The following is a 57,671-nucleotide window of genomic DNA, read 5'->3' on the forward strand; positions in this document are numbered from 1 at the left end:
GCTCAACGCATCGCTGCGCTTACACACCCGGCCTATCAACGTCGTCGTCTTCAACGTTCCTTCAGGAGACTCTAGGTCTCAGGGAGAACTCATCTCGGGGCAAGTTTCGTGCTTAGATGCTTTCAGCACTTATCTCTTCCGCATTTAGCTACCGGGCAGTGCCATTGGCATGACAACCCGAACACCAGTGATGCGTCCACTCCGGTCCTCTCGTACTAGGAGCAGCCCCCCTCAATTCTCCAGCGCCCACGGCAGATAGGGACCGAACTGTCTCACGACGTTCTAAACCCAGCTCGCGTACCACTTTAAATGGCGAACAGCCATACCCTTGGGACCTACTTCAGCCCCAGGATGTGATGAGCCGACATCGAGGTGCCAAACACCGCCGTCGATATGAACTCTTGGGCGGTATCAGCCTGTTATCCCCGGAGTACCTTTTATCCGTTGAGCGATGGCCCTTCCATTCAGAACCACCGGATCACTATGACCTGCTTTCGCACCTGCTCGCGCCGTCACGCTCGCAGTCAAGCTGGCTTATGCCATTGCACTAACCTCCTGATGTCCGACCAGGATTAGCCAACCTTCGTGCTCCTCCGTTACTCTTTAGGAGGAGACCGCCCCAGTCAAACTACCCACCAGACACTGTCCGCAACCCGGTTTACGGGCCCACGTTAGAACACCAGCCATTAAAGGGTGGTATTTCAAGGGCGGCTCCATGCAGACTGGCGTCCACACTTCAAAGCCTCCCACCTATATCTACACATCAAGGACCAGTGTTCAGTGTCAAGCTATAGTAAAGGTTCACGGGGTCTTTCCGTCTTGCCGCGGGTACACTGCATCTTCACAGCGAGTTCAATTTCACTGAGTCTCGGGTGGAGACAGCCTGGCCATCATTACGCCATTCGTGCAGGTCGGAACTTACCCGACAAGGAATTTCGCTACCTTAGGACCGTTATAGTTACGGCCGCCGTTTACCGGGGCTTCGATCAGGAGCTTCGCCTTACGGCTGACCCCATCAATTAACCTTCCGGCACCGGGCAGGCGTCACACCGTATACGTCCACTTTCGTGTTTGCACAGTGCTGTGTTTTTAATAAACAGTTGCAGCCAGCTGGTATCTTCGACTGGTCTCAGCTCCATCCGCAAGGGACTTCACCTACGCACCAGCGTGCCTTCTCCCGAAGTTACGGCACCATTTTGCCTAGTTCCTTCACCCGAGTTCTCTCAAGCGCCTTGGTATTCTCTACCTGACCACCTGTGTCGGTTTGGGGTACGATTTCGTGTTACCTGGAGCTTAGAGGCTTTTCCTGGAAGCAGGGCATCTGTCACTTCAGCACCGTAGTGCCTCGTCATCACGCCTCAGTGTTAAAGCACTCCGGATTTGCCTGGAGCACACACCTGCACGCTTAAACCGGGACAACCGTCGCCCGGATGACACAGCCTTCTCCGTCCCCCCTTCGCAGTAACACCAAGTACAGGAATATTAACCTGTTTCCCATCGACTACGCCTTTCGGCCTCGCCTTAGGGGTCGACTCACCCTGCCCCGATTAACGTTGGACAGGAACCCTTGGTCTTCCGGCGAGCGGGCTTTTCACCCGCTTTATCGTTACTTATGTCAGCATTCGCACTTCTGATACCTCCAGCAGCCCTCACAGACCACCTTCAACGGCTTACAGAACGCTCCCCTACCCAACAACACTTAGTGTCGCTGCCGCAGCTTCGGTGCATGGTTTAGCCCCGTTACATCTTCCGCGCAGGCCGACTCGACCAGTGAGCTATTACGCTTTCTTTAAATGATGGCTGCTTCTAAGCCAACATCCTGGCTGTCTGGGCCTTCCCACATCGTTTCCCACTTAACCATGACTTTGGGACCTTAGCTGGCGGTCTGGGTTGTTTCCCTCTTCACGACGGACGTTAGCACCCGCCGTGTGTCTCCCGTGATAACATTCTCCGGTATTCGCAGTTTGCATCGGGTTGGTAAGTCGGGATGACCCCCTGGCCGAAACAGTGCTCTACCCCCGGAGATGAATTCACGAGGCGCTACCTAAATAGCTTTCGGGGAGAACCAGCTATCTCCCGGTTTGATTGGCCTTTCACCCCCAGCCACAGGTCATCCGCTAATTTTTCAACATTAGTCGGTTCGGTCCTCCAGTTAGTGTTACCCAACCTTCAACCTGCCCATGGCTAGATCACCGGGTTTCGGGTCTATACCCTGCAACTTAACGCCCAATTAAGACTCGGTTTCCCTTCGGCTCCCCTATTCGGTTAACCTTGCTACAGAATATAAGTCGCTGACCCATTATACAAAAGGTACGCAGTCACACCCCAAAGGGTGCTCCCACTGCTTGTACGTACACGGTTTCAGGTTCTGTTTCACTCCCCTCGCCGGGGTTCTTTTCGCCTTTCCCTCACGGTACTGGTTCACTATCGGTCAGTCAGGAGTATTTAGCCTTGGAGGATGGTCCCCCCATATTCAGACAGGATACCACGTGTCCCGCCCTACTCATCGAGTTCACAGCCTGTGTGTTTTTGTGTACGGGGCTTTCACCCTGTATCGCCGGCCTTTCCAGACCGTTCCACTGACACACATGCTGATTCAGACTCTGGGCTCCTCCCCGTTCGCTCGCCGCTACTGGGGGAATCTCGGTTGATTTCTTTTCCTCGGGGTACTTAGATGTTTCAGTTCCCCCGGTTCGCCTCGTAACACTATGTATTCATGTTACGATGATGCACCGAAGTGCACCGGGTTTCCCCATTCGGACATCGCCGGTTATAACGGTTCATATCACCTTACCGGCGCTTTTCGCAGATTAGCACGTCCTTCATCGCCTCTGACTGCCAGGGCATCCACCGTGTACGCTTAGTCGCTTAACCTCACAACCCGAAGATGTCTTGTTCTGTCCGGCTTGTTGCGCGTCGTGAATACTGCGTTGTTCCGTACTCGCGATGCTCATGGACATTAAGTCCACTGCGCTCGCTACGTGCGGTACGCCTTGTCTTCACTTCGCTCACATCACCTCTGACAGTGTTGTCTTCTGATTGCGAAAATTTGAGAGACTCACGAATAATCTTTCGACTATTCAGTGTTTCAATTTTCAGCTTGATCCAGATTTTTAAAGAGCAAAACTTCGCAGTGAACCTTTTCAGGCACACTCTGAAGTTTTCTTGTGTCGCAGTAAAGATGGTGGAGCTATGCGGGATCGAACCGCAGACCTCCTGCGTGCAAAGCAGGCGCTCTCCCAGCTGAGCTATAGCCCCATCGTGATTACCTCTGTACCGGTAATTTTTCCTGAGACAAGGCGCGCAACGGCGAAGCATACCTCAGTATGCGAGTCGTTTCGCAACGCAGTATTCAGGGAAAATTTGGTAGGCCTGAGTGGACTTGAACCACCGACCTCACCCTTATCAGGGGTGCGCTCTAACCACCTGAGCTACAAGCCTGCAGAGATTTTTTACTGCTGTATTTCATCAGACAATCTGTGTGAGCACTTCGAAGGCAGGTTCTTTCAGGTAAGGAGGTGATCCAACCGCAGGTTCCCCTACGGTTACCTTGTTACGACTTCACCCCAGTCATGAATCACAAAGTGGTAAGCGCCCTCCCGAAGGTTAAGCTACCTACTTCTTTTGCAACCCACTCCCATGGTGTGACGGGCGGTGTGTACAAGGCCCGGGAACGTATTCACCGTGGCATTCTGATCCACGATTACTAGCGATTCCGACTTCGTGGAGTCGAGTTGCAGACTCCAGTCCGGACTACGACATACTTTATGAGGTCCGCTTGCTCTCGCGAGGTCGCTTCTCTTTGTATATGCCATTGTAGCACGTGTGTAGCCCTGGTCGTAAGGGCCATGATGACTTGACGTCATCCCCACCTTCCTCCAGTTTATCACTGGCAGTCTCCTTTGAGTTCCCGACCTAATCGCTGGCAACAAAGGATAAGGGTTGCGCTCGTTGCGGGACTTAACCCAACATTTCACAACACGAGCTGACGACAGCCATGCAGCACCTGTCTCACGGTTCCCGAAGGCACATTCTCATCTCTGAAAACTTCCGTGGATGTCAAGACCAGGTAAGGTTCTTCGCGTTGCATCGAATTAAACCACATGCTCCACCGCTTGTGCGGGCCCCCGTCAATTCATTTGAGTTTTAACCTTGCGGCCGTACTCCCCAGGCGGTCGACTTAACGCGTTAGCTCCGGAAGCCACGCCTCAAGGGCACAACCTCCAAGTCGACATCGTTTACGGCGTGGACTACCAGGGTATCTAATCCTGTTTGCTCCCCACGCTTTCGCACCTGAGCGTCAGTCTTTGTCCAGGGGGCCGCCTTCGCCACCGGTATTCCTCCAGATCTCTACGCATTTCACCGCTACACCTGGAATTCTACCCCCCTCTACAAGACTCAAGCCTGCCAGTTTCGGATGCAGTTCCCAGGTTGAGCCCGGGGATTTCACATCCGACTTGACAGACCGCCTGCGTGCGCTTTACGCCCAGTAATTCCGATTAACGCTTGCACCCTCCGTATTACCGCGGCTGCTGGCACGGAGTTAGCCGGTGCTTCTTCTGCGGGTAACGTCAATTGCTGCGGTTATTAACCACAACACCTTCCTCCCCGCTGAAAGTACTTTACAACCCGAAGGCCTTCTTCATACACGCGGCATGGCTGCATCAGGCTTGCGCCCATTGTGCAATATTCCCCACTGCTGCCTCCCGTAGGAGTCTGGACCGTGTCTCAGTTCCAGTGTGGCTGGTCATCCTCTCAGACCAGCTAGGGATCGTCGCCTTGGTGAGCCGTTACCCCACCAACTAGCTAATCCCATCTGGGCACATCTGATGGCATGAGGCCCGAAGGTCCCCCACTTTGGTCCGAAGACGTTATGCGGTATTAGCTACCGTTTCCAGTAGTTATCCCCCTCCATCAGGCAGTTTCCCAGACATTACTCACCCGTCCGCCGCTCGCCGGCGGGGAAGCAAGCTTCCCCCCGCTGCCGCTCGACTTGCATGTGTTAGGCCTGCCGCCAGCGTTCAATCTGAGCCATGATCAAACTCTTCAATTTAAGTTTGATGCTCTAAGAATTAAACTTCGTAATGAATTACGTGTTCACTCTTTGAGACTTGGTATTCATTTTTCGTCCGAGGACGTCAAGAATCCATGTCACTCCGAGTGCCCACACAGATTGTCTGATAAATTGTTAAAGAGCAGTTGCCGCTTCGCTTTTTGTCAGCGGCGCGGGGTGTGCATAATACGCTTTCCCGCTATGAAGTCAACATGTTATTTCGGTTAACTTCACCTGACAGGCCGGTGTGTTTGCCGTTGTGCCGTGTCAGTGGAGGCGCATTATAGGGAGTTCTGTGGCGTTGACAAGCCCTCTTTTCAAAAAACTTTTCAACCGCCTTATTTTTGTCCAAAGTGCGACTAAACCGCCAGATTTTCGAGCGTTTCGAAACCGTAACGGCGCAAAACGGGTAAAAGTTGTTCAGTCTCCGGCGTCAGCGCCATACAAAAGGCGATATTGGCATCCGTAGATTTCGCATCCGGCGCTTCATGTTCCAGTAGCCAGGCCGTTCGACGCGCAATCGCCGCTCCGGAATCCACCAGACGAGTCCCTTCCGGCAGCACCTGCAGTAACTCATCCTGCAATAACGGGAAATGTGTACAACCCAGCACGACAGTATCCGGCGGTTCCGGCATCCGTAGCCACGGGCGCAAAATGCGGCGCAATTCCTCAAGCGAGACCGGTTTGCCATGCAGTTTGGCTTCGGCCAGCACCACCAGCTCTGCCGACCCCAGCATTTCGATGTGGCATTCATTGGCAAAACGATCGATCAGCTCGCGGGTATAAGGACGTTTCACCGTGCCGCGCGTCGCCAGCAAACCGACAATGCCATTCGCCGTCAGACGTGCCGCCGGTTTAATCGCCGGAACCACCCCCACTACCGGGAAAGCAAATTTTTCGCGCAGCGCAGGAAGAGAAACCGTACTGGCGGTATTGCAGGCAATCACTGCGAGGGAAAGCGGATAACGTTGCTGGACCGCCGTCACGATCTCAACAACGCGCTCGACAATAAAATCTTCGCTCTTCTCACCATACGGGAAAGCGACATTGTCGAAAGCATAGATATAATGCAGATCCGGCAGCAGATGCCGGATCTCATCATAGACCGACAACCCACCGACACCAGAGTCAAAGACCAGTACGGTGGGACGTGGATCAGAAGGTGTAGCTGCCAGACAAGGTGTATTCTCGTCCTGCAGTTTGATAGCCATAAACCGTCTCGTAATCTTTATCGAACAGGTTTGCTATTTTACCACGAACTGTCAGGTGAGAGGTGACCGGATATGAAACTGCGACATCCCACAAACTTACGCCACCCAGTTTGACTTCACGATAGGGATACGAACTAAAGTCATCGTCATAGCGCGTGCCGAGGTAGCGATAGGCGAGATTCCAGTCGAGATCCCACACCTGCCAGTCCAGCTGATATTTCACCTGCTGTTTGGAGCGGCGCTTAAGCACTTCGTTGGTTATTGCGTTGCGCGGGTCGACATAGTCATAAGAGATTTGATGCGCCAGCGGACCAGTATCAAACTGCGCTGTGGCTTCGATCCCTTCGATACGCGCCTTGTCGACGTTGTAATAACGGTAGTTCGCGTCATAACCAATCAGGTTATCAACATCATTTCGATACGCGCTGATACGCCAGTTTACTGGCCCCGTCAGGCCTTCGAAGCCCCCTTCCCACTGCTTGCTCTCTTCCGGCTTAAGATCCGGATTGCCATAGTCTGCGCTGTGGATCTGGCTCATGGTTGGCGCTTTGTAGGCGGTACCGTATGAACCCACGATGCGGTAACCTTCAATAAACTCCCAGGCCGCACTGGTTTGCCAGGTGCCATGGTCGCCAAAGTTAGAGTTATCGTCATGGCGGGCCGCCGCTTCCAGCGTCACGCTATTGAACTGCTGCATCGCAGACAAGAAAACGCCGGTATTACGCTGCTCGTAGCCTTTATCCAGATAGCCGGTTCCCGCCTGGGTTTTCTGTTTCTGCCAGTCGAGACCCGCGCCAATGTTACCGTGACCCACCGTGAAGGTATTCAGCCACTGGGTGGTGTATTGCTTCACATCATCCAGGGTGGCGGAATCGGCATAGCGGCCTTTGCTCGGGTCATAGTTAATATCTTTGCTGCGGCCATAACCCGCCACCAGTTGAGACTGGTAGATACCCTGGTTGAATCGCAATCCGGTATCCCAGTTCTGGCTGTAGAGCTGGCGCGTATCCGGCGTGCCATCCGCAGTAAACGAGGCATAACCGTCATAGGCGGTACGATTGTCATAGCCATAACCACGCACAAATCCGCTCAGGTTATCGGTGAGTTGCTGCTCGACAGAACCGAACAGAGACTTACTCATAAAGCCGTCGCGATCGGGCTGACGCGGCGCATCATTCGCGCCAATATCAAAACCACGGGTATAGGTGTAGTTACCCCCCATGGTAATTTTGGTTTTGTCGATTTCCTGCTGGAAGGCGCCGTCATAGGACTGGTAGCCGTTAGAGCCCATGCTCGCGGAGATCTCCGCGCCTGGCTTATCACGCCCGGTGATAATGTTGATCACCCCGCCAATAGCATCCGAGCCATACAGCGCTGAACGTGGGCCGCGAATGTATTCGATACGTTGGATCAGGGAGACCGGGATCTGGCTCAGGTCAGGCGCGTTACTGATCCCGGCATTGTTTAATGGAATACCGTCAATGAGCACCAGCACATGGCGTGCCTCGGTTCCACGGATGTAGGTCGAAGACTGCGCCCCCATACCGCCGCTTTGCGCAATATCCACACCAGGCAGACGCTGCATAATTTCATCAACACTTTTTGCCTGCCAGCGTTCGATATCTTCGCGGGTGACAACGGACGTCGGGGCCAGAACAGTATTCACAGGTTGTTGAAAACGGTTTGCTGTGACGATCAGCGTGTCAGGGGTGGCATCCTGCGCCCAGACGGAAAAAGCCGTGGCGGACAAGGCCGTCCACAGCGATACTTTTTTAATCATTGTAAAAGCATCCACAATATAAGAAGGATGCCGCAGGCCTCATCTATAGCACGCGATGATGAAACCAAATGCGACGTGATCCCGGCAGGTCTTCGGGCTGGGTGGCGTTTTACGGATGAAGACTTCCCGTTTTCACAGTGTCTGTTGCTCTCATCCCGCCAGTCTTTACCGCTGCGCGTCAGCTCCAGATTTGCACTGGATTCCCTTTTCACTCTCAGGAGACCGGAAACAGAATGCTACAATTGCGGCATATAGATGTCCAGACTGCTATTAACCATTATGTCTGGACATCCCCGGCACAATCCCTACAATCGCCGCGTACTTTTATGAATCAGGATGCACCATGACCCCCGAACACCTTCCTACCGAACAATACGACGCGCAGCTGGCTGAGAAAGTCGTCCGCCTGCAAAAAATGATGGCGCCTTTTGACGCGCCGGTTCCGGAAGTGTTTCGTTCGCCAGTGAGTCATTACCGCATGCGTGCCGAATTCCGCCTGTGGCACGACGGTGACGACCTGTATCACATCATTTTCGATCAACAGACGAAATCGCGTATTCGCGTCGACAGCTTCCCGGCGGCCAGCGAGCTTATCAACGCGCTGATGACCGCCATAATCGCTGGCGTACGCAACAACCGTGTGCTGCGCCACAAGCTGTTCCAGATTGACTATCTGACCACCATCAGCAATCAGGCGGTGGTTTCGCTGCTGTATCACAAAAAGCTTGACGACGAATGGCGTCGTGAAGCCGAAGCGTTGCGCGATGCGCTGCGTGCGAAAAACCTCAACGTGCATCTGATTGGCCGGGCGACAAAAACCAAAATCGCGCTCGATCAGGATTTCATTGATGAGCGTTTGCCGGTCGGTGGGCGCGAAATGATCTATCGCCAGGTGGAAAACAGTTTCACCCAGCCGAATGCGGGCATGAATATTCAGATGCTGGAATGGGCGCTGGATGCGACAAAAGACGCGACAGGCGATCTGCTGGAGCTTTATTGCGGCAACGGGAATTTCTCGCTGGCGCTGGCGCGTAATTTTAACCGCGTGCTGGCGACAGAAATCGCCAAACCGTCGGTCGCTGCAGCCCAGTACAACATCGCGGCTAACCACATTGATAACGTGCAGATCATCCGTATGGCGGCGGAAGAGTTTACCCAGGCGATGAACGGCGTGCGCGAATTCAACCGTCTTCAGGGCATTGATCTGAAGAGTTATCAGTGTGAGACGATTTTTGTTGATCCCCCGCGCAGCGGGCTGGATAGCGAGACGGAGAAGATGGTACAGGCGTACCCGCGTATTCTGTACATTTCCTGTAATCCGGAAACGTTGTGTAAGAATCTGGAAACGTTAGGCCAGACGCATAAGATGGCTCGTCTGGCGTTGTTCGATCAGTTCCCCTACACCCATCATATGGAGTGCGGGGTTCTGCTGGAACGGAAGTAAGCGAACGGACTGGCCCTCAACAGGAGAGGGCCAGCGCATCAGACCTCTTCCATGCGGCCCAGCAGAGCCTGCAAACGCTCCTGCCAGCCGTTCTGCTGCTCGCGCAGGTGGCTGTTTTCGCGCTCCAGCTCTTCGCGGCCATGCTGCGCAGACTGCACTTCCTGCGCCAGCGAATTATTCTTTTCTTTCAGCTCTTCGATTTCCATCTGCAGTAACGTGATGGTATCAATCGCCTGCTGTACTTTGGCTTCAAGTTTCTCAAACACTTCTAATGACATCGTCATACCTCTCCTGAACTTGCAAGGCGTTGATAGCAACCCAAAGATATCGGGTTTAACTGACTCTCGTCCCGGAACGCCGGTGACGCCTTTACGAAAATAAGCGCATTACAGTAATGGCCCCGATTGTATGAAGCCCCGACGCTGCTGTCCAGCGGCAAGCCGCGCAGATTGCGGTTTGCCAGCATTTTCAGTCTATACCTGGTGCGTTCTGGACAGATACCTCTAAATTGTTAACTCATCCGTTAATGAATTGATTCAGCTCACACTCCGCAAAAAGGTGCTTAAACGCACAAAATGGCGCGAAAACGCTCATTTTATTGACGCAGTACACACATTTTGATTTCGATATTTCTCGTTTTTGCTCGTTAACGATAAATTAACACCATGCCTACATGGCAGCATGGTCATCTTCAGCCACCATGTACCCTATCATCATCACTACGTCTTCAGGATCTAATTATGAGCCAGACATCAACCTTAAAAGGCCAATGCATCGCGGAGTTTCTCGGTACCGGCTTGTTGATCTTTTTCGGCGTTGGATGTGTCGCGGCGCTGAAAGTAGCCGGCGCCAGCTTCGGGCAGTGGGAAATCAGTATTATCTGGGGTCTGGGGGTGGCAATGGCCATTTACCTGACTGCAGGGGTTTCCGGCGCACATCTGAACCCGGCGGTAACTATCGCGCTGTGGCTGTTTGCCTGCTTTGACGGGCGCAAAGTCGTTCCCTTTATTATTTCGCAAATTGCCGGCGCCTTTTGCGCAGCGGCGTTAGTTTACGGGCTTTACTACAATCTTTTTTACAGCTTCGAAGAGACGCATCATATGGTGCGCGGCAGCGTCGAAAGCCTTGAACTGGCAGGTATTTTCTCCACCTATCCGAATCCGCACCTCAATTTTGTGCAGGCCTTTGCGGTAGAAATGGTGATTACCGCCGTGCTGATGGGTCTGATTATGGCGCTGACGGACGATGGCAACGGTGTACCGCGCGGCCCGCTGGCGCCGCTGCTGATTGGCCTGCTGATCGCCGTGATTGGCGCTTCGATGGGTCCGCTTACCGGCTTCGCGATGAACCCGGCGCGTGATTTCGGGCCGAAAGCCTTCGCCTGGGTCGCGGGATGGGGCAACGTCGCTCTTACCGGCGGCAAGGACATCCCCTACTTCCTCGTGCCGCTGTTTGCACCGGTCGTGGGTGCGGCACTGGGCGCATTTAGCTATCGTAAACTGATTGGCCGCCATTTACCGTGCGACGAGTGTGAGGTGGTGGAAGAAAAGGAATCCACTTCGACGTCGCAGCAAAAAGCTTCGCTGTAAACTGACTACGGGACAAGAATCATGACTGACAAAAAATATATCGTTGCTCTCGACCAGGGCACCACCAGCTCCCGCGCTGTCGTGATGGATCATGACGCTAATATCATCAGCGTCTCACAGCGCGAATTTGAACAGATCTACCCTAAGCCAGGCTGGGTCGAGCATGACCCGATGGAGATCTGGGCATCGCAAAGCTCCACGCTGGTTGAAGTGCTGGCAAAAGCCGATATCAGTTCCGATCAGATAGCCGCGATCGGCATCACCAACCAGCGTGAAACCGCCATCGTCTGGGATCGTGAAACCGGCAAGCCGATTTACAATGCTATCGTCTGGCAGTGCCGCCGTACCGCGGACATCTGCGAACAGCTCAAGCGCGACGGCATGGAAGAGTACGTACGCAAAACCACCGGCCTGGTGATCGACCCGTACTTCTCCGGCACCAAAGTGAAGTGGATCCTCGACCATGTCGAAGGCTCCCGCGAGCGGGCGAAACGCGGCGAGCTGCTGTTCGGCACCGTCGACACCTGGCTTATCTGGAAAATGACCCAGGGGCGCGTTCACGTCACTGATTACACCAACGCCTCGCGGACCATGCTGTTCAATATCCACGAGCTGGACTGGGACGACAAAATGCTCGACGCGCTGGACATCCCGCGCGCCATGCTGCCGGAAGTGCGCAAATCGTCTGAAATCTACGGTCAGACCAACATCGGCGGTAAAGGCGGCACGCGTATTCCTATTGCCGGGATCGCCGGTGACCAGCAGGCAGCGCTGTTCGGCCAGCTGTGCGTCAAGGAAGGGATGGCGAAAAACACCTACGGCACCGGCTGTTTTATGCTGATGAACACCGGCGAAAAAGCCGTGGCGTCGGAGCACGGGTTACTGACCACCATCGCCTGCGGACCGCGCGGCGAAGTGAACTATGCGCTGGAAGGTGCGGTGTTCATGGCGGGCGCGTCCATTCAATGGTTGCGTGATGAAATGAAACTCATCAATGATGCCTTCGACTCAGAGTATTTCGCCAATAAAGTGAACGACACCAACGGCGTGTATGTCGTGCCCGCGTTCACCGGTCTCGGCGCGCCGTACTGGGATCCGTATGCCCGCGGCGCCATTTTCGGACTGACCCGCGGTGTGAACGCCAACCACATCATTCGCGCCACCCTGGAGTCGATTGCCTACCAGACCCGCGACGTGCTGGAAGCAATGCAGGCCGACTCCGGCATTCGTCTGCACGCCCTGCGCGTGGACGGCGGCGCGGTGGCCAATAACTTCCTGATGCAGTTCCAGTCCGACATCCTCGGCGCACGCGTCGAGCGGCCGGAAGTCCGCGAAGTCACCGCGCTGGGCGCGGCTTATCTGGCCGGTCTGGCGGTCGGTTTCTGGCAGAATCTGGATGAGTTGCAGGAAAAAGCGGTCATTGAGCGTGAGTTCCGCCCGGGGATTGAAACCACCGAGCGTAACTACCGTTATAGCGGCTGGAAAAAAGCGGTGAAACGCGCGATGACGTGGGAAGATCACGACTAAGCGCATCAGTCGTTGCAGGAAGCCGGGCACGCGCCCGGCTTTTTTATTACCCGAAGATCGGCAGCATCAGATACAGCTTGATCACCAGTGCGTTGACAATATCAATAAAGAACGCGCCCACCATCGGCACCACGAGGAATGCCATGTGCGACGGACCGAAGCGTTCGGTAATTGCCTGCATGTTGGCAATCGCCGTCGGCGTTGCGCCGAGACCAAACCCGCAGTGCCCCGCCGCCAGCACCGCCGCATCGTAGTTTTTGCCCATCATCCGCCAGGTGACGAACATCGCATACATCGCCATCGCCAGCGTCTGCACTACCAGAATCACCAGCATCGGCAGCGCCAGTGACGCCAGTTCCCACAGCTTCAGGCTCATCAACGCCATAGCGAGGAACAGCGACAGCGAGACGTTGCCCAGCACAGAAACCGCACGCTCGAACACGCGATAAAACCCCAGCAGCGCCAGACCGTTACTCAGGATCACGCCAATAAACAGCACGCAGACAAACACCGGCAGTTCAAACGCAGTACCCGCCAGCAGTTGCGCAACCACGCGACCCACGGTCAGGCAGATGGCAATCAGCGCGATGGTTTCGATCAGCACCAACGAGGTGATGATGCGCCCCACATCCGGTTTCTCAAATGCGGTGGGAACTTCCTGATCATCCGGTGTGCCGTCAGGTGTTGACGAGTGTTTAACCAGATAGCGCGCCACCGGACCGCCAATCAGGCCGCCCAGCACCAGGCCGAATGTCGCACAGGCCATCGCGACTTCGGTAGCGTTGGCAAAACCGTAGCGTTCAACAAACAGTTTGCTCCACGCCGCCCCGGTGCCGTGGCCGCCCGACAGAGTGATCGACCCCGCCAGCAGCCCCATCAGCGGATCAAGCCCCAGCACTTTTGCCATTCCGATGCCAATCGCGTTCTGCATCAACAGCAGGCCCACGACGACGATCAAAAACGTGCCGAGCACTTTTCCGCCCAGTCGCAGGCTGGCAAGGTTGGCGTTGAGGCCGATGGTGGCAAAGAACGCCAGCATCAACGGATCTTTCAGGCTCATATCGAAATCAATTTCGATATCCATGCTTTTTTTCAGCACCAGTAACGCCAGTGCCGTTAACAGACCGCCCGCAACGGGTTCGGGAATAGTGTATTTTTTGAAAAGGGGAACCGTGTGGACCAGTTTGCGCCCCAGTAGCAACACCAGCGTGGCGGCCACGAGCGTCGATAAGGTATCGAGGTGAAACATAAAAAGCTCCTTATTAGCGCATGATCCATTCACACGCGATGTATTGTTCCTGTGCCGATTAATCTCTTCATGAGGAATCAGGAGTCGAATTTTAATCAAAAAATGGGCGGAAATTACAGAAAAATGGTTATCAACAGGTCATTTCTACGGAAAAACCAACTTTAGTGAAATAAACTGGCAGTTTTACGCGATTGCGTAAATTATTCCGCCAGACGTGGCAAACGTTTGCTTTTGCCACGCAGTTCGATAAAATCCCCACTTTTCCACCACGGGATTGCCTTAGATGTCTGTTAACACCCTCGAGTCAGAAAGTGCGCAACCGGTTGCGCAGACTCAACCCAGCGAATTAATCTATCGCCTCGAAGATCGCCCGCCCCTGCCGCAAACGCTGTTCGCCGCGTTCCAGCATCTGCTGGCGATGTTTGTGGCGGTCATTACCCCGGCATTGCTGATCTGTCAGGCGCTGGGATTACCGGCTGAAGATACTCAGCACATTATCAGTATGTCGCTGTTCGCATCCGGTGTGGCATCCATCATTCAGATTAAGGCCTGGGGTCCGGTGGGTTCCGGGCTGCTCTCCATTCAGGGGACCAGCTTCAACTTTGTCGCGCCGCTGATCATGGGCGGTACGGCGTTAAAAACCGGCGGTGCCGATGTCCCGACCATGATGGCGGCGCTGTTCGGCACGCTGATGCTCGCCAGTTGTACCGAAATGGTACTGTCCCGCGTCCTGCATCTGGCGCGGCGCATCATTACGCCGCTGGTGTCGGGCGTGGTGGTGATGATTATCGGTCTGTCGCTGATTCAGGTCGGTCTGACCTCCATCGGCGGCGGCTACGCGGCGATGAACGACCACACTTTCGGCGCGCCGAAAAACCTGCTGCTGGCCGGAATCGTGCTGGTGCTGATCATCATCCTGAACCGCCAGCGCAACCCGTACCTGCGCATTGCGTCGCTGGTCATCGCCATGGCGGCGGGATATCTGGCGGCGTGGGCGTTAGACATGTTGCCCGCGAATACCGCACCGACCAACAACGATTTGATCATGGTGCCAACGCCGCTCTATTACGGGCTGGGTATTGACTGGAACCTGCTGCTGCCGCTGATGCTGGTCTTTATGATCACCTCTCTGGAAACTATCGGCGATATCACCGCCACTTCTGACGTCTCTGAGCAGCCCGTTTCCGGGGCGGTGTATATGAAGCGCCTGAAAGGCGGCGTGCTGGCGAACGGTCTGAATTCTTTTGTCTCGGCGGTGTTCAACACCTTCCCGAACTCCTGCTTCGGTCAGAACAACGGCGTGATCCAGTTGACCGGCGTCGCCAGCCGTTACGTCGGTTTCGTCGTGGCGCTGATGCTGATCCTGCTGGGCCTGTTCCCGGCGGTCAGCGGCTTCGTGCAGCACATTCCTGAGCCGGTACTGGGCGGCGCAACGCTGGTGATGTTCGGCACCATCGCCGCTTCCGGCGTGCGCATCGTCTCCCGCGAACCGCTGAACCGCCGCGCGATCCTGATTATCGCCCTGTCGCTGGCCGTTGGCCTGGGCGTCTCTCAGCAGCCGCTAATCCTGCAGTTTGCGCCGGACTGGCTGAAAAATCTGCTCTCCTCGGGTATCGCCGCAGGCGGTATCACCGCGATTGTTCTGAATCTGGTGTTCCCGCCAGAGAAAGCGTAATCCCCGCACGACAGCGGCCTGGCCGCTGTCGTGACATCGAAATACACGATTCCCTCCTTGAGCATTGCGCATAATTCGTGCATAACACTCTTATGTGCACTTCTCAGGATGGAAGCCCATGAAATTTATCGGGAAGCTGGTTCTCTGGCTGCTGATCGCCCTCCTGGTGGTGATCCTCGCCTTCTATTTTCTGCTCCAGACGCAGTGGGGCGCGCGACAGGTCAGCGGCTGGATCACTGACCACACCCGCTATCACCTCTCCTTCGATGCGATCGATCATCGCTTCTCGTCGCCTGCCCATATTTTGTTGAAAAACGTCACTTTCGGTCGCGATGACAAACCGGCAACGCTGGTCGCCAGAACGGTGGATATCGGCCTCAGCAGCCGCCAGCTCACCGACCCGCTGCACGCCGACACGATCCTGTTGCAGGACGGCACGCTGAATCTCTCGCCGTCAACAGCGCCGCTTCCCTTCGAGGCTGACCGCCTGCAGCTCAGCAATATGGCGTTTAACAGTCCGCAAACGAACTGGGATCTGAGCGCCCAGCGCGTCACCGGCGGCGTCAGCCCGTGGTTGCCGGAAGCGGGCAACGTCTTAGGTAAGAAAGCGGCGATTCAGATGAGCGCCGGATCAATGACGCTCAACGGCGTTCCCGCCAGCAACGTGTTGATTCAGGGCGCTATCGATCATGGTATTGTCACGCTCGATACCCTCGGTGCCGATATGGCGCGCGGGTCGCTGACCGGCAAAGCGCGCCGCGAGGCGGACGGCAGCTGGGTGATTGATAACCTGCGACTGGACGAAATCCGCCTGCAAAGCGATAAATCGCTGACCGATTTTTTCGCGCCACTCACCACGGTGCCCTCACTGCAAATCGGTCGCATCGACGTAACTGACGCGCGCCTGCAGGGGCCGGACTGGGCGGTGACCGATCTGGACATGAGTTTGCGCAACCTGACGCTCAGCAACGGCGGCTGGCAGAGCCAGGACGGTAAACTGTCGATGAACGCCAGCGAGTTTATCTGGGGCAGCATCCATCTTTTCGATCCTATCCTCAACGGCGAATTTTCTCCGCAGGGCATCGCGCTGCGCCAGTTCACTTCCCGCTGGGAAGGCGGCCTGTTGCGCACCTCCGGCAACTGGCTGCGCAGCGATAACGGGCTGGTACTGGACGATGTCGCGATTGCCGGTCTGGAATACACGTTGCCGAAAAACTGGAAACAGCTGTGGATGAAACCCATGCCGTCGTGGCTGAGCAATCTGACACTGAAAAAACTGAGCGCCAGCCGCAACCTGGTGATCGACATCGATCCCGCCTTCCCGTGGCAGATCACGTCACTGGACGGTTACGGCAGTAACCTGCAACTGCTGAAGGATCGCCAGTGGGGCGTGTGGAACGGCAACGCCACGCTGAACGGCGCGCTGGCGACGTTTAATCGCGTTGACGTGCGGCGCCCGTCGATGACGCTGACGGCCAACGCGTCGACGGTCAATATCAGCGAACTGAGCGCGTTTACCGAAAAAGGCATTCTGGAAGCGACGGCGACGGTTTCGCAGCTCCCGCAACGGCAGGTCAACGTGAGCCTGAACGGACGCGGGGTGCCGCTGAATGTATTGCAGCCGTGGGGCTGGCCTGCGCTGCCGATCACCGGCGACGGCAATCTCCAGCTCACCGCCAGCGGCAGTGTGCAGGCCACCGCGCCGCTGAAACCCACTGTCAGCGGCCAGCTTAGCGCAGAGAATATGAACCACCAGAAAGTCAGCCAGGCGATGCATGGCGGCGAAATCACCACCGCCGCGCCTCAGCCTGCACCTGAAACACCCGCCACACCATAATCTCCCGCCCCTGACGATTGTCAGGGGCTCCTTTCCGCGAAACCTGTTCGCATTTTGTGACTGTTTGTACCTATTTCTCGCAACAGGTTCCGGTTCGCCTGCGTAGTTGATATAACACCTTAACTGGAAGAGCACGTAATAAATAAAAATTCCCTTTAAAAAAGGTACAACTACTATGTCTGGGATACGTCAACGTATTCTGGAGAACATGCAAAAATTCTCCAGAGCCATGATCGGCGCAGTCTTGTTTTTACCTGTTATTGGTTTAATTCTGGCATTGAGTTCGATATTAACGAACCCGACGCTTATTTCAGAAACGAATTTTTTACATCAAATCGGCCAGTTGTTGGGGGACACGTTCTGGCCGTTATTTGGTAATTTAGGATTATTGTTTTGCGTGGGAATTAGTTACGGTTTAGCGAAGGATAAAAAAACAGAAGTCGCCCTGGTTGCGGTGATGTGTTTTATTATGTTCCTCGGCGCTAACCACTCCTGGCTGGAATATACCCACGGTATCGCCGAAAAAATTAATGGCGAATATTACGGTACCGGGCAAACACAAATTCTGGGATTTGTGGTCGTCGATATGGGCGTATTCCTCGGTATTATTCTTGGCTGCACCATTGCCTGGGTACATAACAAAGTCACCGGCATCGAACTGCCCGGCGCACTGTCCATGTACGGCGGCGCGAAGCTGACGCTGATTGCCATGACCCCGGTGATCATCCTCTACGCCATGGCCTTTACGTGGATCTGGCCGTTCATTACTCACGGTATTGCCGCGTTAACCGGCTTTATGAAAAACGCCGGCGTGGCGGGGGTATTCGTCTACGGCTTCTTCGAAAAATTCCTCATTCCCACCGGGCTGCATCATTTCGTCTGGTCGCCGTTCCAGCTCACGCAGATTGGCGGCACGCTGAGCGTTGACGGACAAACGGTCTCCGGGACGCAGGCGATTTTCCTCGCCTATATGCGCCACCCGGATCTGACGCCGGTGATGAACGAAGCGCTGCGTTTCTCGCAGCAGGGCATGACCACCATCTTCGGTCTGGCGGGTGCGGCACTGGCGTTCTATCACACCGCGAAACCGGAGAAAAAAATGCTGGCGAAGGCCATTCTATTGCCTGCCATCATTACCTCGATGCTGACCGGGATCACGGAGCCGATTGAGTTTACGTTCCTGTTTATTTCGCCGCTGTTGTGGGTGATCCACGCGACGCTGACGGCGGCATCACAGGCAATTTGCGATATTTTCACCGTTCGCCCCTGGGGTGCGTCGGGCTTAATTGAATTCCTGATCTATAACCTGCCACTGCCCGTTTCCTTAACCCGCTGGCCGATGTACGTGGTGATTGGTATCGGTCAGTTCGCGGCGTATTACCTTATTTTCCGAACCCTGGTTGTCAAACTGAAACTGAAAACGCCAGGCCGTGAAGATGACGACGACGTGAAGTTATACAGCAAAGAAGATTACCGGCAGAAAATTAAACAGAACGCGCAAACCAGTAATACCACCACCGATGAAATTATCCGTGGGCTGGGCGGTAAAGAAAATATTATCTCCATCGACAACTGTTTTACCCGCTTACGGGTGGCGGTACATAACCCCGATATTGTTGACGATGCAGTTTTGAAAAGTACCGGCGCAAATGGCGTGGTGCATAACCGAAATGAAGTACAAGTTATTTATGGCGTCAGGGTTGGGCAAGTTCGCTCCAGCGTTGACACCTGGCTGGCAAATAATTAAGTGGGAGACGTTATGAAATTAACCGTAATAGGTGGCGGCGGTGTCCGTTCAGCATTCCTGGCGAAATCGCTGGCGTACAATGCGCATCGCATCGGCTTACAGGAGGTGGTTTTTCTCGACAGTTCTGCGGAAAATCTGACGCTATTCGGTGAAATCGCGCGCTATGTATTTAATACCATTCGTCCGGATATCCATTTTTCCCTGACGACCGATCCCGTTGCGGCGCTGAAAAGCGCCAATTACGTGATTACCACGCTGCGCGTCGGCGGTGATGCAAGCCGCATCCGTGATGAACGCATCGCCCTTGAACACAACACGCTGGGTCAGGAAACCACCGGCGCGGGCGGTTTCGCCATGGCGATGCGCTCCATACCGGCCATTCTGAATTACTGCCGGTTGATTGAAGAGCATGCTGCCAAAGACGCCATTCTGTTTAACTTCACCAACCCATCAGGGCTGGTGACGGAAGCGATCATCAAGTCTGGCTTCAAACGCCGGGTGTACGGGATCTGCGATGCGCCGTCAGAACTCATTCGCGAACTGCCGTCAATTCTGGGCTGCAACCCGCAGGATCTGAAAGTCGAGTGCTACGGACTGAACCATTTTTCCTGGTTTACCCATTTCACCGTGCAGGGCGAAGACGTCACCGACCGGTTAATCAATAACCCTGACTTGTACCTTAAAACTGCCATGCAGTACTTCTCGCCGGAGCTGGTACAGCTTTGCGACAAGCAGTTGCTGAATGAATATCTCTATTACTACTACTATCGGGAAGTGGCGCTGAAAGCGATTCAGGACGCGCCGGAAACCCGTGGCGAGCAAATCGCCAGCATCAACCAGGATATGCGCCAGGAGCTGGCTGGCGTCAACGTACGGGAAAACCCGGAAGCGGCGTTTGATATCTGGATGAAACACTATCTGCGCCGTGAAAACAGCTACATGCAGAGCGAGTCGCATCAGGAAAAATTCAACACCCGCGAGCCGCTGACGCTACAGCAGTTTATTGAAGAGCCGGATACTGGCGGGTACGCGGGCGTGGCGCTTGATATTCTCGAGGCGGTCAACAGCACGACCACAAAACGTATCGTGGTCTCGCTCGCCAACAACGGCACGCTGGATTTCCTGCAACCGGACGATGTGATTGAAATCAGCTGCGATCTCAGTCGAACGGGCCTGAAACCCGTCACGCCGAAGCACGTCCCGACCGCGCAGAAAAACATGATTTCCTGCGTCAAAGAGTACGAGCGTCTGGCGGTGGCGGCGATCCTCAACCGCGACCGTGAACTGGCGGTGCGCGCGTTAATGGCGCATCCGTTGGTGGGTTCATGGTCACTGGCGCAAAAACTGGTGACGGCGTATCTCGACGATACGCACTGCAAGGACTGGTAAGGATTTACTCGGGGGTATCGATGGATGCCCCCGACGCGGTCTGCCTGAACCAGAGTTTAAGCAAATGCTCAAAGCCTAAAATGCAGTAGCCGAAGAACGGGTTGCTCCAGTAAATATCGTCATCGTATTTTTGCGGGTCGTGAATAATAAAGGAGGTATCTGCCGCCTGGGCTAAGGGGCTTTGATAATCACCGGTAAAGCAAATGAGATCGATGTCTTTGCCTTCCAGTGCCTTAACCCAATTTAATGCGGAGCTACTACGACCGGATTTAGACACGATCCAAATCGCATCAAATTTCGTTGCCGTTTTTTGTTCAAGTATTTCATAGTCTGGCCACAACGCCAGACTGGCATTAACGCCAATCACCAGGAACTTATTATAAATATATTGCGCAATCAGCTGTGAAAACCCGCTGCCGTGGATCAGAATGCGATGATGCTGTAATCCACTGAGCAGCGGGGTCAGTTGCTCTGCGGGCTGAATCTTCATGAAATCAACGTCGTTGGTGACATCCAGCTTGGGCATCGTGATATTAAATTTAATGAAATAGACCAGCTCCAGCCAGCCGCTGAATTTCAGTTTTTTCGCCAGACGCACCAGTGAAGAAGGATTACTGTAACAACGTTCAGCGACGGCACGAATTCCGTCACGAATACATTGTTCCGGATCGTTCTGAATTGTCCGCAAAACGGTTATTTCGGTTTTGCTCAGTTTCACATCGCGAAAAATATTTTCCAGTTCCATGCAACACCCCCGAATAATGAAAAAGGACTGTAACAGACATGTGGATTTCAGTATGCGTATTCTTTCACTTTTCCGGAATAATAATGCTATGAAAAGGAATTTGTCTTTACTGGCGATGGTGTTTTTCTTATGGGGGAATATTACCGCCATTAACAGCACCATCATCCTTTTCTTTTATCATTACTTCCAGATTAGCTGGCAGCAGGCGATGCTCATCACCGTCCTGTTTTATATCGCCCCGTTTATCAGTTGCCTTCCCTGCTCCGTGCTGATTGCCCACTGGGGATACCGGCGCGTGCTGCAATTTTCATTACTGTTGAGCACCGCAGGCTGCCTGTTGCTCGCGGCGGCGATCAGCATGAACACGTTTTACGGATCACTGCCAGGAATGTTCATTGTCGCAACGGGCGTGGCCGCCATGCAGGTGGTCGCTAACCCGTATCTGTCGTTGCTCAGCCCGGCTGACCGGCGGGTGAGTAACCTGAGCCTCGCCTCAGCGGTCAATTCACTGGGCACCACGCTGGCGCCAGTGTTTCTTGCGCTGCTGTTGAAGCTGTACCCCGCCGATCCTTACCTTCACCAGGAGCCGGTCAGCGGATTATGGTTCATGCTGGCGCTGGCCTCGATCGCGTTGCTCATCGGCAGCGTCATTATTCGCCTGCCGGATGTCCCCCGCCCACCGCTGGCAGCGCTGCGTTTCACCAGCCTTCGCCAGCAACCGCAGCCGATGCTGAGCATCGCCGCCATTTTTATTTACGTCGGCGTGGAAGTGGCGATTGCGACGAGCCTCGTCCAGTACCTGACCCTCTCCGCTGGCTGGTCGCCGGAAACTGCCATGTCGCTGGTTTCGCTCTACTGGGGCGGCGCGCTGGTCGGGCGACTGCTGTTTGGTCTGTTCGCCAGTAACGCCCATAACGCCGCCGTGTTTCGAACCGCTACCCTGCTGGGTGTGTTGCTGGTTGCGCTGGCGACAGGACTCAATAATGCCGCTGGCGGGTGGCTGTTATTACTTACCGGCCTCGGCAATTCGGTGATGTACCCGATTATCTTTGGTCATACGCTCAGCCAGTATCCGCAACAGGCAAACCTGCTGGCGGCCGCGATGGTCATGGCAGGCATTGGCGGAGCCATCATTCCCTGGATGCAGGCAATGCTCATTGATAACGTCAGCCTTCACCTGAGCTTTCTGCTGCCGATGGCGCTCTATGCACTGCTCGCGGTGTGGGGCAGGATTGCCTTTGCCAAGGAGAAAAAAAGCGTTGCGCCTGATCGCTGCCCTCTCCCCTGAAGGAGAGGGCATCAGCACCGTTAAAGCGTGATCACCAGTTCATTATGCTCTGGCGTCACCACTGCTCCCCATTCGCTGTCAGCAACCGCGCCGCCCTGCACCTCTGCCACCTGTGGCACATTGCGCAAGCACAGCGACCAGCCGCGGGCATCACCTTCGCCTTTGACGGTCACGGTGTTGCCGCAGCGTGTCGCTTTGAGCGTAAAGACAACCTCACCGTTCGCCGCAGGCACCTGGCTTACGGCCTCTGCGCCATCCGCAAGGCTGAACAACTGGAACGCCGTCCCTTCATGCCAGGCGTAATCCGGCTTCTGGCTGTTATTCCCCAGCGCCAGCAATGTGTTTTCCCGCACATACACCGGCAGGCTGCAGAAATCATGCTGCTGTTTCAGCCAGCGACCGCCCTGCACGACATCGTTGTGCCACAGATGCGTCCAGCGTCCTTCCGGCAGGTAAAACTGCACGTCACCCGCTTCCGAAAAAACCGGCGCGACCAGCACCGCATCGCCAAGCATGTACTGCCTGTCGAGGTAGTCGCAGGCCGGATCGTCCGGGAACTCCAGCATCATGGCGCGCAACATCGGCGTTCCGCATTCATGGGCCAGCGCGGCCTGACGATACAGGTACGGCATCATCCGGCATTTCAGTTCGGTAAAGTGACGCACCACGTCGCAGGATTCATCGTCATATGCCCACGGCACGCGATAAGATTTGCTGCCGTGCAGACGGCTGTGGCTGGAGAGCAGGCCAAACGCGCACCAGCGTTTATAGACATGTGCCGGAGCGGTGTTTTCGAAACCGCCAATGTCATGGCTCCAGAACCCAAAGCCTGACAGACCAATCGACAGCCCGCCGCGCAGACTTTCCGCCATCGATTCATAGTTGGCATAGCAGTCTCCGCCCCAGTGCACCGGAAACTGCTGCGCGCCGACGGACGCCGAGCGGGCAAACAGCACCGCCTCCTGCTCGCCCACCGTCTCTTTCAGCACGTTCCACACCAGTTCGTTGTAGATGTATGCATAATGATTGTGCATTTTCTGCGGATCGGCACCGTTATGCCACACCACATCGGTAGGAATGCGCTCGCCAAAATCTGTCTTGAAGCAATCGACGCCGATATCTACCAGCCCTTTCAGCTTAGTGGCGTACCATTCACAGGCTTCCGGGTTGGTGAAATCGTAAATCGCCAGCCCTGGTTGCCATTTATCCCACTGCCACAGCGACCCGTCCGGGCGTTTAAGCAGATAGCCCTTCTCTTTTAATTCGTTAAACACCGGTGATTTCTGTCCGATGTATGGGTTGATCCAGACGCAGATTTTCAGCCCTTTCGCTTTCAGACGGCGGATCATCCCTTCCGGATCCGGGAAGGTCACCGGATCCCACTCGAAATCGCACCACTGAAACGCTTTCATCCAGAAACAGTCGAAGTGAAAAACGTGCAGCGACAGGTCACGTTCGGCCATGCCGTCGATGAAGCTGTTGACCGTCGCTTCGTCATAGTTGGTGGTAAACGAGGTAGTGAGCCACAGGCCAAACGACCACGCAGGCGGTAGCGCCGGGCGCCCCGTCAACTGTGTGTAGCGGTCAAGCACCGCTTTCGGCGTCGGGCCGTCGATCACGAAATACTCCAGAGACTCCCCTTCGACGCTGAACTGCACCTTTGAGACTTTCTCCGAGCCGATTTCAAACGACACGCACTCGGGGTGATTCACCAGTACGCCGTAGCCGCGGTTGGTGAGGTAGAACGGGATGTTTTTGTAGGACTGCTCGGTACTGGTGCCGCCGTCGCGGTTCCAGGTCTCAACCGTCTGGCCGTTGCGCACCAGTGCGGTAAAGCGCTCGCCGAGACCATAGACGGTTTCCCCGACGCTGAGATCCAGTCGCTCAAACAGGTAATTGCGCGCGGTGTTGGTGTTCTGGACGTAGCCGTTATTCTTCACCTGACTGCCGGTAATACGCACGCCGTTGCGCAAGAAATCCAGCGACCAGCACTCGCCTTTGGTGACGCGAACGCTGAGGTTGCCGCTTTTCAGTTCGGCAAATTCTGCCGTGTTCTGCATTTGCACGTTAACATCTTTCTGTACGTTCAGCGGATAGTGCGGGCCGTTGTCGATAGCGCCCTGAAAGTGTTCAATGCGTACGCCGACCACACCTTCCTGCGGTGAGAAAAAGCGAAGGGTGAACAATGGCGTATCCAGTTGCCAGGTCCGTTCCCGGACGTCGCGCGGGGCGGCGTAAACCACCATTTCGTTGCCCTGTTGTTCGACATCGAACACCTGGATCGGGTGGATCAGAGTGAGCCCGGGTTGGATCAGCCAGTTTCCATCACTGATTTTCATCGTTTCATCCTCATAGTTCTTTGCTAACCGGTAGCTGTTCAAATTCCTGTTGATGACGACGTGCACCCTGCGCAAGTTCGCTCATGATCTTCGCCAGATAAGGGGTTTTCAGGGTGTAATAGCGTCTGGCGATCACCGCGCTCAGCAGATAACACACCGCGGGCACAAGGGTGAACAGCGCAATGATAATGCTGATGGTGGCGCTGTTTTGCGTTTTCGCTGCGGCGTCATAGCCACCGCCCGCCAGCATCCAGCCAATCAACGCGCCGCCCAGTGCCAGACCAAGTTTCAGCACAAAGAGGGTGCCAGCGAAGCTGATGCCAGTGAGGCGTTTGCCGTTACGCCACTCGCCGTAATCGACGGTATCGGACATCATCACCCACTGGATGGGCGTCACCAGCTGGTGCAACACGCCAATGACGAAAATGAACAGGAACATGATGATGTCGTCGTTCATTGGCACAAAGAACATTGCCACGCTTAATACCGCCAGCGCGGCGTTGGTCCACCAGAAGACACTGACTTTGCATTTCCAGTCAGTCAGTGGCTTCGCCAGCGCCGAGCCAATCAGGTTACCGACGCAATAAGTACCCAGGAAGGCAGTAAACAGCGCGGCATCGCCCATGATCCAGGTGACGTAATACATCATCGCCCCACCACGCACACAGACCGCAAGAATATTGAGGATGGTCAGCAGTCCGACGATGCGCCACTGGTCGTTTTGCCAGATATCGCGCAAATCTTCACGCATGGAAGCGGTACTCGGGGGCACCTGAATACGTTCTTTGGTGGTAAAGAAGCAGAACGCCAGCATCAGGAACGCTACCACGGAGAGCACTGCAATCCCGCCCTGAAAACCAAACGCTTTATCCTCGCCGCCAATCAGATTCACCAGCGGCATCATCAGCACGGTAGAGAGCATGCCGCCTGCCGTCGCCAGCACAAAGCGCCAGGACTGCAGCGAGATGCGCTGTTTCGGGTCATCGGTGATCACGCCGCCCAGCGCGCAATAAGGAATATTGACGATGGTGTAGAGCAGCGTCAGCAGCGTATAGGTCACGGCGGCGTAAATCAGCTTGCCGTTGTGGGAGAGATCCGGCGAACTGTAAGCCAGCACGCAGACGACGCCAAACGGGATGGCGCCAAAAATAATCCACGGACGGAATTTCCCCCAGCGACTGCGGGTGCGGTCGGCAATCAGCCCCATGCACGGGTCTGAGATCGCATCCAGCGCGCGGGCCAGCAGGAACATAGTGCCGACGAAACCAGCAGGAATACCAAAGATGTCGGTATAGAAAAACATCATGTACAACATGACGTTATCAAAAATGATATGGCTGGCGGCATCACCCATGCCGTAACCAATCTTCTCTTTGACGGACAATACTTCACGTTTCATTTTCTCATCCTTTTGCGCCTGAAGAGGGCATTGAAACCGGTTACGGGATTTTTAAACCATCGTTCCGGGCGCGGGTATTCCAAAATCTGGTTATCAATTTACGTTTCTTGCTTTCTGTGATCGCGGTCGGACGGAAGAGTGTGTGAAAATGTAACTAGCGGATTTTATGAGGGTTTATGCAAAACGGATTATCGCAGGGCAAAATGATGCGAAAAAAGTTCATGAAGTGATGTGGTAAATGCCTGAAAGTAGCTATAATGCGCCCCGCCTCCATGTAGCAATGCAGGCGCGGAAGATCGTCGTCTCCGGTGAGGCGGCTGGACTTCAAATCCAGTTGGGGCCGCCAGCGGTCCCGGGCAGGTTCGACTCCTGTGATCTTCCGCCAAAATGTCTTGTTTTGTACTCTCCTTGCGACAACAAATACCCTTTAGAATCCCCTCACTCTGGCATACTACGTGTCGGCGAGAATTTTATTATCATCAGCGCGGAGGCAAATATGGCAACTGAACACTTAACCCAATCCCCGACGGGTGAATTTGTGATGTTTGCCAGTACCGATGGAAAAGTACGCGTTGAATGCCGTTTTGAAAACGAGACGTTATGGCTCTCTCAGGCAATGATTTGCGAGCTTTACGGTAAAGCTAAAGCGACCATCAGCGGACACATCAAAAATATCTTTGAAGAAGGTGAACTGGTCGAAAATTCAGTTGTTCGGTTTTACCGAACAACTGCCAGCGATGGAAAAAATTACCAGGTTCAATACTTTAACCTGCCATTAATACTCGCTGTTGGTTACCGCGTTCGCTCCACCCGAGGAACACAATTCCGTCAGTGGGCAACCCAAACGCTCCAGGAATACCTGATCAAAGGTTTCGTGATGGACGATGAGCGGCTGAAAAATCCGCCTGTGGGTTCGTCGACTGTACCTGACTATTTCGATGAGATGCTCGAACGCATCCGTGATATTCGCGCCAGCGAGCGACGGGTTTATTTGCGGGTTCGGGAGATCTTCGCGTTAGCTGCCGACTATCAACCATCGCTGAAAGAAACAACACAGTTTTTTCAAGCCATTCAGAACAAGCTACATTTCGCCTGCACTGGTCACACCGCTGCTGAACTCATTCATAGCCGGGCGAACGCCAGCAAGCCGCAAATGGGACTGACCAGCTATAAAGGCGAAGAAGTGCGCAAAAGTGATGTGACTGTAGCGAAAAACTACCTTAACCAGGATGAGGTCAGTGAGCTTAACCGCGTGGTTAACATGTGGCTGGATTTTGCCGAAGATCAGGCCCGGCGCCGTCAGCAAGTATTTCTGCGTGACTGGCAGGATAAGCTTGATCAGTTCCTGCAATTTAACGACCGCGACGTCCTGCAGGGTGCAGGCACAGTCAGTAAGAAAATGGCGGTGTAACCATCCCCGTAAACCGGCCCATTCACTTTTAGAGATCTTCCGACATACTGATTATGTTCCCGGAGGAGATCGCCATGCGTAAAGCCCGATTCACCGAACACCAGATCATTGCCGTTCTGAAGTCCGTCGAAGCCGGACGTACCGTCAAGGATGTCTGCCGTGAAGCCGGTATTTCTGAGGCCAGCTATTACAACTGGAAAGCGAAGTATGGCGGTATGGAAGCCTCTGATATCAAAAAGATGAAGGATCTTGAGGACGAAAACCGCCGGCTGAAACAAATGTTTGCTGACCTGAGTCTGGAAAATCGTGCGTTAAAAGACGTCATCGAAAAAAAGCTTTAAAATCAGCGATAAAACGTGAGCTCGTCAACTATCTGACTGCCCAGTTTGCGATGAGCATACGCCGGGCATGCAGGATGTTATCGCTGAGCAGGACGGTATTTCGTTACCAGCCGGATACACGGCGTGATGAGCCAGTGATTGTGGCGCTGACTGTAGCGGCTGAGCGCTATCCACGGTATGGATTTAATAAACTTTTTCAGATACTTCGCAGACAAGGCAATCCCTGGAACCATAAAAGAGTCCACCGGATTTACTGCCTGCTGAAACTGAATTTTCGCCGTAAAGGAAAGCAGCGTTTGCCGGTACGTAACCCGTCACCACTGGCAACGCCGGAAGCACTTAACCAGAGCTGGTCGATAGACTTTATGCATGATGCTTTGGTCTGCGGCAGACGGTTCCGGACCTTCAATGTGGTTGATGACTTTAACCGCGAGGCCCTCGCAATAGAAATCGATCTGAATATCCCGGCACAACGGGTGGTCCGGGTGCTGGACAGGATCGTGGCAAACCGGGGTTATCCGCTGAAACTGCGGATGGACAACGGCCCGGAACTCATTTCGCTGACGCTGGCGCAATGGGCAGAAGAGCATGGTGTGGCACTGGAATTTATTAAACCAGGCAAACCAACACAGAATGCGTTTATCGAACGTTTTAACCGGACCTACCGGACAGAAATACTGGATTTTTACCTGTTCAGGACACTGAATGAAGCACGGGAAATAACAGAGCGCTGGCTGACGGAATATAACAGTGAGCGACCTCATGAATCCCTGAATAACCTGACGCCGGAAGAGTACCGGCTGATGGCTGAAAAACCGGAAATCTCAAAAAGTGCGTGGAACTAAAACGGGTGTGCTTACAGCGGATGAAAAAGCGCAGGCGGAATATGTTCAGTTTGCCGAGCAACAGCGACGCTTAAAAGAAGCCGAGGGAGAGAAGAATATTGCGGGGTTGCTGCAGTGGGATAAAAAGACTAATAAATAGCTTTGGATGACGGCGCTCTTTGTAAGCAAAATCATTTGGAGGTATATTCATTTACCCAACATAAAATACAAATAATAAATCAAGTAGCTAACTATCGAATATGACGCCTAAGCACACAAAAGATAATTTGCTTTTACTTTACTCAAGTAAATATTAATAATATGATACTCTGGCAAAGCAAAGCGTCAAAATTTTTTTGTACTTAGCGGTCAGTAAAGCAGGTAGAGAACGTTGGTTGTTATAGAATAAAAGATACTCTTGTGAGTCGCCACGTAAGCATTCAAATAACCACGAATAAAATCCTTTAGAAGTTACAGAAAACTCATTTATTAAAATCAAAATAATGCCACAAGTTATTTATTAATATTTCTTAACCATGCAGAATGTCTTACTTAGCTACGTTCTTAACTCCTCATTAGATAATGTTCCAGCATGTGATACCTGTCACTTTATTTTTCTTCTTTACCTATAATTATGATAATACCTTAATACATGGAGTATATTGAGATCATCATGCATGATATTCAAAAGGAACATCTTTCTCCTTTTTTGTCTATACTAGTTGGTGTAAACATCGGGAGAGACACGATCAAACCGCTGCATGAAAAAATCATGCTGCTAATTGATACAAAAATCAATAAACCGGGAACTATAAATCTGTATCCAACTTCTTTTGAATCAATTGAAAATGCTGAAGTCGCAATCACACCTTACTCTTTCAAAAAGAAACCTAGCTGGACTATCAGGAATAATATTCATGATGAAGAAAATCATATTGCACTAACTTTTTTGTCTGGTAAACATATGGCTTTTTATTTTTCAGAAACAGGCATGAAAGACTCCGTTAGAGAGTACTTTAAAAGCTCATCGTTACTAGGGATACATCCTGTTGATATATCATACCTTAATTATCTTTTTATCAATGAGGATAATATAAAAATGCTATGGCTTTTAGGTATCCATGGCAAAAACAATGTTAAAGCTGATTCAAAAGTTTTAGGAGGAAATAGTGTCGCCGATTCCCTTGACCCTCTTGAAGATCAATCATATATGATGTCTGCCGTCAGAACTGAAATTGGCAATAAGAATAAAACCATTGGGTTAAATCCATTTAAATCATCTATTTGGAGAGGACCTTGTCAAGATTGGAATGCTTTTGAAAATAATGTGTCCGAAATACTAGACACATTAAATTCAAATAGCAAATCCAATCATAACCCTATTGGAATATTAGCTAACCCGATTAATGATCTTAGTAATGTGAAAGATGCATATGACTTTACCATTTTAGACCCAGAATTAATTCCTTTTGAAGTTAGCCCACATAAATTAGATTTACTAAGAATTCTAAAAAACAAATACACTACCGAAATATCATATTATTATAACACTTCATTTACATTAAAGGTTTATTTCGAAGAGACATTATGTGGAGATATCACAGTAAAACTTATAATGAAAGATTATGAAATTTCCTTTGATATTATCAGCAAAAATTACACAGGCAAAAATAGAAAAATATTAGATACATTTTCGAAAATTTTCAAACATCCTGATTTTATTAAATGTTGGTATGAGTCTGGACATGCTGTAGTAAATTCTTGGGTATTTCAAAACGATTATAAAGATGTCTTTTACAATGATTTTATATGGGCTGATTTTGAAAATTATAACATCTGTAAAGAAAAACCGTTGGTTTCAGAAAAATTAGATCTCCAAAAAATAGGTTTGCAAGATTCACTCTTTTGCTGGGTGAAAAATCGTTGGAATAGTCGTTGGTTAGTAGGAGAAAAATTTAACACAACAGAAACGCCTCAAGGCTGGTTATATTGCGATGATGGGGCTGGGGAGAAAGCTGATTTCATACATATCGATGACTTTGAAAACCAAACAATAATCTCTTTAATACATGTGAAAGCTGCTAATAGCAGTAATTTGACAAGGAGGATTTCTGTCGGAGCTCATGAAATTGTCTTAAGTCAAGCCATTAAAAATTTGAGATACGCAAACAGGAAAAATCTTCTTCAAGATCTAACTGAAAGAGCAACAAACGCAAAGAATAAAATGTGTTGGCACAATAATAAATTGATAAACTACAATGATTTCTTGGGGAAATTATCAAGGATAAAAACAAATCCTAACTCAATAAAAACTCGAGTAATTATAATTCAACCACACACGATTAAAAGCTATTATAACAATCTGAATAATAACAGTAATATAAAAAAACAACTAGATGTCCTATTAGTGAGCACAGACAATGCTATAAAATCCTCAGGAGCAGAGTTTCATATAATAGGATTTAGTGACAGTTAAAATTAATAGAGCATTATTAGCCTTTTGGTATAATACCCTTACTTCGTAATTTTTCTCTCGCCAGTTCCTTCAACCAACTGGCGAGACTCACCCCTTCTTCAGCTGCCACAGCATCCAGCTGCTCTTTCAATGCCGGATCAATGCGCATTTTAAACTGCGGTGACTGACCGCCGCCTTTTGGTTTTTTTTCACGCGCTATGATTGACATGGGGCCACCTAACCTCCTTTCTAGCAACGCTTCGATGTGCTGCAACACAACCGAAGCGTCTAACCGCACCAACTATCAAGGAGTTGATTATGGCTGATTCGCATTCTACCCCAGACATCACCGAAACCGGAACCGAGCGCAAGGTAATTGTGGGATATCGCCCGCAAGGTCTCGATACCAGCACGCCGAGCCTGCACCTTTCCGGCAAATGGATGCGCGCGGCCGGGTTTGATACCGGACGTCACGTCACCGTAAAAGTGATGCAGGGTTGTATTGTTCTGGTGGCATACAGCGAAAAAGAACAAGCATTGTTCGAAGAATTAAAAACCGCGAAACAGGTGCTGAATGAAATTCAGGGTACTCTGGCTGTCAGAAAGGTACAGCACGCTTAAGCCGCACCTAAATGACGTAGCGGTAATCGTTAAGTAGCCGAGTGGTCTGCTGTAAACCCAGCGCAGAAAGCATATCCAGAAACGCATCCACCGTTATGGGTGGATGTCTTAAGGCGCATCGCTGTCTTCTGACGGCTTCCAGTACCAGTGCATGGTTCAGGTCGAAGAGATCGGAAATAAAATCATCGGGATGTAGCGCTTCAATATTAAAAGAGCTAAGTGCTTCTGGAGGAAAATCTTTTTGATTTAGAGTGACAATAATCTCTGCCCGGGTACGTATTGCGGCGGCAAGTACATGCCTGTCATTATTATCAGGTAATGCCAGGCTCTCAATGAGAGGTTCATATCCCGTTACGTTAGCATCTGGTAATGCCATATTCATTAGCTGAATAGTTCGTTGTAAAGCTTCGCCGGGAATATCCGGGCGATTACGCAATAAATTCCTGCACCATTCGCCCTGAATATCTTCTGTCCACTTTGGTTGATATAAACCCGCTATCCCTAAATGCATTAACAAATCCCGCAACCTTGCCGGATAAAGCACACATGCATCGAGGATCACCGCAAAAGGTGAATGCCCCATTACAACATCCCTAAGTCCTGCGCCTGATCGGCCAGCGCCTGCATTGCATCAAGGCTTTCATGTTCGCGCTTCTGTTTGTACTTCATCAAGTCCGCAAACAAAATTCTGCGATGACGGCCGATCTTATGAAACGGTAAGTGGCCCTGTTCCAGCAGTTTGACCATATGCGGTCGGGACACGTTGAGGATATTTGCCGCTTCCTGGGTGGTGAGTTCGGCCTGTACAGGCACAATCTGCACAGCATTTCCCGCCGCCAGTTCGCCCAGAATATCCACCAACAGGGTCATCGCACTGCCAGGAAGTTCAATAATATGTGTTTTGTCATCATCTCCAACGATGGAAATGCGCTGCGTTTCCAGCTTCGTTGAGAGATAAGCGGTAAGCTGATGCTGCCCTCGCTGCGCCAGCTCGCGCTCCCGGCTGTCCGGGAGGTTAAGGTGAGAAACTGTCGTGGTCATAAGGCGTTCCTGTTTGCGAAGGTTTCATGCACATTATTCGAAATAAACGAAAATATCAACATTCGAAACAAACGAAACGCCCAATAGAAATGTCTACCCCACCTCACCCCGATACACCGGCACCAGCCTTGTTGTACCGGTAATATTATCGGAGACACTCGTCTCAGACGTGGCGATGCGCATCCCCGATTTTCGCAGCCGCTGTATATCTGCGGCGACGCGCTGAATGCCGAACCAGAACAGGGCGTCGAGCGCGGTGACCTGCAAGCCGCTTTCCAGCGCCTGTTTGAGGCGATCGCGCGGAGCTTTCACCTCTTTGGCGATCTGCTGGAACGGGGTTGCCAGCGTGCCGGTGGGATCAACCCGGCGGATGCGGGTCGAGAGGCGATACTGAAATTCGTCGGGAATTTCACTTAACGAGGTGTTAAGGCTGTAAACGCAGCCAAAGCGCTTACCGTTAAACGTCGCGCTTTTCTGACTGAGCTGAAGCTCGTCCCGCAGTCCGGCGATCAACTGCGGCGCGCGGGTGAGCAACAACCGGAAGGGAAGCTCAAAGCTGGTGACGTAATCCACATTCAGCAGCGCAATGCGCAAGCGCTCCTCCGCTCCGGCCTGAAGCTGGCGGCACTCGTCCAACACTTCGCGCCACTGATGAGTGAGCCGTGGTGTCTCAGCGGCTTCCGTAAAACTATATTTTTCAATCTGATAGTCAATTCGTTCGGTCATGTCCGTTCGCCATCCCGCCAGGTGGTTAATACGAAGTGATTACTGACTCAGACTCAGGATAGTACGGATATTTCTGGCGCTGGTCGCGATAATATCAATCGCGCCGGTGCGCAGCGCGCCCATGATGGCCATCGCTTTGGTGTTTTCCGACGCAATGGCAATCACGCAGGGAATTTGCCGCAGCTCGTCGATGCTCAGGCCGATCACGCGGTTGTCCATCACGGTATTGACGTGCTCGCCACGGGCGTTGAAAAAATCATACCCGGCGATATCGCCGATAACGCCCTGATGAAGGCTGGCATCATTGATCTCCTGCGGCGTGAACCACCCCAGCTTCACCATATAGCTGTCTTCATTCATGTCGCCAATACCCACCAGTGCAATATCGGCTTTGCGTGCGCGATCCAGCGTTTCCTTGATGGTGCCGTTCTGCATCAACAACTCTTTAAGCTGGATGTTTTCGACATAAGCTGGTGCGTACAAAGACTCGCTGCTGCCGCCGAATTTTTTCGCCAGCAGACGGCTGATATGGTCGGCGTTGATCACATCGCCAGGACGGTGCGTGCCGCCAATCCCGCAGATAAACCGGCAGTCGCGCGGCTGAATGGTGCCGGAGAGATCGGCCACCGACGCCACGTTGCGCCCCTGCCCGACCGCCACCACCATGTTATCTTTCAGCATATTGTTGAGATGACCGGAAACCAGCGCGGACACCTGACGGCGCTGCTCTTCTTCGTCGTTATGATCGAGGGCGATCAGCGCGCGGCTGATGGGAAAGCGTTCGATCAGCTGTTTTTCCAGTTGCGTACTGAATACCGGGTGGTAACGCACATTGATTTCAACAATGCCTTCTTCTTTCGCGCGCTTCAGTAAACGCCCGACCTTGATGCGGGAAAAGCCAAACTTGTTTGCAATCTCTTCCTGCGTCACCTCATCGCAGTAATACGCGACGGCAATCTCGGTGAGTAATTCATAATCCTGGGACGCGTTCGATTTTTCCATATCGGCTGACATCTCCCCACAGTAGATATAAATAATGTTTAAGTGGTGAACATTTGCCGGGGAGTATATCAGAAATGTTCAGTACGCAATCATGCGTCACCCGCAGAACGGGTGGAGAGGAGCGCCTGCGCTTCGGCAAGAATCGACGCCATCGCCTGTGGCTGATGTGCAAAGCGGCCAAGGAAAATCCCGTCGACATCCGGCCAGAGTCGGCTCAACAAACCGGGACCGGCACTGCCGCCGTAGATCACCTGAAACTGCGCACCGTACCGCTGATGCAGATACCCCCGCAGCGCTTTACAGACGCCGCGGATGTACTCATCGCTCGCCGGTTCCGGCGCACCGATCGCCCACTGTGGCTCCCAGGCAAACAGTGCGGCGGGTAGCGACGATTCATGGCGATGGGCGAGCAGTTCATCCACCTGCTGGCAGGCAAACGCGCTGGCATCGTCAATGCTCATCCGCTGCGCTTCCCCGATACAAATGACCGGGGTGAGTTCACAGGCAAAGGCCATATCAAGCTTTTGATTGATGATGTCGGTCGTTTCGCCAAAGTGGCGTCGGCGCTCAGCGTGACCAATTTCGACGTAACGACAGCCCATCTCCTGAAGCATGGCCGCGCTGGTCTCCCCGGTCCACGCGCCGGGTGGGGCGGCGCAGACATTCTGCGCCCCCGTTGCCATTGCGGTGCCGGAAAAAGCCGCCAGCGCCACCGACAGCGCTGGCATTGCAGGAAAGGTAAACAACTGCAATGCCGGTGTCGTTACCTCTGGTAGCGCGCGCACCAGTTCCGCCACCTGCTGGCACCATGCCTGCGTTTGCTGATAGCCAAAGTAGGTTTTGTGGCTGGTGCCGATCACCAGTTTCACGGGCATACTTTCTCCCTGGTGTCATTGGTCATGCAGGCGCCGACCGCATCGATGATCATCGACAGCGACACCGCACCCGGATCCGGCGTGCCCAGACTGCGCTCCGCCAGTGGTCGTGCGCGACCAATCTGCGGCAACAGTTGTGCGGTTGCCTGTGCGCTCTGCTGCGCTACCACGCCCGCCTTACGCCAGGCCGCCGACAGCGACAATCCCTCTTCCGCCGCCGCGCTCAACGCCTGGCTGAACGGCAGCAGAACATCCACCAGCGTTTTATCGCCCGGCTTTGCCTTACCAAAATGCATCACGCCAGAACAGGCCTGCGAAACCGCCTGCGCCACGGTGATGACGTCCGGCTTCTCGCTGTTGCCGATCGTAGTGCCGAGCGTATTGAGGATCACCCCCCAGATAGCGCCTGACGTGCCACCTGCCTCATCAGCCCACGCATCCGCGGCGCATTGCAGCAGCGTTCCCGCGCCACCGCCCTGGTTCAGCGCATGGCTGGCAGCAGCGCGTGCCGCGACAACGCCGCGCTCCATACCGATGCCGTGGTCACCATCCCCGGCGATGGCGTCGATGCGCCCGAGTTCTTCTGCATTGGCGACGATGGTGTCCGCCAGCGCGTCAATCATCGCCATCACCCTGACCGCGCATTCTTGTGATGCCGCACTGCCCTGCGGAATTTTGGTCTCGCCGCTCTGCTCAAGTTGCACCGGATCCAGCGGCTTATGCGGCAGCACCGAACCACGGCTAAATGCCGGTGTGGTCGCTGGCGCCAGCCATAATGTTTCCAGTTCTTCGTCAAACCAGATAAAGGTCAGTGACATCCCCGCCATATCAAAGCTGGTAACGAACTCGCCAATCTGCACATCGGCGATGGTCACACCCGCGTCCTGAAGCAGCGGCTGAACATCATGCCAGAAGACAAACAGCTCTTCATATTTCACCGAGCCCAGACCGTTGACGATCACCCCAAGCCGCGCGCCTTTGGTCTGCGGAATGTCCTGCGGGCGCTCTTCCAGCAGCGCGTGGGTCAGCTTTTTCGCCAGATCCTGAGAAGAGAGCACTGCCAGCTCGCTGATACCCGGCTCGCCATGGATCCCCATGCCGAAGCCCATTTTGCCTTCCGGCACGGTAAACAGCGGATGTTCCGCACCAGGGAATTTACAGCCGCTAAAAGCCAGCCCCAGCGTACGGGTCTGTTCGTTGGCACGTCGTGCCACCGCCAGCACCTCAGCCAACGAATCACCGCGTTCAGCGGCGGCCGCGGCGGCTTTAAACACCACCAGATCGCCCGCCACGCCACGTCGCTTCTCTTTTTGCGCCAGCGGCGCGCTGGAAATGTCATCCGTAATTGCAAAGGTTTCACAGGGGATGCCTTCGGCGCGTAAACGTTCACAGGCCAGGCCGAAATGCAGGACGTCGCCGGCGTAGTTACCGAAGGTCAGCAGCACACCGCCGCCGTTGTTGGCAGCCCGGGCGACGGAGCAAATTTGTTGTGCGGAAGGGGAGGCAAAAAGATTACCCATCGCAGCGCCGTGCGCCAGCCCCTGCCCGACCAGCCCGGCAAACGCCGGATAGTGCCCGGAACCGCCGCCGACGATCACCGCCACGCTGCCCGGTTTACTTTGGGTATTGCGCACCACGCCGCCGGGAACCTGGCGCACCATGGACGCATGTGCGCTGACGAAGCCCGCCACCATCTCTTTCGCAAAGTCGGCGGGTCGGTTAAATAACCAGGTCATTTGTTCTTCTCCAGATGATTTACAAGCAATACCCCAGCCGCCAGAAACTGGCCTTTATATAACCATCACACATGAACGCTAGCAGATCGCACCGACCAATCAAATGTTCAGCACATGAAAATGTGAGCATGGTCGAAAATTCCCCAAATCCGCACATTTTTGTGCGCCAGATCCTTTTTTACGCGCTTTTTTCCTGCTAATGATCTATTACATACGAACACTAACTGAACTTTCGTTCATCTCTGCAACACATTTCGTCCCAGCCAGACGCCATCACACGAGCAGAGAGTGAACATGAGTTCAATTTAAGCACTGTCATTAATGAGGTAATAAAAATGCTGAAAGTCGCAATCGGTGCGGATGATGCCGCGACCGGACTGAAAAATCGGGTCAAAGAGCACCTGAATAAAAAAGACATTGAGGTTGTAGATTTCAGTCACGACGTTGCAGGGAACGATCAAATCTATCCGGATGTCGCCTTCAATCTCGCTTCTGCGATCCAGCAAGGCACATTCGAACGCGGCATTCTGTTTTGCGGTACCGGCATTGGCATGGCGATTGTGGCAAACAAAGTGCCGGGCGTTCGCGCCGCGCAGTGCCATGATGTCTACTCCGCCGAGCGCGCCCGTAAAAGCAATAACGCGCAAATCATGACAATGGGCGCCCGGGTCATTGGTGAAGAGCTGGCGCTGATGCTGGTTGATGCCTGGCTGGCATCCGAATTTGAAGCGGGGCGGTCGGCGCCAAAAGTCGAACGTATTAATTACTACGATGCCCTCAACCACCCGAACCGCACGAATAAATAAAAGGAGAGCCCCATGAATCTTCTGGAAAAACTGAAAGCGGTCACTACCGTGGTGGCGGACAGCGGCGACATCACCGCCATTCGTGAATATCACCCGCAGGACGCGACCACCAATCCGTCGCTGATCCTGAAAGCCACCGCGCAACCGCTCTACCGTCCGCTGATCGAACAGGCGATTGACTGGGCCTGCGAGCAGGGCGGCACGGCGCAAACCCGGCTGATTAACGCCAGCGACAAACTGGCGGTCAACATTGGTCTTGAACTGTTGCGCCAGGTGCCGGGAAAAGTCTCGACCGAAGTGGACGCCCGCCTCTCGTTCGATCGCGGTTTATGTGTAGCGAAAGCACGCAAACTGATTTCCCTGTATGAAGCCGCCGGTATCGACCGTTCCCGCGTGCTAATCAAACTGGCGTCCACCTGGCAGGGCATTAAGGCAGCGGAAGAACTGGAGCGCGAAGGCATTCACTGTAACCTGACGCTGTTGTTCTCGTTTGCACAAGCGCGCGCCTGCGCCGAAGCGGGTGTCTGGCTGATTTCGCCGTTTGTTGGCCGTATTTACGACTGGTATCGCCAGCGCGATCTGCTCACCGATGACAACCCGCAGAACGATCCGGGCGTGGTGTCGGTGCGCACGATTTATGATTACTACAAAAAGCACCGTTACCCGACGGTGATCATGGGCGCGAGCTTCCGTAAAGTGGCGCAGGTGATTGCGCTGGCGGGCTGCGACCGTCTGACTATCGCCCCTGCGCTCTTAGAAGAACTGAGCCAGATGCAGGGCGAACTGACCGTTGCGCTGACGCCGCCGGTAGAAGCGGAAACGCCGCCATCACCGCTGACCGAAGCAGAGTTTTACTGGCTGCACAATCAGGATCCGATGGCCGTCGAAAAACTGGCGGAAGGCATCCGTTTATTTGCCGTGGACCAGGAGAAACTCGAATCGATGCTCACCGAACTGCTGGCGAAACGGGAGGCGGCGAATGTCACCGCGTAGAGATCTGGCGAACGCGCTCCGTGCTCTAAGCATGGACGCAGTACAGAAAGCGAAATCCGGTCACCCCGGTGCCCCGATGGGTATGGCTGACATTGCCGAAGTCCTGTGGCGTGATTTCCTGAACCATAACCCGCAGAATCCGTCCTGGGCAGACCGTGACCGTTTCGTGCTGTCTAACGGCCACGGCTCCATGCTGATTTACAGCCTGCTGCACCTCACCGGCTACGACCTGCCGATGGAAGAGCTGAAAAACTTCCGTCAGCTGCATTCAAAAACCCCGGGCCACCCGGAAGTGGGTTACACCGCCGGGGTCGAAACCACCACCGGCCCGCTGGGTCAGGGCATTGCAAATGCGGTGGGTATGGCGATTGCCGAGAAAACTCTGGCAGCACAGTTCAACCGTCCGGGTCATGACATCGTTGACCACTTCACCTATGCCTTTATGGGTGACGGCTGCATGATGGAGGGTATCTCCCACGAAGTGTGCTCCCTGGCGGGCACCCTGAAACTGGGCAAACTGGTGGCGTTCTATGACGATAACGGCATCTCCATTGACGGTCACGTGGAAGGCTGGTTCACCGACGACACCGCGAAACGCTTTGAGGCCTATGGCTGGCATGTGGTGCGCGGCGTGGATGGTCACGATGCCGCCGCCATTAAACGTGCGGTGGAAGAAGCCCGTGCGGTGACGGACAAACCGTCCCTGCTGATGTGCAAAACCATCATCGGATTCGGTTCACCGAACAAGGCCGGTACGCACGATTCTCACGGTGCGCCGCTGGGTGAGGCGGAAGTGGCCGCCACCCGCGAACAGCTGGGCTGGAAATACGCGCCGTTTGAAATCCCGTCTGAAATCTATGCACAGTGGGATGCAAAAGAAGCCGGACAGGCGAAAGAATCTGCCTGGAATGACAAATTTGCTGCTTATGCGAAAGCCTTCCCGCAGGAAGCTGCAGAGTTCACCCGCCGTATGAAGGGTGATATGCCGGCGGACTTCGCGGCGAAAGCGCAGGCGTGGATTGAAAGCCTGCAGGCGAATCCGGCGAAAATCGCCAGCCGTAAGGCGTCGCAGAACGCGATTGAAGCCTTCGGCCCGTGGCTGCCGGAGTTCCTCGGCGGCTCCGCGGACCTGGCGCCATCCAACCTGACCCTGTGGTCCGGTTCGAAAGCCATCAATGAAGACGCGGCAGGCAACTACATTCACTACGGCGTGCGCGAATTCGGTATGACCGCCATTGCCAACGGCATTGCGCTGCACGGCGGTTTCCTGCCGTACACCTCCACCTTCCTGATGTTTGTGGAATACGCACGTAACGCGGTGCGCATGGCGGCGCTGATGAAGCAGCGTCAGGTAATGGTCTACACCCATGACTCCATCGGTCTGGGCGAAGACGGCCCGACCCACCAGCCGGTTGAGCAGATGGCGTCCCTGCGCGTGACCCCGAACATGAGCCTGTGGCGTCCGTGCGACCAGGTGGAATCGGCGGTGGCGTGGAAATACGGCGTGGAGCGTCATGACGGCCCAACCGCGCTGATTCTGTCCCGTCAGAACCTGGCGCAGCAGGCGCGTACCGCGAAACAACTGGCGGATATCGCCCGTGGCGGTTATGTGCTGAAAGACTGCGCCGGTCAGCCGGAGCTTATCTTCATTGCCACCGGCTCGGAAGTGGAGCTGGCGGTTGCCGCGTGGGAAAAACTGACTGCGGAAGGGGTGAAGGCGCGCGTGGTTTCCATGCCGTCCACCGACGCGTTCGACAAACAGGATGCGGCCTACCGTGAATCCGTGCTGCCGAAAGCGGTCAGCGCCCGCGTGGCGGTGGAAGCGGGTATCGCGGATTACTGGTACAAGTACACCGGGCTGAACGGTGCTATCGTCGGGATGACCACCTTCGGTGAGTCGGCTCCGGCTGAGAAACTGTTTGCGTTATATGGCTTCACGCCAGAAAACGTGGTGGCACAAGCGAAAGCGCTACTGGCAACGCCATTACAGCAATAAGGGAGGTAAAGATCAGCATGAACAAACTGGTTATTGGTGTGAATACGGCGATGTTTGACGGCGTCGATACCGACATCGCCTTCAGTACCATCCGTCAGGCCGGGTTTCGCTATGTGGAGCTGGCATACAACCAGGGCTACGTGGGCGACATGCCGCCGGAACTGTTTCAGGAAGGCAACGCCCGCTACATCCGCGAGCTGCTGGAAAAACACGATCTGCGCACCCAGGCGCTGGGCGCCACGATGAACATGGGCGCGCCGGATGCGGTGGCACAGTTTACGCAGCGCATTCAGTTTGCCAGCATGATTGGCGCGACCTGGATCAACATCTGCGTGGGCCGCAGTGCGGACCGGGCGCGTATTATCAATAACCTGCGCGAGCTGGCGCCAGTCGCGGAAGCGCATCAGTGCGTGATCTGCCTGGAAAACGGCGGCGATCCGAATTATGACGTGTTCCGTCTGGCCGATGACGGCTTCGTGCTACTGGACGCCATCGACAGCCCGGCAGTGGCCTTTAACGTGGATGCGGGCAACATCGTGTCGCTCTGCCCTGACGTTGACGCCATTGAAGAAGCCATCAACATGCTGCCAGGCGCGCAACACTGCCACCTGAAAGATCTTGAAGTACGCGACGGTGAAGTGCATTTCACGCCGATGGGCCAGGGTCAACTGAACTATGTCCCCATGCTGAAAGCCCTTGAAGCGCGCGCGATCCCGTGCAGCCTGGAAATTCCGTTACGAATGCACCGTCAGCGTGACAGCTACCCGGTGCGTGCCGATGCGCCCGTCGATCCGGCACGCAGCCTTGACGTCCTGATTCAGTCTCGCGAGGCTCTGGAAAGAATGACAGGTTACAGCGTGAGTTAAAAAAATAGACAACGACGCTCATCACGACATTCAGATAATAACGTGATGAATGAAATGCTGAGCGTAATTTGTCTGTCCTTTACAGCGTGAAGTTTTATTTTCCCTGCACACTCATTTTTGCCGGGAAACAGATTTCTATTGCCATGAAAAATATCAAAAAAAACCTGAAGCGTATTTTTCATGTTATGTGATTAAGCTCTCATACAGTTATTTGTCATTATGCTGTTATATAATTAACAAAAGAACATACATAGTTCTTTTGTTCACTAAAATAAAAAAACAAGTAACATCAATAGAGTACTTAAGCTTCATTGGTTAATTGCGTTTATTTCTAATAACGTTCCCTATTAAACTGAAGGTTAATTATGTCTCACTCTACTATTACGCCACCATCAAACGCACAGAAACCAACGAATTTCCGCTGGGTTATCTTTGCAACGATGTTCTTCTTATTAGCGGTTAACCTCATGGACCGTATTACGCTGTCTATCGGGATGCCCTATATCAAAGAAGAATTTAATCTTTCACCCACCACACAGGGGTTGATTCTCAGTAGTTTCTTCTGGTCTTACGCATTATTACAGGTTCCCGGCGGCTGGTTGCTCGATCGCTTCGGACCACGAAAAGTGATCACCGGCGCGCTGTTTGGCTGGGGATTCTTCCAGGCGATTATCGGTCTTGCCAGCGGCGGGATCAGCCTGATCCTGTCCCGTATCGGCCTGGGCGTTATGGAAGCACCGGTATCGCCAAGCGGCGCAAAACTGAGCTCGACCTGGCTGACCCAGTCTGAAAGAGGCCGCGGCGCAGTCATTATGGACTCCGGCAGCCCGCTCGGCGTCGCCCTCGGCGGCATCATCGTTGCGCACCTGATTGTGCTGTTCGACTCCTGGCGCGTGACCTTCGTGATCGTCGGTTTGTTCACCATGCTGTTGGGTTTCATTGCCTGGAAAGTCCTGCGTGACCGCCCTTCCGAACACCCGAGCGTGGATCAGAGAGAGGTCGAGTATATTGCCGCAGGAAACGCCGTCAGCGCCTCTGGTACTGACGATACCGCGCCGACCAAAGGGCTCGGCATCAGCTGGTTCACCATGATTGCCATCATGGTCGGTCGCGCCTCCTGGGGGATGGTTTACTGGGGGCTGCTCACCTGGGGTCCGAGCTACCTGGCCCAGGCGCAACATCTGGAACTGGCGGCCATCGGTAACTCCACGTTCCTGATTTTCATCATGGGGACGCTCGGTTGTCTGTTCAGCGGCTTCTTCGTCGATTTCCTGGTGAAAAGAGGCATCACCCATAACGTGGCGCTGAAAACACTGCTGTCGCTTTCCGGGATTGTCGGGCTGGGGTCGCTGTACGCGCTGGCGACGATCACCGATCCTACCATCGCTGTCGGTCTGCTGGCGGTTGCCGCCTTCTTTATGATGTTTGGCAGCCTGTACTGGAGCTTCCCGGCGATTCTGGCACCGAAAGATCGTGTCGGTCTGGTGGGCGGTTTAATGAACATGGCGAACAGCTGCGCAGGGATCCTGGTGCCGATTCTGGTCGGTGTCATTCTGCAGGCGACCGGCAGTTATGAAAGCGTGCTGGTTTACTTCGCTGTCTGCGCCGGTTTCTATACCGTCGGCACATTGTGCATTAACTTCAACAAATTGCCGGTGAAAAACGGTCAGTTATCGTTCCAGAAATAATAAGAGGATGTCGCGATGTCTGCTGTGATATTACGCGTTGATAAAGTCCCGGATAGCTTAGCGGAACAATTAGCGCGGGATTACACGCTGTACGAATATAACAAACTGTCTGCAGAACCATTAAGCGCCATTGCCGGGGAAATTAAGGTGATTCTGGCCAGCGGGGAATCGAAGGTGGAAGCCTCGCTGATCGAACAATTACCTGCGTTAAAATTGATTGCTGTATTTGGTGTCGGTTATGACGGCGTGGATATCCACGCCGCTTTCCGGCGGAATATTCAGGTCACCAATACGCCGGATATTTTAACCGACGACGTCGCGGATCTCGGCATTGCCTTAATGCTGAACGTCTCGCGGCAGATCATTGGCGCACAGCGGTTTATCGAGCGGGGAGACTGGCCATTCGGCGCTTACCCGCCATCAACGAAAGTCAGTGGCAGCCGCCTGGGCATTGTTGGCTACGGGCGCATCGGACGGGCGGTGGCGCACAGAGCGAAGGGTTTCGCCATGCGCATCGGCTGTTTTGACCGTTATCCGGTCGAAAGTGAAGACGTCGTGTTTTACCCCACGCTGGTGGAACTGGCGCAGAACAGCGACGTATTAATGGTCTGCGCCAGCGCAGGCAAGGAGAGTGCAAAACTGATCAACCGCGAAGTGCTGGCAGCGTTAGGTAGCAACGGCATTTTGATTAACATCGCCCGCGGAAGTGTGGTGGATGAAGAGGCGCTGGTTGATGCCATCACCACCGGTACGCTTGGCGGTGCGGGCATTGACGTGTTTGCCAACGAACCGCATGTGCCGCGCGAATTGCTTAATCGCGATAACGTCGTCGTCACGCCACATATCGGCAGTGCAACCCGCGCCACGCGGGCCGCTATGGCAAAACTGGTGATGGATAACATTGCCGCATTTAATGCCGGGCAGCCTTTGTTAACCCCGGTACCCCAACCGAAATAATCCTCTCATCCGTGCCTGTCTTTACAGGCACGGATTTTTTCCCTTTACGCTTCCTGCATCGCCGTTTGTAAAAACGCGCGGCACTGTCTTTCGTTATCCCACAAATCATCCTGTTCGGTGGTACGCATTTCAACGGCGATGGAGATCGGGCCGAGCTCCTGCGGCAGCGGCAAACTCAGCGCGGTGCGGACAATCTCTGCGGCTGTGCGTGGCGTCAGAAAACCCGGTTCGCCGAATTTCATGTGGTAGTCGCCATACCCTTCCGCTTTTGGATCCAGAATGGCGTTGGCGAGATGCAACTGGGAAATCAGCGGGGCGGCGAGCCGCAGCGATTGCGCCAGATCTTCCTCGTTCAGCGCAACATGGGCGCTGTCCCAGGCAAGATACAGTTTCGGGCAATCTTTACGCAGTTGTGTCATCCACGCCACCGTTTCATCCGTCGGGCCAATCAGTTGGCATTTGTGCGCGAAACGATCGAGCGGCTCCACCTGCATCAGCATCGTCGGGTACTGCTTAATTTCTTCGCCGATGCGGATCAGCGCTTCACCAAATCCTTTTTTTGCCTCTTCCCGACGCGCTTCGCCTGGATCGCTGCCGCTCACCAGCGACAATTTTGTGGTGCCGCACGCTGCCGCCAGATGCACCAGTTCGCAGGCACGCCGGATGGATTTCTCCCGCAGCGCGCTGTCCAGGCTGCTGAGATTCAGGTTATCTCTGAGTAGTTCAAAGGTCAGCCATTGGGTTACACGCAAATGCTGCTGTTCGGCAATGGAACGGATGGCCCTGGCGATGTCGGGTTGTTTAATAATGCCGGTCTCAAACCCCTGATAATAATCGGTGGCCGCTACCTGCCGGATGACCTGCAGGATGGCGTTTTCATCATTCGCCAGCGGGAAGAAAAGTTCGGCAATATGGGCGGATGGATACAATGTTGTTTTCATGGTGCTGTCACTGCCTCCTGGTTTAATCAGTTCGCATTTTTATGAGATTATATCGCACCATTGAACTTATGTTCACTATAAGAACACAAGAACATTTAGAATTTTGATCGCGATCGTATGTGATGTAAAACGCCCGGCACTCAAAAGGTTATCGCCCTTCGGAGACACGCAAAAACGCGTGATCCTGTTCACATTTCGATAAGCATTACTTATCTGACACAACTCAAATTAAATTTTGCAAATTGCCCGCTTTTTTTCGTCTGCTGAAGCGTTTTCGCAGCAATTGACGTGGGGGTGTTTACGTGGCTTTATAAAAGACGGGGTCTTTTTGCCCGCCGTCCAGATTCACGGGCGACAGGCATAACAAAATAAAATGAGATGGGGTGTCTGGGGTAACATGAACGAACAATATTCCGCTTTGCGTAGTAATGTCAGTATGCTCGGCAAATTACTGGGCGACACAATTAAAGATGCACTCGGTGAAAACATTCTTGATCGTGTCGAAACCATCCGTAAGCTGTCCAAATCGTCCCGCGCGGGCAATGAAGCTAACCGTCAGGAACTGCTCACCACGCTGCAAAATCTGTCTAATGATGAGCTGTTGCCCGTTGCGCGCGCCTTCAGCCAGTTTCTGAATCTGGCCAATACCGCCGAGCAATACCACAGCATTTCGCCGAAAGGCGAGGCCGCCAGCAATCCGGAAGTTATTGCCCGTACGCTGCGTAAGCTCAAAGACCAACCCGATCTCACCGAAGACACCATTAAAAAAGCCGTCGAGTCACTGTCGCTGGAACTGGTACTTACCGCGCATCCGACCGAGATCACACGTCGTACGCTGATCCATAAAATGGTCGAAGTGAACACTTGCTTAAAGCAGCTCGACAACAAAGATATCGCCGATTACGAACGCCACCAGCTGATGCGCCGCCTGCGCCAGTTGATCGCCCAGTCCTGGCATACTGATGAAATCCGTAAATACCGCCCAAGCCCGGTGGATGAAGCCAAATGGGGCTTTGCGGTGGTGGAAAACAGCCTGTGGGAAGGCGTGCCGAACTACCTGCGTGAGCTGAACGAACAGCTCGAAGAACACCTGAACTATCGCCTGCCGGTGGATTTTGTGCCGGTCCGTTTCACCTCCTGGATGGGCGGCGACCGCGATGGCAACCCGAACGTGACCGCCGATATCACCCGCCACGTGCTGCTGCTGAGCCGCTGGAAGGCCACCGACCTGTTCCTGAAAGATATTCAGTTGCTCATTTCTGAGCTGTCGATGGTCGACTGCACCGACGAACTGCGCGCGCTGGTTGGCGAAGAAGGCGCCACCGAGCCTTACCGCTATCTGATGAAAAAACTGCGCAGCCAGCTGATGGCGACGCAGTCCTGGCTGGAAGCGCGTCTGAAGGGCGAGAAATTGCCGAAACCTGCCGGATTACTGACGCAGAACGAGCAGCTTTGGGACCCACTGTACGCCTGCTACCGGTCTCTGCAGGCCTGCGGTATGGGGATCATCGCCAATGGCGAACTGCTCGACACACTACGCCGCGTGAAGTGTTTTGGCGTGCCGCTGGTGCGTATCGATATTCGTCAGGAAAGCACCCGCCACACCGAAGCGCTGGGCGAGCTGACCCGTTATCTCGGCATTGGCGACTATGAAAGCTGGTCAGAAGCTGATAAACAAGCCTTCCTGATCCGCGAGCTGAATTCCAAACGTCCGCTGCTGCCGCGTCAGTGGGAGCCAAGCGACAACACCCGCGAAGTGCTGGAAACCTGCCAGGTGATTGCCGAAGCGCCACGCGGCTCCATCGCGGCGTATGTTATCTCGATGGCGAAAACACCGTCTGACGTGCTGGCCGTGCATCTGCTGCTGAAAGAAGCGGGTATCGGTTTTGCGCTGCCGGTTGCACCACTGTTTGAAACCCTCGACGACCTGAACAACGCCAATGATGTGATGACCCAGTTGCTCAACATCGACTGGTATCGCGGCTTTATTCAGGGCAAACAGATGGTGATGATTGGCTATTCCGACTCCGCAAAAGATGCGGGCGTGATGGCTGCCTCCTGGGCGCAGTATCAGGCGCAGGACGCGTTAATCAAAACCTGTGAAAAAGCGGGCATTGAACTGACGCTTTTCCACGGACGCGGCGGCTCGATTGGTCGTGGCGGCGCGCCAGCACATGCGGCGCTACTCTCGCAACCGCCGGGCAGCCTGAAAGGTGGTCTGCGTGTGACCGAGCAGGGCGAGATGATCCGCTTCAAATACGGTCTGCCGGAAGTCACCATCAGCAGCCTGTCGCTTTATACCGGCGCGATCCTGGAAGCCAACCTGCTGCCGCCGCCGGAACCGAAAGCGGAATGGCGCCACATCATGGACGAGCTGTCCGATATCTCCTGCGAGATGTATCGCGGTTACGTACGTGAAAATAAAGATTTCGTTCCTTACTTCCGTTCGGCCACGCCGGAACAGGAACTGGGCAAACTGCCGCTCGGCTCGCGCCCGGCGAAACGTCGCCCGACCGGCGGGGTGGAATCCCTGCGCGCCATTCCGTGGATCTTCGCCTGGACACAGAACCGCCTGATGCTACCTGCCTGGCTTGGCGCGGGTGCTGCGTTGCAGAAAGTGGTTGAAGACGGCAAGCAGAGCGAACTGGAAACCATGTGTCGCGACTGGCCGTTCTTCTCTACCCGTCTCGGCATGCTGGAGATGGTCTTCTCCAAAGCGGACCTGTGGCTGGCAGAGTATTACGATCAACGTCTGGTAAAACCGGAACTGTGGGGGCTGGGCGAAGAGCTGCGTAAGCTGCTGGAAGCGGACATCAAAGTGGTGCTGGCCATCGCCAACGATGCACACCTGATGGCCGATCTGCCGTGGATTGCCGAGTCCATCCAGTTACGTAACATCTACACTGACCCGCTGAACGTGCTGCAGGCAGAGCTGCTGCACCGTTCACGCCTGAGCGAGGAGAAAGGCAATGCGCCGGATCCGCGCGTCGAGCAGGCGCTGATGGTGACGATTGCCGGGGTTGCGGCGGGCATGCGTAATACTGGCTAATTGACGCTGTTTACTAAAAGGGCCACACCTTGTGTGGCCTTTTTTGATCGCAACAGGTAAGGTTGCCTCGTCGCAACAGGAATGAGAAAAATCATGCGCCACGACATCAGCTATCTCCTGTCACGGATCATCAACAGCCCCACGCTGCTGCACCATGTCTTTTTTGCCAGCACCACTGGCGCAATTCCTGACGTTGCGTATCAGGTTCCTTTTCCTCGCCTGGAGATGGTTGTCGAGGGCCAGTTGCTGGATTCCGGCATTGTCGGGGAACAGGCGCTGATGACTGAGAATGATGTATTGTTCGTGCCCGCCGGGGGCTGGAATTTCCCGCAGTGGCGCGAACCGGTCACCACGTTAAGCATTTTATTTGGCAAACAGCAGCTTGGTTTCAGCGTTCAGCACTGGGATGGCGCGGCACTGCATAACCTGAATAAAGAGAACGTCGCCCGTCGCGGGCCGCGCGTGGGTTCCTTTTTACTGCAGGCGCTCAATGAAATGCTGATGCAGCCGCATGAGCAATCTACCGCCCGACTCATCATTGTCAGCCTGCTGAGCCATTGCGCCGATCTGCTGGGCAGTCAGATACAAACGGCGTCGCGCAGCCAGGCGCTGTTTGAAGCTATCCGCGAACACATCGACACTCACTACGCATCACCGCTCACCCGCGAGTCGGTGGCGCAGGCGTTTTATATCTCGCCCAATTATCTGTCGCACCTGTTTCAGAAAAGCGGCGTAATGGGGTTTAATGAGTATCTGAACCATACGCGTCTGGAGCATGCCAGAGCGTTGCTGAAGGGCTATGACCTGAAGGTGAAAGAGGTGGCGCACGCCTGCGGTTTTGTCGACAGCAACTATTTCTGCCGTTTGTTCCGTAAAAATACCGAACGCTCACCGTCGGAGTATCGTCGCCAGTACCACAGTCAGTTGACGGAAAAGAAAACCGGCGCGGAGTGAGTGACATCGCGGGAAGAGGAAAACGCGATTCACTGGATTTTTGTACGCTCATGGGCTGAACCCGCCGGTCTTTTATATCCCCACTTCTTGTTTCATCCTGCCTCGCCATAATTTGCGATGAATATCACACTTCGTATCAGACATTACATTTGTCCAGCGCATGGCAGATTTGTCAGATAGCGGGAGCGTGCCCGCAGCTCTATCCTGTCTGCATCACTATTAAAGGGGAAACATCATGGAACTCTATCTCGATACCGCGAACGTCGCCGAAGTTGAACGCCTTGCCCGTATTTATCCGCTGGCCGGGGTCACCACCAACCCGAGCATTGTTGCTGCCAGTAAAGAGCCGTTGTGGGAACTGCTGCCCCGGCTGCAAAACGCAATCGGCGAAAATGGAACGCTGTTTGCCCAGACCATGAGCCGTGACGCGGCGGGCATGGTCGCTGAGGCCAAACGGCTGAATAATGCGCAGCCGGGCATCATCGTAAAAATTCCGGTTACTGCGGAAGGCCTGGCAGCGATCAAACTGCTGAAAAGCGAAGGCATCCCAACACTCGGCACCGCAGTGTACAGCGCCGCGCAGGGCTTGCTGGCCGCACTGGCCGGGGCAAAATATGTCGCGCCTTACGTCAATCGTGTGGATGCGCAGGGCGGCAGTGGTATTCAGATGGTGCAGGAGCTGCAAACGCTGCTGGCGCTTCATGCCCCGCAAAGCAAAGTGCTGGCTGCCAGCTTCAAAACGCCACGCCAGGCGCTCGACTGTTTACTCGCGGGCTGCGAAGCAATCACCCTTCCCTTAGATGTAGCGCAACAAATGCTCGGCACACCTGCGGTAGAGTCGGCAATTGAGAAATTTGAGCAGGACTGGAAAAACGCATTTGGCAATCTCAACCTTTAAGGAGTGAGTATGGACAGAATCATTCAGTCACCTGGCAAATATGTTCAGGGCGCAGATGTTCTTACCCGCCTTGGTGATTATCTCAAACCGATGGCAGATCGTTGGCTGGTCGTGGGCGATAAGTTTGTTCTGGGCTTTGCCGAAGCCACGCTGCGCAAGAGCCTCGAAGATGCCGCGTTAAGCTGTGAAATTGCGCCGTTTGGCGGTGAATGTTCGCAAAACGAAATTGATCGTCTGCGGGACATCGCCAGCCGCGCAGAGTGCAGCGCCGTGTTAGGCATTGGCGGTGGTAAAACGCTGGATACCGCCAAAGCGCTGGCGCATTTTATGGGGCTTCCCGTGGCGATAGCGCCGACCATCGCCTCCACTGACGCTCCGTGCAGCGCGCTGTCGGTGATCTACACCGATGCCGGCGAGTTCGATCGTTACCTGATGCTGCCGCACAACCCGAACCTGGTGATTGTCGATACCAAAATTGTGGCAGGCGCCCCTTCACGCCTGCTGGCGTCCGGTATCGGCGATGCGATGTCGACCTGGTTTGAAGCGCGCGCCTGCGCCCGCAGCGGCGCGACCACCATGGCAGGCGGCAAGTGCACCCAGGCGTCGCTGGCGCTCGCCGAACTGTGCTACAACACGCTAATTGAAGAAGCGGAAAAAGCGATGCTGGCGGCGGAAAAACATGTCGTCACCACGGCGCTGGAACGCATCATCGAAGCCAACACCTACCTCAGCGGTGTCGGTTTCGAGAGCGGTGGACTGGCCGCGGCGCACGCCATTCACAACGGGCTGACGGCGATCCCTGACGCTCATCACTACTACCACGGTGAAAAAGTCGCGTTCGGTACGCTGACGCAACTGGTGCTGGAAAACGCGCCGCAGGAGGAGCTGGAGACCGTCGCCGCGCTTTGTTACGCCGTTGGGTTGCCGATCACCCTGGCAGGGCTGGATATTGAAGACGATATTCCGACCAAAATGCGCATTGTGGCGGAAGCGGCGTGTGCGGAAGGCGAAACCATCCACAACATGCCAGGCGATGTCACGGCCGATCAGGTCTATGCGGCGCTGCTGGTTGCCGACCAGTTTGGTCAGCAATGCCTGCATAACTGGGAATAATGCCGATATAGCGTACGTGCTTCAGGCACGTACGCTCGTGATTCAGACGCCCGGGCGAACACCCAGCGTGTGGCAAATCGCGTAGCTCATTTCGGCGCGGTTCAGCGTATAGAAGTGGAAATCCTTCACCCCTTCACGACTGAGGATCTTCACCATATCCATAGCGATGTTAGCGCCCACCAGCTTGCGGGTCTCTGCGTCGTCGTCCAGCCCTTCAAACATCGCATCCATCCACTTCGGTACGCGGACGTTGGTCATGGTGGCGAATTTCGTTAGCTGTTTATAGTTACTGACCGGCAGGATCCCCGGCACGATTTCCACATCGATACCGGTCGCCACGCAACGATCGCGAAAACGCAGATAGCTTTCGACATCAAAGAAAAACTGGGTGATCGCGCGGTTAGCGCCCGCGTCGATTTTACGCTTCAGGTTGATGAGATCCGCTTGCGCGCTTTTCGCTTCCGGGTGGACTTCCGGGTACGCGGCGACGGAAATATCAAAATCTCCCACCTCTTTCAGCAGAGCGACCAGGTCAGACGCATACATGTCCGGCTTGCCGCTGCCGGGCGGCAGGTCGCCGCGCAGCGCGACAATGTGGCGAATACCGTTGTTCCAGTAATCCCGCGCGATGGTACGCAGTTCGTCGCGCGTGGCGTCGATACAGGTCAGATGCGGTGCCGCTTCAAGCCCGGTGCGCTCTTTAATGCCCTTAATGATGCTGTGCGTGCGATCGCGTTCACCCGAGTTCGCGCCATAAGTAACGGAGACAAACTTCGGCTTCAGGCTGCTCAGGCGATCGATTGAGGCCCACAGGGTTTGCTCCATTTCACTGGTGCGCGGCGGAAAGAATTCAAACGAAACGTTAATCTGGCCCTGGAGTTCTGCCAGACTCTGATTCAGGGCTTCCCGCTGGTTGGCGTGAAAAAAGCTCATACCTTACCTCATCAATCTCATGTCGTTATGTGTTGTGTTTCGAACTTCTATACGTTTAGACGTCCAGATGTAAAAGTGACGGAAAAGCGGGATGCCGTCAACTGAAATATCACGATGAAGGCTGAGGAAATTTCAGGCAAGTTGAAAAAAGTTCATGATGAGGGAAGCGGAAAGTATGCCCTCTCCCGCAAGAAGAGGGCATCAGAACGGAGAATTACAGCAGTTGCGCTAGGCGGTTGATATCTGACTGAATCGCGCCTGCGGTGACGTCACGTCCGGCGCCCGGACCGCGGATCACCAGCGGGTTATCACGATACCAGCGGCTTTCGATGGCGAAGACATTATCGCACGGCAGCAGCGCAGCCAGCGGGTGCTCGGCGCGAACCGCTTCAACACCGACGCGCGCTTTGCCATTGGCGTCGAAACGCGCGACATAACGCAGAACCAGCCCCAGCTCCTGCGCGGCTTCCAGACGCTGCAGCATCTGCTCGTTAAGTTCGTCACCGTTCTCAAAGAAGTGATCGATAGATCCCTCTTCGCAATGCAGAGGTACCAGTGACTCAACGCGAACCTGATCCGGTTCGATGTCATAGCCCGCTTCACGCGCCAGGATCACCAGTTTGCGCATCACGTCTTTCCCTGAAAGGTCAACGCGCGGATCCGGCTCGGTCAGCCCCTGCTGCCACGCCTGATCAACCAGATCGGTAAACGGTACGGTGCCATCAAACTGCAGGAATAACCACGACAGCGTGCCGGAAAAAATACCGCTGATCGACAGGATCACATCGCCGCTTTCACGTAAATCACGTACGGTATGGTTCACCGGTAAACCGGCACCGACAGTCGCGTTATACAGCCAGTGACGGCCGGTTTTTTCAAACGCGTCGTGGATCTGGCGGTATTTATTGCTGGAGCTGGCACCCGCCAGTTTATTGGCGCTGATGACGTGGAAACCATGGCTGGCAAAATCGAGATACTGATCGGCCAGTTGCTCGCTGGCGGTGACGTCCAGCACCACCAGATCGTCATACGGATGCGCGCGCATCCACAGGAACAGGGATTCTTCATCCTGTTCGATCGCTTCGTCGTTGAAGAACGCCAGCGCCCGGCTGGCATCCAGCCCGTCGTAATTCAACAGGCTGCGTCGGCTATCCACCACCCCGGCGAGGATAAATTCAAACCCGGTACGCGCCGAGAGCGTGCTCTGTTCGCGGGCAAACAACTCCAGCCAGCGGGAACCGATATTGCCTTTGCCGAACAACACCAGGCCAATGCGCTTCTCGGCACGGAACAACGACTGGTGCAGCCCCTGGATCAGGCTCTCCGTCGGGCCGGTACGCAGCAGCGCGACGAGGCTGATCCCCTCTTCCGACTGCCAGGTGAACTCCACCGGCTGGCCTTTCAGCTGCTGCCAGAAACGGTGGCAGTGCAGTGGGTTACGGGTGACGCCTGCGCCAACCATCGCCACCAGCGCCAGCCCCTGACGCAAACGCAGCTCGCCTGGCAGCCCGGCTTCATCAAGCAGTTTCAGGGCGCTGTCGACCACTTCTGAGGTGTAGCAAAACTGCAGCAACTGGCGATCGGCATGAACGCCCACCGCCAGCGGACGCATCTGCGCACGCTTGAGAATGACATCGATATCTTTATGCGCCTGTCTGAAGTCCTGGCTGGCTGGCACATGGAATTCAATCAGGCACACATCGTCATGGCTGGTGACAATGCGCGCGCCGGTACCCGACGCCAGCACGCGTTCAATACGCGTCGAGCCCTGATCCGGCGTGTAGCTGCAACGCAGTTGCAGATCGATATCACTGCCGGAAACCGGCTGAAGGGTACGCGCATGCAGAACCGGCGCGGCCAGACGCGCCAGTTCGCTGGCTTCATCCAGGCGCAGCAGCGGCAGCAGACAGGCATCTTTAACTTTACGCGGGTCGGCGCTGTACACCCCGGCGACGTCGCTCCAGATGGTGACGCGGGAAACGCCCGCCAGCGCGCCAACCTGGGTGGCGGAATAGTCGGAACCGTTACGGCCCAGCAACACCGTTTCCCCCGCATTGTTGCGTGAGATAAACCCGGTCACCACCAGACGTTTATTCGGATGTTGCGCCAGCAGTTGTTGCAGCAGTGGATAAGAGAGGCCTTCATCCACCTGCGGTTGCGCAGCACGTTCAGCGCGCAGGAATTCACGCGCATCCAGCCAGACGGCGTCCAGCCCCTGCTCCCGCAAAACGGCGGACATCAGACGCGCAGACCACACTTCGCCGTGGCCAACCACTTCCGCGTACACCGCGTCGGTCACGCCACTGTCGAGCAGCGCCGCCAGACGCTCGAGATCGTGGATAAACTCGCTGATCATGCCATCGGCAATCGCGGCAGGGAGCAGACCGCTAATCAGCTCGGTCTGGTAACGACGCAACGCTTGCTGAACCTGATGCGCAGAGAGGCGATCAGTCTGGCTTAATTTCAGCCAGCTGATCAGCTGGTTGGTGGTGCTGCCCGCCGCAGAGACAACCATCATATCGCCCGGCATCGAATATTCCGTCATGATGCCCGCGACACGCAGGTAACACTTCACATCCGCCAGACTACTCCCACCAAATTTGTGCAGCTGACGACCCTTCGCCCCTGCCTGCGCAATCACACTCATGTTTACCCCTCTGCTGCGATCCGGAAGCCATTTTCCAGATCGGCAATTAAATCTTCACCGTCTTCAATACCTGTAGAGATGCGTAGCAACATCTCGGAAATGCCCGCGGCAGCACGCGCTTCCGGTGCCATACCCGCGTGCGTCATGGTCGCGGCATGGGAGATCAGGCTTTCAACGCCGCCCAGCGATTCCGCCAGCGTAAACAGCGACAGACCGCTCAGGAAACGGCGCAACGTTTGCTCGTCGCCATCCAGTTCAAAACTCAGCATCGCGCCAAAACCTTTCTGCTGACGCGCCGCGATCTCATGCCCCTGGTTTTCCGGCAAAGACGGATGATACAGCTTTTTCACCAGCGGTTGCTGTTTCAGATAATCAACAATCGCCTGTGCGTTACGCTGAGCGACTTCCATACGTGGCGACAACGTACGTAACCCGCGTAATAACAGATAGCTATCAAACGCGCCGCCGGTGACGCCAATATTATTGGCCCACCAGGCCAGTTCAGTGACCACGTCCGGATCTTTCGCAATCACCACGCCCGCCACCACATCGGAATGGCCGTTCAGGTATTTCGTGCAGGAATGCAGAACCAGATCGGCGCCCAGCGCCAGCGGATTCTGTAACGCCGGGCTTAAGAAGGTGTTATCCACCACGCTAATCGCCCCGGCTTCACGCGAAAGACGACAGATTTTCTCAATATCGACGACGCGCAACAATGGGTTGCTTGGACTTTCTACCAGCACAAGCTTCGGTTTTTCTGCCAGCGCCGCTTTCAGCGCCGCGTCATTGCCCTGATCGACAAACAAAACACGGTAGCACCCGCGTTTCGCCAGGCTGTCAAACAGACGATAGCTGCCGCCATAACAGTCATGCGGCGCGACCAGCAGATCGCCAGGATTAAGATAAACGGTGGTCACCAGGTGGATAGCCGACATGCCGGTGTTAGTCAGTACCGCGCCCGCGCCGCCTTCCAGCTCCGCCAGCGCCCGCTGGACGACATCACGCGTCGGGTTGCCGCGGCGCGAGTAGTCATGCGCGCGGGGTTCATTAAAACCGGTGAAATTGTAGGTGCTGGAGAGATGAATCGGCGGGACGACGCAACCGTACTGTTCGTCGTCATTTAACCCGCTACGCACTGCGATAGTGGCCTGTTTACGCGTCATGTCTGGGCTTCCTGGCTTAATCGGTGAAGGTCAGGGCACAGAGTAACCACTGCCACATTGGACGTCAATACATCTGGACATCTAAATGTCTTTGCGTATAGATTGAGCAAACGACAAATAGCCGTTAAAATTATATGCATTAGCGCACAACTGTGGAGGCTTTCCCCGTGTCACGGCTTCGCCTCTACGGTAAAATACGCACGTTTATGGTCTGAGCGACAGCTTCTGGCCCTTTATTAATGACTGACAGGATTAAGGTATCTCATGGCTGAATGGAGCGGCGAATATATCAGCCCATACGCTGAGCACGGTAAGAAGAGTGAGCAAGTAAAAAAAATTACGGTTTCCATTCCTCTGAAGGTGTTAAAAATCCTCACCGATGAACGTACCCGTCGTCAGGTGAACAATCTGCGTCACGCCACCAATAGCGAACTGCTGTGTGAAGCGTTTTTGCATGCCTTCACCGGTCAACCGCTACCTGACGATGCTGACCTGCGTAAAGAGCGTAGTGATGAAATTCCGGAAGAAGCGAAAGTGATCATGCGCGAACTGGGAATCGACCCGGAGACGTGGGAATACTGATGCGCTGATGGCGGTGAGTATCGGCCAATAATGTCAGTCATCCATGCCCGGCGGCGCAACGCCACCGGGCAAATATCACCTGTTAGCTTTGTAGCGCCTTCTGCCGATTAAGATAACCAATCGTATTGTTACCCCACAGCTTCTCGTAAGGCATACCTGCCAGCATCTCTACTGTCTGACGCGCTTGCGGAGTGATAGCCTCCGGCGTCAGGCGACCCGCCGCACGCATTTTCAGGGTTTCTTCACGCAACACGCTATGTGTTTTGAGGTTCAGGCGGAACTTCAGAGAGATCAGAAAGCCAATCAGCAATACGCAGACGGTACCGACACTGAGGATCATCAGGATGGTGTGGCTCACGCCGGGTACCTGTGTTGGCTGACCCGACACAAATCCGGAAAGCTGCATGACGATACCCACCAGCATGACCGCACCAGCCTGCGAGGCTTTGCGCGTCAGCGTCATTATTCCGGCGAAAATCCCCTCGCGACGCTGACCGGTGACCACTTCATCGACATCGGCAATATAGGTATAGATATTCCACGGAATATAGTTGATGCCGCCGCGGCCCAGCCCGGCAATGGCGGAGATAAGCAGCAACAGTGAGTAGTTGTCGCTCATCCCGCTATAATACAGCCCGGCATAGGACAGCGCACTCAGGCCAAACAACGTGACCACCACCCGGTACGAAGGCGCCTGTCCAAAGCGGATGCACAGCGGGATCATCGCCATTACCGCGATAAATTGCAGGATAGCCATGGTTCCCATCAGGTCAGAGGCCAG

At 54.3% G+C, this 57,671-nt stretch carries 41 protein-coding genes, 3 tRNA genes, 2 rRNA genes, 2 pseudogenes and 1 riboswitch (2 of these 49 only partly in view); of the genes and pseudogenes, 25 read left to right on the forward strand and 23 right to left on the reverse strand.

Annotated features, from left to right (window positions below; translation table 11 throughout):
- From QMG90_RS21295 to btuB, 6 genes are all read right to left on the reverse strand, one after another.
- A 23S ribosomal RNA gene (locus tag QMG90_RS21295) occupies positions 1-2,874 on the reverse strand; it reaches 34 nt to the left of the window's first position.
- 308 nt (positions 2,875-3,182) lie between these two features.
- Positions 3,183-3,258: transfer RNA gene (locus QMG90_RS21300), tRNA-Ala, on the reverse strand.
- A gap of 106 nt (positions 3,259-3,364) precedes the next feature.
- A tRNA-Ile gene (locus QMG90_RS21305) sits at positions 3,365-3,441 on the reverse strand.
- Positions 3,442-3,511: 70 nt separating this feature from the next.
- Positions 3,512-5,053: ribosomal RNA gene (locus tag QMG90_RS21310) — 16S ribosomal RNA — on the reverse strand.
- Together the 16S and 23S rRNA genes with 2 tRNA genes alongside form the textbook arrangement of a ribosomal RNA operon.
- 359 nt (positions 5,054-5,412) lie before the next feature.
- Positions 5,413-6,264 (reverse strand): glutamate racemase, encoded by an 852-nt coding sequence (murI, locus tag QMG90_RS21315; RefSeq protein WP_283281738.1) that lies wholly within the window; start codon positions 6,262-6,264, stop codon positions 5,413-5,415.
- Positions 6,209-8,044 (reverse strand): TonB-dependent vitamin B12 receptor BtuB, encoded by a 1,836-nt coding sequence (gene btuB, locus QMG90_RS21320; protein WP_283281740.1) that lies wholly within the window; start codon positions 8,042-8,044, stop codon positions 6,209-6,211. Before btuB ends, murI begins: the two co-directional genes overlap by 56 nt.
- A gap of 66 nt (positions 8,045-8,110) precedes the next feature.
- Positions 8,111-8,286: riboswitch (cobalamin riboswitch) on the reverse strand.
- A gap of 101 nt (positions 8,287-8,387) precedes the next feature.
- Between btuB and trmA the strand changes: the two genes are divergently transcribed.
- Positions 8,388-9,488 (forward strand): tRNA (uridine(54)-C5)-methyltransferase TrmA, encoded by a 1,101-nt coding sequence (trmA, locus tag QMG90_RS21325; protein WP_283281742.1) that lies wholly within the window; start codon positions 8,388-8,390, stop codon positions 9,486-9,488.
- Between the two features lie 38 nt (positions 9,489-9,526).
- On the opposite strand, the gene zapB is transcribed toward trmA, so the two are convergent.
- Complete coding sequence (zapB, locus tag QMG90_RS21330) at positions 9,527-9,772, reverse strand: septal ring assembly protein ZapB (RefSeq protein ID WP_152958659.1); 246 nt, start codon at positions 9,770-9,772, stop codon at positions 9,527-9,529.
- 456 nt (positions 9,773-10,228) lie between these two features.
- On the opposite strand from zapB, the gene QMG90_RS21335 reads away from it, so the two are divergent.
- The gene (locus QMG90_RS21335) at positions 10,229-11,077 is read left to right on the forward strand and encodes an MIP/aquaporin family protein (protein ID WP_283281745.1); all 849 of its coding nucleotides are present in this window, start codon (positions 10,229-10,231) and stop codon (positions 11,075-11,077) included.
- 21 nt (positions 11,078-11,098) lie between these two features.
- The gene (gene glpK, locus QMG90_RS21340; RefSeq protein ID WP_283281747.1) at positions 11,099-12,604 is read left to right on the forward strand and encodes a glycerol kinase GlpK; all 1,506 of its coding nucleotides are present in this window, start codon (positions 11,099-11,101) and stop codon (positions 12,602-12,604) included.
- Between the two features lie 46 nt (positions 12,605-12,650).
- Here the strand turns inward: glpK and gltS are convergent, their stop codons facing one another.
- Complete coding sequence (gltS, locus tag QMG90_RS21345; RefSeq protein WP_283281749.1) at positions 12,651-13,853, reverse strand: sodium/glutamate symporter; 1,203 nt, start codon at positions 13,851-13,853, stop codon at positions 12,651-12,653.
- Positions 13,854-14,136: 283 nt separating this feature from the next.
- Here gltS and QMG90_RS21350 point away from each other — a divergent pair, with 283 nt between their 5' ends.
- From QMG90_RS21350 to QMG90_RS21365, 4 genes are all read left to right on the forward strand, one after another.
- On the forward strand, positions 14,137-15,528 hold the full coding sequence (locus QMG90_RS21350; protein ID WP_283281751.1) for a nucleobase:cation symporter-2 family protein: 1,392 nt from the start codon (positions 14,137-14,139) through the stop codon (positions 15,526-15,528).
- Positions 15,529-15,646: 118 nt separating this feature from the next.
- Positions 15,647-17,365: an AsmA family protein gene (locus tag QMG90_RS21355; protein WP_283281754.1), complete on the forward strand. Its 1,719-nt coding sequence runs from the start codon at positions 15,647-15,649 to the stop codon at positions 17,363-17,365.
- 175 nt (positions 17,366-17,540) lie between these two features.
- A complete protein-coding gene (locus QMG90_RS21360; protein WP_283281756.1) occupies positions 17,541-19,112 on the forward strand; it encodes a PTS transporter subunit EIIC in 1,572 nt (523 codons plus the stop codon).
- Between the two features lie 12 nt (positions 19,113-19,124).
- Positions 19,125-20,501 (forward strand): family 4 glycosyl hydrolase, encoded by a 1,377-nt coding sequence (locus QMG90_RS21365; protein ID WP_283281758.1) that lies wholly within the window; start codon positions 19,125-19,127, stop codon positions 20,499-20,501.
- Between the two features lie 4 nt (positions 20,502-20,505).
- On the opposite strand, the gene QMG90_RS21370 is transcribed toward QMG90_RS21365, so the two are convergent.
- Positions 20,506-21,246 carry a MurR/RpiR family transcriptional regulator gene (locus QMG90_RS21370; RefSeq protein WP_283281760.1) on the reverse strand — a complete coding sequence of 247 codons (741 nt, stop codon included), beginning with the start codon at positions 21,244-21,246 and terminating at the stop codon, positions 20,506-20,508.
- An 88-nt stretch (positions 21,247-21,334) separates the two neighbouring features.
- Here QMG90_RS21370 and QMG90_RS21375 point away from each other — a divergent pair, with 88 nt between their 5' ends.
- Positions 21,335-22,534 (forward strand): MFS transporter, encoded by a 1,200-nt coding sequence (locus tag QMG90_RS21375; protein WP_283281762.1) that lies wholly within the window; start codon positions 21,335-21,337, stop codon positions 22,532-22,534.
- Positions 22,535-22,554: 20 nt separating this feature from the next.
- Here the strand turns inward: QMG90_RS21375 and yicI are convergent, their stop codons facing one another.
- Both yicI and QMG90_RS21385 read right to left on the reverse strand, forming a co-directional pair.
- A complete protein-coding gene (gene yicI / locus QMG90_RS21380) occupies positions 22,555-24,873 on the reverse strand; it encodes an alpha-xylosidase (protein WP_283281764.1) in 2,319 nt (772 codons plus the stop codon).
- A gap of 10 nt (positions 24,874-24,883) precedes the next feature.
- Positions 24,884-26,272: a glycoside-pentoside-hexuronide family transporter gene (locus tag QMG90_RS21385; RefSeq protein WP_283281766.1), complete on the reverse strand. Its 1,389-nt coding sequence runs from the start codon at positions 26,270-26,272 to the stop codon at positions 24,884-24,886.
- 290 nt (positions 26,273-26,562) lie between these two features.
- Between QMG90_RS21385 and QMG90_RS21390 the strand changes: the two genes are divergently transcribed.
- The 5 genes and pseudogenes from QMG90_RS21390 to QMG90_RS21410 all read left to right on the forward strand — a co-directional run bounded on the left by QMG90_RS21390 (position 26,563) and on the right by QMG90_RS21410 (position 31,324).
- A tRNA-Sec gene (locus QMG90_RS21390) sits at positions 26,563-26,657 on the forward strand.
- Between the two features lie 111 nt (positions 26,658-26,768).
- Positions 26,769-27,677: pseudogene (locus tag QMG90_RS21395) on the forward strand (virulence RhuM family protein); the annotation flags it as partial.
- An 80-nt stretch (positions 27,678-27,757) separates the two neighbouring features.
- Positions 27,758-28,869 (forward strand): IS3 family transposase gene (locus QMG90_RS21400; RefSeq protein ID WP_430381668.1). Its coding sequence is split into 2 segments (ribosomal slippage): positions 27,758-28,019 and positions 28,019-28,869, totalling 1,113 coding nucleotides; the frame shifts between segments, so codons are not numbered across the junction.
- 16 nt (positions 28,870-28,885) lie between these two features.
- Positions 28,886-29,008: pseudogene (locus tag QMG90_RS21405) on the forward strand (hydroxyacid dehydrogenase); the annotation flags it as partial.
- A 513-nt stretch (positions 29,009-29,521) separates the two neighbouring features.
- Positions 29,522-31,324, forward strand: a complete 1,803-nt coding sequence (locus QMG90_RS21410) for a hypothetical protein (RefSeq protein ID WP_283281769.1) — start codon at positions 29,522-29,524, stop codon at positions 31,322-31,324.
- Between the two features lie 16 nt (positions 31,325-31,340).
- On the opposite strand, the gene QMG90_RS21415 is transcribed toward QMG90_RS21410, so the two are convergent.
- Positions 31,341-31,532 carry a toxin-antitoxin system HicB family antitoxin gene (locus QMG90_RS21415; RefSeq protein ID WP_283281771.1) on the reverse strand — a complete coding sequence of 64 codons (192 nt, stop codon included), beginning with the start codon at positions 31,530-31,532 and terminating at the stop codon, positions 31,341-31,343.
- Positions 31,533-31,621: 89 nt separating this feature from the next.
- On the opposite strand from QMG90_RS21415, the gene QMG90_RS21420 reads away from it, so the two are divergent.
- Positions 31,622-31,924, forward strand: coding sequence for a SymE family type I addiction module toxin (locus QMG90_RS21420; RefSeq protein WP_283281773.1), 303 nt, complete (start codon positions 31,622-31,624; stop codon positions 31,922-31,924).
- A gap of 7 nt (positions 31,925-31,931) precedes the next feature.
- On the opposite strand, the gene QMG90_RS21425 is transcribed toward QMG90_RS21420, so the two are convergent.
- The 6 genes from QMG90_RS21425 to QMG90_RS21450 all read right to left on the reverse strand — a co-directional run bounded on the left by QMG90_RS21425 (position 31,932) and on the right by QMG90_RS21450 (position 37,304).
- On the reverse strand, positions 31,932-32,507 hold the full coding sequence (locus tag QMG90_RS21425) for a PIN domain-containing protein (protein ID WP_283281775.1): 576 nt from the start codon (positions 32,505-32,507) through the stop codon (positions 31,932-31,934).
- A complete protein-coding gene (locus tag QMG90_RS21430) occupies positions 32,507-32,965 on the reverse strand; it encodes a helix-turn-helix domain-containing protein (RefSeq protein ID WP_283281777.1) in 459 nt (152 codons plus the stop codon). Before QMG90_RS21430 ends, QMG90_RS21425 begins: the two co-directional genes overlap by 1 nt.
- Before the next feature lie 93 nt (positions 32,966-33,058).
- Entirely contained in the window at positions 33,059-33,691 is a 633-nt protein-coding gene (locus QMG90_RS21435) for an ECs1377 family protein (protein ID WP_283281779.1), read from the reverse strand.
- A gap of 39 nt (positions 33,692-33,730) precedes the next feature.
- Positions 33,731-34,693, reverse strand: coding sequence for a sugar-binding transcriptional regulator (locus tag QMG90_RS21440; RefSeq protein WP_049848479.1), 963 nt, complete (start codon positions 34,691-34,693; stop codon positions 33,731-33,733).
- Positions 34,694-34,782: 89 nt separating this feature from the next.
- The gene (locus QMG90_RS21445; protein WP_283281781.1) at positions 34,783-35,568 is read right to left on the reverse strand and encodes a triose-phosphate isomerase family protein; all 786 of its coding nucleotides are present in this window, start codon (positions 35,566-35,568) and stop codon (positions 34,783-34,785) included.
- A complete protein-coding gene (locus QMG90_RS21450; RefSeq protein ID WP_283281783.1) occupies positions 35,559-37,304 on the reverse strand; it encodes a dihydroxyacetone kinase family protein in 1,746 nt (581 codons plus the stop codon). The genes QMG90_RS21445 and QMG90_RS21450 overlap by 10 nt, the downstream gene beginning before the upstream one ends.
- Positions 37,305-37,639: 335 nt before the next feature.
- Between QMG90_RS21450 and QMG90_RS21455 the strand changes: the two genes are divergently transcribed.
- From QMG90_RS21455 to QMG90_RS21480, 6 genes are all read left to right on the forward strand, one after another.
- Positions 37,640-38,110 (forward strand): RpiB/LacA/LacB family sugar-phosphate isomerase, encoded by a 471-nt coding sequence (locus QMG90_RS21455; RefSeq protein WP_283281785.1) that lies wholly within the window; start codon positions 37,640-37,642, stop codon positions 38,108-38,110.
- Between the two features lie 12 nt (positions 38,111-38,122).
- A complete protein-coding gene (gene tal / locus QMG90_RS21460) occupies positions 38,123-39,103 on the forward strand; it encodes a transaldolase (RefSeq protein ID WP_283281787.1) in 981 nt (326 codons plus the stop codon).
- Positions 39,090-41,099 carry a transketolase gene (tkt, locus tag QMG90_RS21465; RefSeq protein WP_283281789.1) on the forward strand — a complete coding sequence of 670 codons (2,010 nt, stop codon included), beginning with the start codon at positions 39,090-39,092 and terminating at the stop codon, positions 41,097-41,099. Before tal ends, tkt begins: the two co-directional genes overlap by 14 nt.
- A gap of 17 nt (positions 41,100-41,116) precedes the next feature.
- Entirely contained in the window at positions 41,117-41,965 is an 849-nt protein-coding gene (locus QMG90_RS21470; RefSeq protein ID WP_283281791.1) for a sugar phosphate isomerase/epimerase family protein, read from the forward strand.
- 467 nt (positions 41,966-42,432) lie between these two features.
- A complete protein-coding gene (locus QMG90_RS21475; protein WP_283281793.1) occupies positions 42,433-43,653 on the forward strand; it encodes an MFS transporter in 1,221 nt (406 codons plus the stop codon).
- 15 nt (positions 43,654-43,668) lie between these two features.
- Entirely contained in the window at positions 43,669-44,610 is a 942-nt protein-coding gene (locus QMG90_RS21480; protein ID WP_283281795.1) for a 2-hydroxyacid dehydrogenase, read from the forward strand.
- A gap of 44 nt (positions 44,611-44,654) precedes the next feature.
- Here the strand turns inward: QMG90_RS21480 and QMG90_RS21485 are convergent, their stop codons facing one another.
- Positions 44,655-45,551, reverse strand: a complete 897-nt coding sequence (locus tag QMG90_RS21485; RefSeq protein WP_283281797.1) for a sugar phosphate isomerase/epimerase family protein — start codon at positions 45,549-45,551, stop codon at positions 44,655-44,657.
- A 397-nt stretch (positions 45,552-45,948) separates the two neighbouring features.
- On the opposite strand from QMG90_RS21485, the gene ppc reads away from it, so the two are divergent.
- The 4 genes from ppc (at position 45,949) to gldA (ending at position 51,565) form a co-directional block, all read left to right on the forward strand.
- Positions 45,949-48,600: a phosphoenolpyruvate carboxylase gene (gene ppc / locus QMG90_RS21490; protein WP_283281799.1), complete on the forward strand. Its 2,652-nt coding sequence runs from the start codon at positions 45,949-45,951 to the stop codon at positions 48,598-48,600.
- A gap of 93 nt (positions 48,601-48,693) precedes the next feature.
- Positions 48,694-49,554, forward strand: coding sequence for a helix-turn-helix transcriptional regulator (locus tag QMG90_RS21495; RefSeq protein WP_283281800.1), 861 nt, complete (start codon positions 48,694-48,696; stop codon positions 49,552-49,554).
- Positions 49,555-49,789: 235 nt separating this feature from the next.
- Positions 49,790-50,452, forward strand: a complete 663-nt coding sequence (gene fsa / locus QMG90_RS21500) for a fructose-6-phosphate aldolase (RefSeq protein ID WP_283281802.1) — start codon at positions 49,790-49,792, stop codon at positions 50,450-50,452.
- 9 nt (positions 50,453-50,461) lie between these two features.
- Entirely contained in the window at positions 50,462-51,565 is a 1,104-nt protein-coding gene (gene gldA, locus QMG90_RS21505) for a bifunctional L-1,2-propanediol dehydrogenase/glycerol dehydrogenase (protein ID WP_283281803.1), read from the forward strand.
- Between the two features lie 42 nt (positions 51,566-51,607).
- On the opposite strand, the gene metF is transcribed toward gldA, so the two are convergent.
- The 3 genes from metF to metB form a co-directional block, all read right to left on the reverse strand.
- On the reverse strand, positions 51,608-52,498 hold the full coding sequence (gene metF, locus QMG90_RS21510; protein ID WP_283281805.1) for a methylenetetrahydrofolate reductase: 891 nt from the start codon (positions 52,496-52,498) through the stop codon (positions 51,608-51,610).
- A gap of 214 nt (positions 52,499-52,712) precedes the next feature.
- A complete protein-coding gene (locus tag QMG90_RS21515) occupies positions 52,713-55,145 on the reverse strand; it encodes a bifunctional aspartate kinase/homoserine dehydrogenase II (protein ID WP_283281807.1) in 2,433 nt (810 codons plus the stop codon).
- Positions 55,146-55,147: 2 nt separating this feature from the next.
- Positions 55,148-56,308 (reverse strand): cystathionine gamma-synthase, encoded by a 1,161-nt coding sequence (gene metB, locus QMG90_RS21520; protein WP_283281809.1) that lies wholly within the window; start codon positions 56,306-56,308, stop codon positions 55,148-55,150.
- 264 nt (positions 56,309-56,572) lie between these two features.
- Between metB and metJ the strand changes: the two genes are divergently transcribed.
- On the forward strand, positions 56,573-56,890 hold the full coding sequence (metJ, locus tag QMG90_RS21525) for a met regulon transcriptional regulator MetJ (RefSeq protein WP_038160250.1): 318 nt from the start codon (positions 56,573-56,575) through the stop codon (positions 56,888-56,890).
- 82 nt (positions 56,891-56,972) lie between these two features.
- Here metJ and QMG90_RS21530 read toward each other — a convergent pair whose 3' ends face one another.
- Positions 56,973-57,671: the 3' portion of an MFS transporter gene (locus tag QMG90_RS21530; protein WP_283281812.1), read on the reverse strand. 825 nt of this gene lie beyond the right edge of the window; the window shows 699 of its 1,524 coding nt (coding positions 826-1,524); its start codon lies beyond the right edge, outside the window — the gene reads right to left on this strand; the stop codon is at positions 56,973-56,975.

The organism is Trabulsiella odontotermitis (assembly GCF_030053895.1).
In the GTDB taxonomy this organism is placed as follows: domain Bacteria; phylum Pseudomonadota; class Gammaproteobacteria; order Enterobacterales; family Enterobacteriaceae; genus Trabulsiella; species Trabulsiella odontotermitis_C.

Coding starts and splice junctions, on each gene's coding strand:
- murI (WP_283281738.1), bottom strand. CDS start 6,264: ATGGCTATCAAACTGCAGGACGAGAATACACCTTGTCTGGCAGCTACA.
- btuB (WP_283281740.1), bottom strand. CDS start 8,044: ATGATTAAAAAAGTATCGCTGTGGACGGCCTTGTCCGCCACGGCTTTT.
- trmA (WP_283281742.1), top strand. CDS start 8,388: ATGACCCCCGAACACCTTCCTACCGAACAATACGACGCGCAGCTGGCT.
- zapB (WP_152958659.1), bottom strand. CDS start 9,772: ATGACGATGTCATTAGAAGTGTTTGAGAAACTTGAAGCCAAAGTACAG.
- QMG90_RS21335 (WP_283281745.1), top strand. CDS start 10,229: ATGAGCCAGACATCAACCTTAAAAGGCCAATGCATCGCGGAGTTTCTC.
- glpK (WP_283281747.1), top strand. CDS start 11,099: ATGACTGACAAAAAATATATCGTTGCTCTCGACCAGGGCACCACCAGC.
- gltS (WP_283281749.1), bottom strand. CDS start 13,853: ATGTTTCACCTCGATACCTTATCGACGCTCGTGGCCGCCACGCTGGTG.
- QMG90_RS21350 (WP_283281751.1), top strand. CDS start 14,137: ATGTCTGTTAACACCCTCGAGTCAGAAAGTGCGCAACCGGTTGCGCAG.
- QMG90_RS21355 (WP_283281754.1), top strand. CDS start 15,647: ATGAAATTTATCGGGAAGCTGGTTCTCTGGCTGCTGATCGCCCTCCTG.
- QMG90_RS21360 (WP_283281756.1), top strand. CDS start 17,541: ATGTCTGGGATACGTCAACGTATTCTGGAGAACATGCAAAAATTCTCC.
- QMG90_RS21365 (WP_283281758.1), top strand. CDS start 19,125: ATGAAATTAACCGTAATAGGTGGCGGCGGTGTCCGTTCAGCATTCCTG.
- QMG90_RS21370 (WP_283281760.1), bottom strand. CDS start 21,246: ATGGAACTGGAAAATATTTTTCGCGATGTGAAACTGAGCAAAACCGAA.
- QMG90_RS21375 (WP_283281762.1), top strand. CDS start 21,335: ATGAAAAGGAATTTGTCTTTACTGGCGATGGTGTTTTTCTTATGGGGG.
- yicI (WP_283281764.1), bottom strand. CDS start 24,873: ATGAAAATCAGTGATGGAAACTGGCTGATCCAACCCGGGCTCACTCTG.
- QMG90_RS21385 (WP_283281766.1), bottom strand. CDS start 26,272: ATGAAACGTGAAGTATTGTCCGTCAAAGAGAAGATTGGTTACGGCATG.
- QMG90_RS21410 (WP_283281769.1), top strand. CDS start 29,522: ATGCATGATATTCAAAAGGAACATCTTTCTCCTTTTTTGTCTATACTA.
- QMG90_RS21415 (WP_283281771.1), bottom strand. CDS start 31,532: ATGTCAATCATAGCGCGTGAAAAAAAACCAAAAGGCGGCGGTCAGTCA.
- QMG90_RS21420 (WP_283281773.1), top strand. CDS start 31,622: ATGGCTGATTCGCATTCTACCCCAGACATCACCGAAACCGGAACCGAG.
- QMG90_RS21425 (WP_283281775.1), bottom strand. CDS start 32,507: ATGGGGCATTCACCTTTTGCGGTGATCCTCGATGCATGTGTGCTTTAT.
- QMG90_RS21430 (WP_283281777.1), bottom strand. CDS start 32,965: ATGACCACGACAGTTTCTCACCTTAACCTCCCGGACAGCCGGGAGCGC.
- QMG90_RS21435 (WP_283281779.1), bottom strand. CDS start 33,691: ATGACCGAACGAATTGACTATCAGATTGAAAAATATAGTTTTACGGAA.
- QMG90_RS21440 (WP_049848479.1), bottom strand. CDS start 34,693: ATGGAAAAATCGAACGCGTCCCAGGATTATGAATTACTCACCGAGATT.
- QMG90_RS21445 (WP_283281781.1), bottom strand. CDS start 35,568: ATGCCCGTGAAACTGGTGATCGGCACCAGCCACAAAACCTACTTTGGC.
- QMG90_RS21450 (WP_283281783.1), bottom strand. CDS start 37,304: ATGACCTGGTTATTTAACCGACCCGCCGACTTTGCGAAAGAGATGGTG.
- QMG90_RS21455 (WP_283281785.1), top strand. CDS start 37,640: ATGCTGAAAGTCGCAATCGGTGCGGATGATGCCGCGACCGGACTGAAA.
- tal (WP_283281787.1), top strand. CDS start 38,123: ATGAATCTTCTGGAAAAACTGAAAGCGGTCACTACCGTGGTGGCGGAC.
- tkt (WP_283281789.1), top strand. CDS start 39,090: ATGTCACCGCGTAGAGATCTGGCGAACGCGCTCCGTGCTCTAAGCATG.
- QMG90_RS21470 (WP_283281791.1), top strand. CDS start 41,117: ATGAACAAACTGGTTATTGGTGTGAATACGGCGATGTTTGACGGCGTC.
- QMG90_RS21475 (WP_283281793.1), top strand. CDS start 42,433: ATGGACCGTATTACGCTGTCTATCGGGATGCCCTATATCAAAGAAGAA.
- QMG90_RS21480 (WP_283281795.1), top strand. CDS start 43,669: ATGTCTGCTGTGATATTACGCGTTGATAAAGTCCCGGATAGCTTAGCG.
- QMG90_RS21485 (WP_283281797.1), bottom strand. CDS start 45,551: ATGAAAACAACATTGTATCCATCCGCCCATATTGCCGAACTTTTCTTC.
- ppc (WP_283281799.1), top strand. CDS start 45,949: ATGAACGAACAATATTCCGCTTTGCGTAGTAATGTCAGTATGCTCGGC.
- QMG90_RS21495 (WP_283281800.1), top strand. CDS start 48,694: ATGCGCCACGACATCAGCTATCTCCTGTCACGGATCATCAACAGCCCC.
- fsa (WP_283281802.1), top strand. CDS start 49,790: ATGGAACTCTATCTCGATACCGCGAACGTCGCCGAAGTTGAACGCCTT.
- gldA (WP_283281803.1), top strand. CDS start 50,462: ATGGACAGAATCATTCAGTCACCTGGCAAATATGTTCAGGGCGCAGAT.
- metF (WP_283281805.1), bottom strand. CDS start 52,498: ATGAGCTTTTTTCACGCCAACCAGCGGGAAGCCCTGAATCAGAGTCTG.
- QMG90_RS21515 (WP_283281807.1), bottom strand. CDS start 55,145: ATGAGTGTGATTGCGCAGGCAGGGGCGAAGGGTCGTCAGCTGCACAAA.
- metB (WP_283281809.1), bottom strand. CDS start 56,308: ATGACGCGTAAACAGGCCACTATCGCAGTGCGTAGCGGGTTAAATGAC.
- metJ (WP_038160250.1), top strand. CDS start 56,573: ATGGCTGAATGGAGCGGCGAATATATCAGCCCATACGCTGAGCACGGT.